The organism is Streptomyces sp. NPDC020379 (genome assembly GCF_044387105.1).
Lineage (GTDB): Bacteria > Actinomycetota > Actinomycetes > Streptomycetales > Streptomycetaceae > Streptomyces.
In genome coordinates, this window is record NZ_JBIRVR010000010.1 from 172566 (window position 1) to 230236 (window position 57671).

The 57671-nt window shown below is 70.3% G+C and carries 31 protein-coding genes and 3 pseudogenes (2 of these 34 cut by a window edge); 12 read left to right on the forward strand and 22 right to left on the reverse strand.

Annotated features, from left to right (window positions below):
• A protein-coding gene (locus tag ACH427_RS16045; RefSeq protein WP_398870072.1) for a type I polyketide synthase crosses the window boundary here: on the forward strand, window positions 1-19140 show its 3' portion. The gene continues 6276 nt to the left of window position 1, outside the view; 19140 of the gene's 25416 nt are visible here — the last part of the coding sequence; its start codon lies off the left edge, out of view; the stop codon is at window positions 19138-19140.
• A gap of 212 nt (window positions 19141-19352) precedes the next feature.
• Here the strand turns inward: ACH427_RS16045 and ACH427_RS16050 are convergent, their stop codons facing one another.
• From ACH427_RS16050 to ACH427_RS16085, 8 genes are all read right to left on the reverse strand, one after another.
• The gene (locus ACH427_RS16050) at window positions 19353-19667 is read right to left on the reverse strand and encodes a MazG-like family protein (protein WP_398870073.1); all 315 of its coding nucleotides are present in this window, start codon (window positions 19665-19667) and stop codon (window positions 19353-19355) included.
• A gap of 252 nt (window positions 19668-19919) precedes the next feature.
• Entirely contained in the window at window positions 19920-20777 is an 858-nt protein-coding gene (locus ACH427_RS16055; protein WP_398870074.1) for an ABC transporter permease, read from the reverse strand.
• Between the two features lie 28 nt (window positions 20778-20805).
• Entirely contained in the window at window positions 20806-21789 is a 984-nt protein-coding gene (locus tag ACH427_RS16060; RefSeq protein ID WP_398870075.1) for an ATP-binding cassette domain-containing protein, read from the reverse strand.
• 88 nt (window positions 21790-21877) lie between these two features.
• Window positions 21878-25174, reverse strand: a complete 3297-nt coding sequence (locus ACH427_RS16065) for a type I polyketide synthase (protein WP_398870076.1) — start codon at window positions 25172-25174, stop codon at window positions 21878-21880.
• Between the two features lie 74 nt (window positions 25175-25248).
• Window positions 25249-25443 carry a ferredoxin gene (locus ACH427_RS16070; RefSeq protein ID WP_398870077.1) on the reverse strand — a complete coding sequence of 65 codons (195 nt, stop codon included), beginning with the start codon at window positions 25441-25443 and terminating at the stop codon, window positions 25249-25251.
• Between the two features lie 74 nt (window positions 25444-25517).
• Entirely contained in the window at window positions 25518-26696 is a 1179-nt protein-coding gene (locus ACH427_RS16075) for a cytochrome P450 (protein ID WP_398870078.1), read from the reverse strand.
• A gap of 29 nt (window positions 26697-26725) precedes the next feature.
• The gene (locus tag ACH427_RS16080; protein WP_398870079.1) at window positions 26726-27781 is read right to left on the reverse strand and encodes a DegT/DnrJ/EryC1/StrS family aminotransferase; all 1056 of its coding nucleotides are present in this window, start codon (window positions 27779-27781) and stop codon (window positions 26726-26728) included.
• Window positions 27782-27830: 49 nt separating this feature from the next.
• Window positions 27831-29207 (reverse strand): glycosyltransferase, encoded by a 1377-nt coding sequence (locus tag ACH427_RS16085; RefSeq protein WP_398870080.1) that lies wholly within the window; start codon window positions 29205-29207, stop codon window positions 27831-27833.
• 588 nt (window positions 29208-29795) lie between these two features.
• Between ACH427_RS16085 and ACH427_RS16090 the strand changes: the two genes are divergently transcribed.
• The 5 genes from ACH427_RS16090 (at window position 29796) to ACH427_RS16110 (ending at window position 35185) form a co-directional block, all read left to right on the forward strand.
• Window positions 29796-30428, forward strand: a complete 633-nt coding sequence (locus ACH427_RS16090; RefSeq protein WP_398870109.1) for a LuxR C-terminal-related transcriptional regulator — start codon at window positions 29796-29798, stop codon at window positions 30426-30428.
• Window positions 30429-30519: 91 nt separating this feature from the next.
• Entirely contained in the window at window positions 30520-31428 is a 909-nt protein-coding gene (locus tag ACH427_RS16095) for an amidohydrolase family protein (protein ID WP_398870081.1), read from the forward strand.
• A 107-nt stretch (window positions 31429-31535) separates the two neighbouring features.
• Window positions 31536-31673: a hypothetical protein gene (locus ACH427_RS16100; protein WP_398870082.1), complete on the forward strand. Its 138-nt coding sequence runs from the start codon at window positions 31536-31538 to the stop codon at window positions 31671-31673.
• A 144-nt stretch (window positions 31674-31817) separates the two neighbouring features.
• Complete coding sequence (locus ACH427_RS16105; RefSeq protein ID WP_398870083.1) at window positions 31818-32294, forward strand: hypothetical protein; 477 nt, start codon at window positions 31818-31820, stop codon at window positions 32292-32294.
• A 107-nt stretch (window positions 32295-32401) separates the two neighbouring features.
• Window positions 32402-35185, forward strand: a complete 2784-nt coding sequence (locus tag ACH427_RS16110) for a tetratricopeptide repeat protein (protein WP_398870084.1) — start codon at window positions 32402-32404, stop codon at window positions 35183-35185.
• Window positions 35186-35246: 61 nt separating this feature from the next.
• Here the strand turns inward: ACH427_RS16110 and ACH427_RS16115 are convergent, their stop codons facing one another.
• The 11 genes and pseudogenes from ACH427_RS16115 to ACH427_RS16165 all read right to left on the reverse strand — a co-directional run bounded on the left by ACH427_RS16115 (window position 35247) and on the right by ACH427_RS16165 (window position 45981).
• Window positions 35247-36197 (reverse strand): SDR family NAD(P)-dependent oxidoreductase, encoded by a 951-nt coding sequence (locus ACH427_RS16115; RefSeq protein ID WP_398870085.1) that lies wholly within the window; start codon window positions 36195-36197, stop codon window positions 35247-35249.
• A 292-nt stretch (window positions 36198-36489) separates the two neighbouring features.
• Window positions 36490-36897 (reverse strand): nuclear transport factor 2 family protein, encoded by a 408-nt coding sequence (locus tag ACH427_RS16120; protein ID WP_398870086.1) that lies wholly within the window; start codon window positions 36895-36897, stop codon window positions 36490-36492.
• Window positions 36843-37172: pseudogene (locus ACH427_RS16125) on the reverse strand (GrpB family protein); the annotation flags it as partial. The pseudogene ACH427_RS16125 and the gene ACH427_RS16120, both read right to left, overlap by 55 nt.
• 127 nt (window positions 37173-37299) lie before the next feature.
• Complete coding sequence (locus tag ACH427_RS16130; RefSeq protein WP_398870087.1) at window positions 37300-38244, reverse strand: S1 family peptidase; 945 nt, start codon at window positions 38242-38244, stop codon at window positions 37300-37302.
• 668 nt (window positions 38245-38912) lie between these two features.
• A complete protein-coding gene (locus ACH427_RS16135; RefSeq protein ID WP_398870088.1) occupies window positions 38913-40361 on the reverse strand; it encodes an amino acid--tRNA ligase-related protein in 1449 nt (482 codons plus the stop codon).
• A gap of 10 nt (window positions 40362-40371) precedes the next feature.
• Window positions 40372-41589 carry an MFS transporter gene (locus tag ACH427_RS16140; RefSeq protein ID WP_398870089.1) on the reverse strand — a complete coding sequence of 406 codons (1218 nt, stop codon included), beginning with the start codon at window positions 41587-41589 and terminating at the stop codon, window positions 40372-40374.
• 31 nt (window positions 41590-41620) lie between these two features.
• Entirely contained in the window at window positions 41621-42505 is an 885-nt protein-coding gene (locus tag ACH427_RS16145) for a radical SAM/SPASM domain-containing protein (protein WP_398870091.1), read from the reverse strand.
• Complete coding sequence (locus ACH427_RS16150; RefSeq protein ID WP_398870092.1) at window positions 42499-43263, reverse strand: hypothetical protein; 765 nt, start codon at window positions 43261-43263, stop codon at window positions 42499-42501. The genes ACH427_RS16145 and ACH427_RS16150 overlap by 7 nt, the downstream gene beginning before the upstream one ends.
• Before the next feature lie 76 nt (window positions 43264-43339).
• A complete protein-coding gene (locus ACH427_RS16155; RefSeq protein ID WP_398870093.1) occupies window positions 43340-44344 on the reverse strand; it encodes a hypothetical protein in 1005 nt (334 codons plus the stop codon).
• 21 nt (window positions 44345-44365) lie between these two features.
• Window positions 44366-45694 (reverse strand): radical SAM protein, encoded by a 1329-nt coding sequence (locus ACH427_RS16160; RefSeq protein ID WP_398870094.1) that lies wholly within the window; start codon window positions 45692-45694, stop codon window positions 44366-44368.
• Between the two features lie 104 nt (window positions 45695-45798).
• Window positions 45799-45981: a hypothetical protein gene (locus ACH427_RS16165; RefSeq protein WP_398870095.1), complete on the reverse strand. Its 183-nt coding sequence runs from the start codon at window positions 45979-45981 to the stop codon at window positions 45799-45801.
• A gap of 1465 nt (window positions 45982-47446) precedes the next feature.
• Between ACH427_RS16165 and ACH427_RS16170 the strand changes: the two genes are divergently transcribed.
• Window positions 47447-49954 carry an ATP-dependent Clp protease ATP-binding subunit gene (locus tag ACH427_RS16170; RefSeq protein WP_398870096.1) on the forward strand — a complete coding sequence of 836 codons (2508 nt, stop codon included), beginning with the start codon at window positions 47447-47449 and terminating at the stop codon, window positions 49952-49954.
• A gap of 248 nt (window positions 49955-50202) precedes the next feature.
• On the opposite strand, the pseudogene ACH427_RS16175 reads toward ACH427_RS16170, so the two are convergent.
• From ACH427_RS16175 to ACH427_RS16185, 3 genes and pseudogenes are all read right to left on the reverse strand, one after another.
• Window positions 50203-50584, reverse strand: a pseudogene (locus tag ACH427_RS16175) (hypothetical protein); the annotation flags it as partial.
• 13 nt (window positions 50585-50597) lie between these two features.
• Window positions 50598-51452: a class I SAM-dependent methyltransferase gene (locus ACH427_RS16180; RefSeq protein ID WP_398870097.1), complete on the reverse strand. Its 855-nt coding sequence runs from the start codon at window positions 51450-51452 to the stop codon at window positions 50598-50600.
• 365 nt (window positions 51453-51817) lie between these two features.
• A pseudogene (locus tag ACH427_RS16185) lies at window positions 51818-52331 on the reverse strand (DinB family protein).
• Between the two features lie 617 nt (window positions 52332-52948).
• Between ACH427_RS16185 and ACH427_RS16190 the strand changes: the two are divergent.
• The 5 genes from ACH427_RS16190 to ACH427_RS16210 form a co-directional block, all read left to right on the forward strand.
• Complete coding sequence (locus tag ACH427_RS16190; RefSeq protein WP_398870098.1) at window positions 52949-53377, forward strand: esterase/lipase family protein; 429 nt, start codon at window positions 52949-52951, stop codon at window positions 53375-53377.
• A 496-nt stretch (window positions 53378-53873) separates the two neighbouring features.
• Entirely contained in the window at window positions 53874-54653 is a 780-nt protein-coding gene (locus ACH427_RS16195; RefSeq protein WP_398870110.1) for an isoprenyl transferase, read from the forward strand.
• 402 nt (window positions 54654-55055) lie between these two features.
• On the forward strand, window positions 55056-56039 hold the full coding sequence (locus ACH427_RS16200) for an ABC transporter permease (RefSeq protein WP_398870099.1): 984 nt from the start codon (window positions 55056-55058) through the stop codon (window positions 56037-56039).
• A gap of 43 nt (window positions 56040-56082) precedes the next feature.
• A complete protein-coding gene (locus ACH427_RS16205) occupies window positions 56083-56997 on the forward strand; it encodes an ABC transporter permease (protein ID WP_398870111.1) in 915 nt (304 codons plus the stop codon).
• Window positions 56994-57671: the 5' end (the start) of a dipeptide ABC transporter ATP-binding protein gene (locus ACH427_RS16210; protein WP_398870100.1), read on the forward strand. 1407 nt of this gene lie beyond the right edge of the window; 678 of the gene's 2085 nt are visible here — the first part of the coding sequence; its start codon is at window positions 56994-56996; its stop codon lies off the right edge, out of view. Before ACH427_RS16205 ends, ACH427_RS16210 begins: the two co-directional genes overlap by 4 nt.

The following is a 57671-nucleotide window of genomic DNA, read 5'->3' on the forward strand; positions in this document are numbered from 1 at the left end:
GCCTTCCTGTTCTCGGGTCAGGGTTCGCAGCGGTTGGGGATGGGCCGGGAACTGTACGGTCGGTTCCCGGTGTTCGCGGAGGCTTTTGATGCGGTGTGTGCGGGGCTGGTCGAACATCTGGATCGTCCGTTGCGGGATGTGGTCTGGGGTGATGATGAGGGGTTGTTGAATCGGACGGGGTTCGCGCAGCCGGCGTTGTTCGCGGTGGAAGTGGCGTTGTTCCGGTTGGTGGAGTCGTGGGGTGTGCGGCCGGGGTATGTGGCTGGGCATTCGGTGGGTGAGATCGCTGCCGCGCATGTGGCGGGTGTGTTCTCTCTTGATGACGCGTGTGCGTTGGTTGCTGCGCGGGGTCGGTTGATGGAGGCGCTGCCGGAGGGTGGTGCGATGGTCGCTGTGCAGGCTGCGGAGGAGGAAGTGCTGCCGCGTCTGGCGGTGGGTGTCGCGATCGCGGCGGTCAACGGGCCGAGGTCGGTGGTGGTCTCCGGTGCCGAGAGCGCGGTGCTCGCCGTCGCGGCGCATTTCGAGGGGGAGGGGAGGAAGACCAGCAGGCTGCGGGTGTCGCACGCGTTCCACTCGCCGCTGATGGAGCCGATGCTGGACGACTTCCGCGCCGTCGCCGAGGGCCTCGCCTACGGCACGCCGGAGCTCACCGTGGTCTCCAACGTGACCGGCGCCCCCGCCACGGCGGAGGAACTGCGCAACCCCGAATACTGGGTCACCCACGTCCGCCAAGCCGTGCGCTTCGCCGACGGCATACGCGCCCTGCACGCCGAGGGCGTGACGCGCTTCCTTGAGCTGGGGCCCGACGGCACGCTCTCCGCCACGGCACGCGAGTCGCTGCCGGACGGGTCCGTCCTCGTCCCCGCCCTGCGCAAGAACCGCGCGGAGGACACGACGCTGCTCACCGCCCTTGGACAACTGTACGTCCACGGCACGGCCATCGACCGCGCGGCGTTCTTCACCGGCACGGACGCGCGCGTTGTCGACGACCTTCCGACGTACGCCTTCCAGCACGAGAGGTTCTGGCCCACCCCCGGCCGCACAGGCACCGGGGACATCGGCGCCGCCGGCCTCGAAGCGGCCGGGCACCCCCTGCTCAGCGCCGCCATGGAACTGTCCGACGGCGACGGCCTGTTGTTCACGACTCGCCTGTCCCTCCAGTCCCACCCCTGGCTGGCCGACCACAGGATCATGGGATCGGTCCTGCTGCCGGGCACGGCGTTCGTCGAACTCGCCGTCCGCGCCGCCGACGAGGCGGGCTGCGATCGCATCGACGAGCTGACCCTGGCCGCCCCGCTGGTCCTGCCCGAACGCGGCGGCGTCCAGGTGCAGTTGCGCGTCGGCCCCGCCGACGACTCCGGCAGGCGCGCCCTCGGTGCCCGCTCCCGACCGGAAGGCGACGGCGACCGCCCGTGGGTCCAGCACGCCACCGGCGTCCTGTCGACGGCCGACCGGATCCCGGAGCCCGCCCACGACTTCCGCACCGGCTCCTGGCCGCCGGCCGACGCCGAGCCCGTGGACGTGACCGGTCTCTACGAGAGCTTCGCCGACGGCGGATTCGACTACGGACCGCACTTCCAGGGCCTGCGGGCGGCGTGGCGGCGGGGCGACGAGGTGTTCGCCGAGGTCGCCCTGCCCGAGGTCGCCGAGGCCGACGCTCCCGCGTACGGCCTGCACCCGGCGCTGCTCGACGCGGCGCTGCACGTCTGCGCCTTCAACGGCGTGGAGCAGGGGGTCGTGCCCTTCTCCTGGGAGGGTGTCTCGCTCCACGCGTCGGGTGCCTCGACCGTACGGGTCCGTGTCGTCCGGCACGGCGCGGACACGGTGTCCGTGGACGTCGCGGACGTCGAAGGCGGTCCGGTCGTTTCCGTGGAGTCCCTGACCGTACGGGCCGTCTCCGCCGGCCAGGCGGACGGCGGCGCGAGTCACGTCGGGCGCGACGCGCTGTTCCGGATGGCGTGGAACCCGGCACGGCTGCCCTCGGCCGGGGCCGCGGCGACCGTGGCCGTGCTCGGCTCCCTCGCGGGCTCGACGTTCGACAGCCACGCGGACCTGGCGTCCCTGGCCGACTCGGGCCGGGTGCCGCAGGCGGTGCTGGTCCCGGTGACGCCCGGATCCGGCGACATGGTGGCGGACGTGCACGCCACGGCCGCCAGGGCGTTGGAGCTGGTGCGGTCATGGCTGGTGGATGACCGGTTCGCGGATGCGCGGCTGGTGTTCGTGACGCGTGGTGCGGTCGCGGGTGAGGACCTCGCCGGTGCCGCCGTATGGGGCCTGGTGCGCTCGGCGCAGTCCGAGAACCCGGGCCGCTTCGGCCTGGTGGACCTCGGAGCGGAGGCCGACCTGACGGTCCTGCCGCGGGCCCTGGCCTCGGACGAGCCTCAGCTTCTGGTCCGTGACGGTCAGGTTCTCGCGGCCCGGCTGGAGCGGGTCCGGGCGCAGGCGAAGGCGGCGCCCTCCTGGGATTCTTCCGGGACGGTCTTGATCACCGGTGGTACGGGTGGTCTGGGCCGGGTGATGGCCCGTCATCTGGTGGCGGAGCACGGGGTGCGGAGCCTGCTGCTGGTGAGCCGTAGGGGCCCGGCTGCCGAGGGTGCCGAGGAGTTGGTGGCGGAGCTCGCGGAGCGTGGGGCGGATGTCGTCGTCGAGGCGTGCGATGTGACCGACGGGGCCGCGGTCACGGACCTGGTGGCCCGGCACCGTGTCACTGCCGTCGTGCATACGGCTGGTGTTCTGGACGACGGGGTGATCGGTTCGCTGACGCCGGAGCGGCTGGCCGCGGTTCTGCGGCCGAAGGTCGATGCGGCGTGGCATCTGCACGAGGCCACCAAGGATCTGGACCTCGACGCGTTCGTCGTCTTTTCCTCCGTGGCGGGTGTCGTCGGCAGCGCGGGTCAGGCCAACTACGCGGCGGGCAATGCCTTCCTGGACGCCCTGGCTCACCACCGCCGGGCGCAGGGGCTTCCGGGCGTGTCGCTCGCGTGGGGCCCCTGGTCCCAGGACAGCGGCATGACCGGCACCCTCACCGAGGCCGACGTGCAGCGCATCGCCCGCTCGGGCATGCCCGAACTCACCCCCGCCGAGGGCGTGGCGCTCTTCGACGCCGCGCTGGCCGCCGACTCCGCGCACGTACTCCCGGTGCGCTTCGACCTCGCCGTGCTGCGCGGGCAGGAGGACATCCCCTCGCTCCTGCGTGGACTCGTCCGGTCCCGCGCCCGCCGCTCGGCGGTCGCCGGCTCGGCCGCGGCCGCCGGCCTCGTGGGGCGCCTTTCCCCCCTGGGCGCCCTCGAACGGCGCGAAGTGCTCCTCGACGTGGTGCGCGCGCAGGTCGCCGTGGTCCTGGGCCACGCGGGCCCGCAGACGGTCGACCCCACCCGGGCCTTCCAGGGACTCGGCTTCGACTCCCTGACGGCGGTCGAGCTGCGCAACCGGATCAACAACGCGACAGGACTGCGGCTTTCGCCGACCGCCGTCTTCGACTACCCGACGGCGGACGCGCTGGTGGGCTTCCTGCTGGACGAACTGTTCGGCGGACAGACGGAAGGGGAAGCGGACGCTCCGTCGCCGGTGCGGGCACCGGCCACCGCCGACGACCCGATCGTGATCGTCGGCATGAGCTGCCGCTATCCGGGCGGAGTGGCCTCGCCCGAGGAGCTGTGGCGGCTGGTGTCGGACGGCGTCGACGCCGTCTCCGGCTTCCCGGCCGACCGCGGCTGGGACGTCGAGTCGCTCTACAACCCCGACCCGGAGGCCGTCGGCACCTCCTACACCCGCTCCGGCGGCTTCCTGCACGACGCGGGGGACTTCGACCCCGAGTTCTTCGGGATGAGTCCTCGCGAGGCGCTGGCCACCGACTCGCAGCAGCGGCTGCTGCTGGAGACGACGTGGGAGGCCCTGGAGCGGTCGGGCATCGACCCGGCCGCGCTGCGCGGCAGCCGGACAGGCGTCTTCGCGGGCGTCATGTACACCGACTACAGCGAGATCCTGGTCGGCGACCAGTTCGAGGGATACCGCGGCAACGGCAGCGCGGGCAGCATCGCCTCCGGCCGCGTCGCGTACACCTTCGGTTTCGAGGGCCCGGCGGTCACGGTGGACACGGCGTGCTCGTCGTCGCTGGTGGCACTGCACTGGGCGGCCCAGTCGCTGCGCTCCGGTGAGTGCTCCCTGGCGCTGGCGGGCGGCGTGACGGTGATGTCGACGCCGTCGACGTTCGTGGAGTTCTCGCGGCAGCGGGGACTGTCGGCGGACGGGCGCTGCAAGGCGTTCTCCGACGCGGCCGACGGGGTCGGCTGGGGCGAGGGCGTGGGCATGCTGGTGCTGGAGCGCCTGTCGGACGCGCGCCGCAACGGCCACCGGGTCCTGGCGGTCGTGCGCGGCTCCGCGGTGAACCAGGACGGTGCGTCGAACGGTCTGACGGCCCCGAACGGTCCGTCCCAGCAGCGGGTGATCCGGCAGGCGCTGGCGAGCGCCGGGCTGTCGGCGGCGGATGTGGACGCGGTGGAGGCGCACGGCACGGGCACGACGCTGGGTGACCCGATCGAGGCCCAGGCGCTGCTGGCCACGTACGGACAGGACCGCCCGGAGGACCGTCCGCTGCTCCTCGGCACGGTGAAGTCGAACATCGGTCACGCACAGGCCGCTTCGGGTGTCGCGGGCGTGATCAAGATGGTGATGGCGATGCGGCACGGTGAGCTGCCGCGCACCCTGCACGTCGATATGCCGTCGTCGCACGTGGACTGGTCGGCCGGCGCCGTCGAGCTGCTCACCGAGCCGGTCGCGTGGCCGGCGTCCGAGCGCCGCCGCGCGGGCGTCTCCTCCTTCGGCGTCAGCGGGACGAACGCGCACGTCATCCTGGAACAGCCCGAACCGGCGGAAGCGGTCGAGGAGGCACCGGCGGCCGTGCCCGGCGTGCTGCCCTTGGTGCTCTCGGGCAGGAACGAGGCGGCGCTGCGCGCCCAGGCGGCACGCCTGCTGTCCTTCGTCGCCGCCCAGCACGAACTGCCGGCGCGGGACATCGGCTACTCCCTGGCCGCGGGCCGGTCGCGCTTCGCCCATCGAGCGGTGGTGTGGGGCGGGGACCGGAGCGATGTGATGCTCGCCTTGTCGACCGTCGCGGTCGGCGAGACCGGCCCGGGTGTGACCGTGGGCGAGGTGCGTGCCGGGAAGTCGGCGTTCCTGTTCTCGGGCCAGGGGTCGCAGCGTCTGGGTATGGGCCGCGAACTGCACGCCCGGTACCCGCTCTTCGCGGACGTTTTCGACGCGGTGTGCGCGGGGCTGGACGAGCACCTGGACCGGCCTCTGCGGGATGTGGTGTGGGGTGACGATGCCGACCTGCTGAATCAGACGGTGTACGCGCAGGCGGGCCTGTTCGCGATCGAGGTGGCGCTGTTCCGGCTGGTGGAGTCCTGGGGCGTACGACCGGACTTCGTCGCGGGCCACTCCATCGGCGAGATCGCCGCCGCACACGTCGCGGGTGTCTTCTCCCTCGGTGACGCCTGCGCGCTGGTGGCCGCGCGGGGCCGGCTGATGCAGGCCCTGCCCGTGGGCGGCGCCATGGTGGCGCTCGCGGCGGAGGAAGCCGAGGTGGTGCCGCTGCTGACGGAGGGCGTCGCGATCGCGGCGGTCAACGGCCCGTCGTCGGTGGTGGTCTCCGGAGCGGAGGACGCTGTCGAGGCGGTCCGGGCGCACTTCGCGGGCGAGGGGCGCAGGACCAGCAGGCTGCGCGTGTCGCACGCGTTCCACTCGCCGCTGATGGAGCCGATGCTGGAGGAGTTCCGGACGGTGGTGGCGGGCTTGTCGTTCGGTGCGCCGGCGGTGCCGGTGGTGTCGAACGTGACAGGCCGCCTCGCCGAGCCCGGGCAGTTGTCCTCGGCCGACTACTGGGTGCGTCACGTGCGCGAGGCCGTACGGTTCGCGGACGGGGTGCGGACCCTTGGCGCGGAGGGCGTGAGCCGGTTCCTGGAGCTCGGCCCGGACGGCGTCCTGTCCGCCATGGCCCGGGAGTCGGCGTCGGAGGACGCCGTGCTCGCTCCCGTGCTGCGCAAGGACCGGCCCGAGGACACATCGGTGCTGGACGCCTTGGCCCGGCTGTACGTCGCAGGCGCCGGGGTGGACTGGGCGGCGCTGTTCACCGGCAGGGGTGCCCAGTGGGTCGACCTGCCGACATACGCGTTCCAGCATGAGCGGTTCTGGCCTTCGGGCGGGACGGCGCGCGCGGGTGATGTGCGGTTCGCGGGTCTGGGTTCGGCGGGGCATCCGTTGCTGGGTGCTGCGGTGGAACTGGCGGGCTCCGGCGGGCTGTTGTTCACGGGCCGGCTGTCGACGTCGTCGCACCCGTGGCTGGCTGACCACGTGGTGATGGGCTCCGCGCTGGTGCCGGGTACGGCACTGGTGGAGCTGGCGCTGCGGGCTGCCGATGAAGTGGGCTGCGATCTGCTGGAGGAGCTGACGCTCGCCGCGCCTCTCGTGCTGCCCGCCTCGGGTGGTGGCGTACAGGTGCAGGTGTGGGTCGGCGAGCCGGACCATTCCGGTCGCCGCGCCGTCGCGGTGCACTCACGTGAGGGTGAGGAGCCCTGGACGCTGCACGCCGCCGGCTCAGTGACGAACGGTGCCCGGCCGTCGGCGTTCGACGCCACGACCTGGCCACCCACAGCTGCCGAGCCCATCGACCTGACGGGCTGCTACGAGCAGTTCGCGGACTCCGGATTCTTCTACGGTCCGGCGTTCCAGGGCCTGGAGGCCGCCTGGAAGCTCGGCGACGACGTCTACGCCGAGGTCCGGCTCCCCGAGGGTGTCGACGGTGGGGCGTACGGTCTGCACCCCGCGCTCTTCGACGCGACGCTGCACGCTTCGGCGTTCGCCGCCGAAGCCGCCGAGGGAAGCGTCCCGTTCTCGTGGACCGGCGTCTCCCTCCACGCCTCCGGCGCCTCGCAGCTGCGCATCCGTATCCGCCGCGCCGAGAGCGGAATGGCGATCGCCATGGCCGATCCGGCCGGTGCGCCGGTCGCCTCCGTGGAGTCGCTGACCCTGCGGCCGGTCACCACCGACCAGCTGCGCACGGGTGGCGGCCGGGACTCCCTCTTCACACTCGACTGGGTGCCTTTCCCCCTCACGGACGAACGCGTCGAGTTCGACAGCGGCCCGGCCGGTGAACCGCTCCGGGTGTCCACAGATCTGGAGGGCCTCACCACAGCCGACGTCCCCGGGGCCGTGCTGGTCGCCCGGGCCGCCGAACCCGCCGAAACCGTGGAGTCCGTGCACGCTGCGGCGGCTTGGGCGTTGGGTCTGGTGCAGTCGTGGCTGGCGGATGAGCGTTTCGTGGACTCGCGTTTGGTGTTCGTGACGCGGGGTGCGGTGTCGGGTGAGGATCTCGCCGGTGCCGCTGTGTGGGGTCTGGTGCGCTCGGCGCAGTCGGAGAGCCCGGGACGTTTCGTGCTGGTGGACCTGGAGGGCGAGGCCGATCCGGCCGTGCTGCCGCAGGCTCTCGCTTCGGACGAGCCTCAGCTTCTGGTCCGTGACGGTCAGGTCCTCGCGGCCCGGCTGGAGCGGGTCCGGGCGCAGGCGTCGGTGGCGCCCTCCTGGGATTCTTCCGGGACGGTCTTGATCACCGGTGGTACCGGTGGTCTGGGCCGGGTGATGGCCCGTCACCTGGTGGCGGAGCACGGTGTGCGGAGCCTGCTGTTGGTCAGCCGTCGTGGCCCGGCCGCCATGGGAGCCGACGAGTTCGTCGCTGAACTGGCGGACCAGGGCGTCGCAGTGACGGTTGAGGCGTGCGATGTGACCGACGGGGCCGCGGTGGCGGACTTGGTGACGCGGCACCGTGTCACTGCCGTCGTGCATACGGCTGGTGTTCTGGATGACGGGGTGATCGGTTCGTTGACGCCGGAGCGGCTGGCCGCGGTTCTGCGGCCGAAGGTCGATGCGGCGTGGCATCTGCACGAGGCCACCAAGGGTCTGGACCTCGATGCTTTCGTGGTCTTTTCCTCCGTGGCAGGTGTGTTCGGCAGCGCGGGTCAGGCCAACTACGCGGCGGGCAATGCCTTCCTGGACGCCCTGGCTCACCACCGCCGGGCGCAGGGGCTTCCGGGCGTGTCGCTCGCGTGGGGCCCCTGGTCCCAGGACAGCGGCATGACCGGCACCCTCACCGAGGCCGACGTGCAGCGCATCGCCCGCTCGGGCATGCCGCCGCTGACCGCCGAGGAAGGCGCCGACCTCTTCGACGCCGCCCTGGCCACCGCCGAGCCGGCCGTACTCCCCGTCCGCCTGGACCTCGCCGCCCTGCGTGCGCAGGGGGAACCCCAGCCCCTGCTGCGCGGCCTGGTCCGCAGGCCCGCGCGCCGCGCCGGAGCGGCAGGCACGGCCGCGGCGGCCGGTCTCACGCAGCGCCTGGCCGGGCTGTCCGAGGCCGAGCGGCGCGCGGTGCTCCTGGACCTGGTACGCGAGCGGGTCGCGGCGGTCCTCGGACACGCCCGCCCGGAAACGGTCGATCCCACGAAGGCGTTCCAGGACCTCGGCTTCGACTCCCTCACCGCCATCGAACTCCGCAACGGACTGGGCAAGGTCACCGGTCTGCGGCTCCCGGCGACGGCTGTCTTCGACTACCCGACGGCCGATGCCCTGACGGGCCACCTCCTCGCCGAACTCTTCAGCGTGGAAGCTGATGTATCGCTCCCCGTCTCTGCCCTCCCGTCCCTGACGGACGACCCGGTCGTCATCGTCGGCATGAGCTGCCGCTACCCCGGCGGAGTCACCTCGCCCGAAGACCTGTGGCGGCTGGTGTCGGACGGCGTGGACGCCGTCTCCGGCTTCCCGGCCGACCGCGGCTGGGAGATCGAGGACACCTACGACCCCGACCGCGAGGGCGCCATCGCCACCCGCTCCGGTGGCTTCCTGCACGATGCCGGGGAGTTCGACCCGGAGTTCTTCGGGATGAGCCCCCGGGAGGCCCTGACCACCGACGCGCAGCAGCGCCTGCTGCTGGAGACGACCTGGGAGGCACTCGAACGCGCCGGGATCGATCCGGCCGCGCTGCGCGGCAGCCGCACCGGCGTCTTCGCGGGCGTGATGTACAACGACTACTCCCAGCTGCTCTCCGGGCGCGAGTTCGAGGGGTACCAGGGCAGCGGCAGCGCGGGCAGCGTGGCCTCGGGCCGGGTGTCGTACACCTTCGGCTTCGAGGGCCCGGCGGTCACGGTGGACACCGCGTGCTCGTCGTCGCTGGTGGCCCTGCACCTCGCCGCGCAGTCGCTGCGGTCGGGCGAGTGCTCCCTGGCGCTGGCGGGAGGTGTGACGGTGATGGCGACCCCGCTGACATTCGTCGAGTTCTCCCGCCAGGGCGGCCTCTCCTCCGACGGGCGCTGCAAGGCGTTCGCCGACGGCGCCGACGGCGTGGGCTGGGCCGAGGGCGCCGGCATCCTGGTGCTGGAACGGCTCTCCGACGCGCGCCGCAACGGACATCGGATCCTGGCGACGGTGCGGGGCAGCGCCGTGAACCAGGACGGCGCGTCCAACGGCCTCACCGCCCCCAACGGACCCTCTCAGCAGAGGGTGATCCGCCAGGCGCTGGCCAGCGGTGGCCTGTCCACCGCGGACGTCGACGTCGTCGAGGCCCACGGCACAGGCACGACGCTGGGCGACCCGATCGAGGCCCAGGCGCTCCTGGCAACGTACGGTCAGAACCGCCCCGAGGACCGTCCGCTGCTGCTGGGTTCGGTGAAGTCGAACATCGGCCACACCCAGGCCGCCTCGGGCGTCGCGGGTGTCATCAAGATGGTCATGGCCATGCGCCACGGTGAGCTTCCGCGCACCCTGCACGTCGACGCGCCGTCGAGCCATGTCGACTGGAGTGCCGGGGCGGTGGAGCTGCTGACCGAGCGGGCCGCCTGGCCGGAGGGCGACAGGCCGCGGCGCGCTGGTGTCTCGTCGTTCGGGATCAGCGGGACGAACGCGCACGTGATCCTGGAGCAGCCGGAACCCCAGCAGGAGCCGGCCGGGGAACCGGTGGAGGACGCGGACGCCGCAGGGTTCGTACCGTTCGTGGTGTCCGGCAGGTCCCCGGCCGCGCTGCGGGCCCAGGCGGCACGGCTGTCGTCCTACCTCGGCAGCGAGCCCGCACCGCGGCTCGTGGATGTCGCGTACTCCCTTGCGACGACCCGCTCGGGCTTCCACCACCGCGCGGTGGTGCTGGCCGCCGACCGCGACGGCCTGTTGTGCTCCCTGGACGCGCTGGCCGACGGGCGGAGCGACGCGGGCATCGTGGCGGAAGGCGAGACCCGCACGGGCAAGCGCGCCTTCCTGTTCTCGGGTCAGGGTTCGCAGCGGTTGGGGATGGGCCGGGAACTGTACGGTCGGTTCCCGGTGTTCGCGGAGGCTTTTGATGCGGTGTGTGCGGGGCTGGACGAACATCTGGATCGTCCGTTGCGGGATGTGGTCTGGGGTGATGACGCCGGCCTGCTGAATCGGACGGGGTTCGCGCAGCCGGCGTTGTTCGCGGTGGAAGTGGCGTTGTTCCGGTTGGTGGAGTCGTGGGGTGTGCGGCCGGGGTATGTGGCTGGGCATTCGGTGGGTGAGATCGCTGCCGCGCATGTGGCGGGTGTGTTCTCTCTTGATGACGCGTGTGCGTTGGTTGCTGCGCGGGGTCGGTTGATGGAGGCGCTGCCGGAGGGTGGTGCGATGGTCGCTGTGCAGGCTGCGGAGGAGGAAGTGCTGCCGCTGCTGGCGGAGGGTGTCGCGATCGCGGCGGTCAACGGGCCGAGGTCGGTGGTGGTCTCCGGTGCCGAGAGCGCGGTGCTCGCCGTCGTGGCGCATTTCGAGGGGGAGGGGAGGAAGACCAGCAGGCTGCGGGTGTCGCACGCGTTCCACTCGCCGTTGATGGAGCCGATGCTGGACGACTTCCGCGCCGTCGCCGAGAGCGTGACGTACGGTGCGCCCGACGTCCCGCTCGTGTCGAACGTCACCGGCGAACTCGCGACCGCCGAGCAGCTGGGCTCGGCGGAATACTGGGTCCGCCATGTCCGCGAGGCCGTACGGTTCGCCGACGGTGTGCGCACCCTGGGGGCCCACGGCGTGACCGTGTTCCTGGAGCTCGGCCCTGACGGAGCGCTCTCCGCCCTCGCCGCGGAGTCCGCGCCGGAGGGTGCCGCGCTCACCCCCGTCCTGCGCAAGGACCGCGCCGAGGAAGAGGCGCTGCTCACGGCTCTGGCTCGGATGCACGTCCAAGGCGTGCCGGTCGACTGGGAAGCGGTGTTCACCGGCGCCCGGCAGGTGGACCTGCCGACGTACGCCTTCCAGCGCTCGCGGTTCTGGCCCGCGGCGACCGGGGCGCGTGCGGGTGATGTGCGGTTCGCGGGTCTGGGTTCGGCGGGGCATCCGTTGCTGGGTGCTGCGGTGGAGTTGGCGGGTTCCGGTGGTCTGTTGTTCACGGGCCGGCTGTCGGTGTCGTCGCATCCGTGGTTGGCGGATCATGTGGTGATGGGGTCCGTGCTGGTGCCGGGTACGGCACTGGTGGAGCTGGCGCTGCGGGCCGCCGATGAAGTGGGCTGCGATCTGCTGGAGGAGCTGACGCTCGCCGCGCCTCTCGTGCTGCCTGCTTCGGGTGGTGGTGTGCAGGTGCAGGTGTGGGTCGGTGAGCCGGATGATTCGGGTCGCCGTTCGGTGGCCGTGCACTCGCGTGAGGGTGAGGAGCCCTGGACGCTGCACGCGAGCGGCGCGGCGACCACAGGCGCGGAACCGTTGGTATTCGATACATCGGTGTGGCCCCCGGCCGGCGCCGAACCCGTCGATGTGACGGACTGCTATGAGCAGTTCGAGGACAGCGGCTTCGCGTACGGCCCGGCGTTCCAGGGCCTGGAGGCCGCCTGGAAGCTCGGCGACGACGTCTACGCCGAGGTCCGGCTCCCCGAAGGGACGGACGCCGCGGCCTATGGCCTCCACCCCGCCCTCTTCGACGCGGCGTTGCACGCGTCGATGGCGGTCGGCGGAGACGCTGAGGGCGCTGTTCCGTTCTCCTGGAGCGGTGTGTCGTTGCACGCCTCGGGCGCCTCACAGGTCCGCGTCCGGATCCGCGACGCCGACGGTGGTGCGTCGATCGCGATCGTGGACCCGGCCGGCGCGCCGGTGGCCTCGGTGGAGACGCTGACCGTACGGCCGATCTCCGCCGAGCAGTTGCGGACCGGTGGCCGGGACTCCCTCTTCACGCTCGACTGGGCGCCGGTGCGGCTCACGGACGAGCGTGCCGGGCTGGGGACCGGTGCGGATGGCGAACCGTACGCGGATCTGGATTCTCTGCCCGCGGCCGAGCTTCCCGGGGCCGTGCTGGTCGCCCGGGCCGCCGAACCCGCCGAAACCGTGGAGTCCGTGCACGCTGCGGCGGCTTGGGCGTTGGGTCTGGTGCAGTCGTGGCTGGCGGATGAGCGTTTCGTGGACTCGCGTTTGGTGTTCGTGACGCGGGGTGCGGTGTCGGGTGAGGATCTCGCCGGTGCCGCTGTGTGGGGTCTGGTGCGCTCGGCGCAGTCGGAGAGCCCGGGACGTTTCGTGCTGGTGGACCTGGAGGGCGAGGCCGATCCGGCCGTGCTGCCGCAGGCTCTCGCTTCGGACGAGCCTCAGCTTCTGGTCCGTGACGGCCAGGTCCTCGCGGCCCGGCTTGCCCGCGTAGAGGCGCGGAACGCCACCGACGAGGTGGCCTGGGGCCCCTCCGGTACGGTCTTGATCACCGGTGGTACGGGTGGTCTGGGCCGGGTGATGGCCCGTCATCTGGTGGCGGAGCACGGGGTGCGGAGTCTGCTGTTGGTGAGCCGTCGTGGTCCGGCTGCCGAGGGTGCCGAGGAGTTGGTGGCGGAGCTCGCGGAGCGTGGGGCGGATGTCGTCGTCGAGGCGTGCGATGTGACTGACGGGGCCGCGGTGGCGGACTTGGTGGCCCGGCACCGTGTCACTGCCGTCGTGCATACGGCTGGTGTTCTGGATGACGGGGTGATCGGTTCGTTGACGCCGGAGCGGCTGGCCGCGGTTCTGCGGCCGAAGGTGGACGCGGCGTGGCATCTGCACGAGGCCACCAAGGATCTGGACCTCGACGCGTTCGTCGTCTTTTCCTCCGTGGCGGGCACCTTCGGCAGCTCCGGTCAGGCCAACTACGCGGCGGGTAACGCCTTCCTGGACGCCCTGGCTCACCACCGCCGGGCGCAGGGGCTTCCGGCCGTGTCACTGGCGTGGGGCCCCTGGTCCCAGGACAGCGGCATGACCGGCACGCTCACCGAGGCCGACCTCGCGCGGATGACCCGCGCCGGAATGCCTCCGCTCTCCGCGGAGGAAGGCGTGGCGCTCTTCGACGCCGCGCTCGGCGCCCCGGCGCCGGTGATCCTCCCCGTCCGCCTGGACCTCACCGCCCTCCGCGCGCAGCACGACCCCATGCCCCTCCTGCACGGCCTGATCCGTACGCGCACGCGGCGCTCGGCAGCGCTGTCCGGCCTGGCCGGGACCTCCGGTCTCGTACAGCGCCTGGCCGGCATGTCCGGGGACGAGCGGCGTACGGCGCTGCTGGACCTCGTACGCGAGCGGATCGCGGCGGTCCTCGGACACGCCGGAGCCGCGGATGTCGACGCGACCCTGGCCTTCCGGGACCTCGGCTTCGACTCCCTGACCGCTGTCGAGCTGCGCAACCGGCTCAACGAGGCGACGGGTCTGCGCCTTTCGGCCACCGCCGTCTTCGACTACCCCACGGCGGACGTGCTGGTCGGGCACTTGCTGGACGAGTTGTTCGGCGCGGAGGCGTCCGGCACCGGTGCGGTGTCGCCGGTGGCGGCGGTGGTGGAGGACGATCCGGTGGTGATCGTCGGGATGAGCTGCCGCTACCCGGGCGGGGTCGCCTCGCCCGAGGACCTCTGGCGGCTGGTGTCCGACGGCGTGGACGCGGTGACGGACTTCCCTGCCGACCGCGGCTGGGACGTGGAGTCCGTCTACCACCCCGACCCCGAGCACACGGGCACGAGCTACACCCGCGCGGGCGGGTTCCTGACGGACGCGGGGGACTTCGACCCGGCGTTCTTCGGGATGAGTCCTCGCGAGGCGCTGGCCACGGACTCGCAGCAGCGGCTGTTGCTGGAGACGACGTGGGAGGCGCTGGAGCGGTCGGGCATCGACCCGGCCGCGCTGCGGGGAAGCCAGACGGGTGTCTTCGCGGGTGTCATGTACAACGACTACGCCGACCTCCTCTCCGGACCCGAGTTCGAGGGCTACGGCAGTGGCAGCGCGGGCAGTGTGGCCTCGGGCCGGGTGTCGTACACCTTCGGCTTCGAGGGCCCGGCGGTCACGGTGGACACGGCGTGCTCGTCGTCGCTGGTGGCACTGCACTGGGCGGCCCAGTCGCTGCGGCAGGGCGAGTGCTCCCTGGCGCTGGCGGGCGGCGTGACGGTGATGTCGACGCCGTCGACGTTCGTGGACTTCTCGCGGCAGCGGGGACTGTCTGCGGACGGGCGCTGCAAGGCATTCGCCGACGCGGCCGACGGCGTCGGCTGGGGTGAAGGCGTGGGCATGCTGGTGCTGGAGCGCCTGTCGGACGCGCGCCGCAACGGCCACCGGGTCCTCGCGACAGTTCGCGGCAGCGCCGTGAACCAGGACGGCGCCTCCAACGGCCTGACCGCTCCCAACGGCCCGTCGCAGCAGCGGGTGATCCGCCAGGCCCTGGCGAACGCGGGCCTCTCCCCGGCCCAGGTCGCCGCGGTGGAGGCGCACGGCACGGGCACGACACTCGGTGACCCGATCGAGGCCCAGGCGCTGCTGGCCACGTACGGTCAGGACCGCCCGGAGGGCCGGCCGCTGCTGCTGGGCTCCGTCAAGTCGAACATCGGTCACGCGCAGGCGGCGGCCGGTGTCGCGGGCGTGATCAAGATGGTGATGGCGATGCGGCACGGTGAGCTGCCGCGCACCCTGCACGTCGACGCGCCGTCGTCGCACGTGGACTGGTCGGCCGGCGCCGTCGAGCTGCTCACCGAGCGGACCGCCTGGCCCGAGAGCGACGGCCCGCGACGCGCTGGTGTCTCCTCCTTCGGGATCAGCGGGACGAACGCGCACGTCATCCTGGAACAGCCGGAACCCGAGCCGGAGCCGGCCGGGTCCGCGGAACCCGTGGCGGACCCGGAGCGGCTCGTACCGCTGGTGGTGTCCGGCAAGTCCGCCCCGGCCGTGCGCGCCCAGGCGGCCAGGCTGCTGTCCCGCATCGAGGGCGAACCCGGACCCAGGCTCACGGATGTGGCGTACTCACTGGCGACGAGCCGGTCGGGTTTCCAGCATCGCGCGGTGGTGTGGGGCGCGGACCGGGACGCCCTGGTGCGGGCTCTGTCGGGGCTCGCGGCGGGTGAGACCGGCCCGGACGCGGTCACGGGGTCGGCTCGCTCCGGGAAGTCGGCGTTCCTGTTCTCGGGTCAGGGGTCGCAGCGTCTGGGCATGGGCCGCGAACTGCACGCCCGGTACCCGCTCTTCGCGGACGTTTTCGACGCGGTGTGCGCGGGGCTGGACGAGCACCTGGACCGTCCTCTGCGGGATGTGGTGTGGGGTGACGATGCCGACCTGCTGAATCAGACGGTGTACGCGCAGGCGGGCCTGTTCGCGATCGAGGTGGCGCTGTTCCGGCTGGTGGAGTCCTGGGGCGTACGACCGGACTTCGTCGCGGGCCACTCCATCGGCGAGATCGCCGCCGCACATGTGGCGGGCGTGTTCTCGCTGGCCGACGCGTGCGCGCTGGTCGCGGCTCGTGGCCGGCTCATGCAGGCCCTGCCCGCCGGCGGAGCGATGGCCGCGCTGCGGGCGACGGAGGAGGAGGTCCTGCCGCATCTGACGGAGGGTGTCGCGATCGCGGCGGTCAACGGGCCGACGTCGGTGGTGGTCTCCGGTGCCGAGGCCGCGGTCGAGGCGATCCGCTCCCACTTCGAGGGGGAGGGCAGGAAGACCAGCAGGCTGCGCGTGTCGCACGCGTTCCACTCGCCGCTGATGGACCCGATGCTGGCGGACTTCCGCGAGGTGGCGGCACGGCTGTCGTTCGGTGCGCCGACGGTGCCGGTCGTCTCCAACCTCACGGGCCGCCCCGCCGAGCCCGGGCAGCTCGCCTCCGCCGACTACTGGGTCAGCCACGTGCGCGAGGCGGTGCGCTTCGCGGACGGTGTGGGTGTCCTGCGGTCGGAGGGCGTGACGCGGTTCCTGGAGCTCGGCCCGGACGGCGTCCTGTCGGCCATGGCCCAGGAATCACTGCCCGAGGAGACCGTCCTCGTTCCGGCCCTGCGCCGGAACCGGGACGAAGAGACGGCACTGACGGCGGCCGTGGCACGGCTGTACGTCCACGGCCTTCCGGTCGACTGGGCGGCCTTCTTCGCCGGTACGGGCGCCCGGCTGGTGGATCTGCCGACGTACGCGTTCCAGCGTGAGCGGTTCTGGCCTTCGGGCGGGGCGGTGCGTGCGGGTGATGTGCGGTTCGCGGGTCTGGGTTCGGCGGGGCATCCGTTGCTGGGTGCTGCGGTGGAGTTGGCGGGTTCCGGTGGTCTGTTGTTCACGGGCCGGCTGTCGGTGTCGTCGCATCCGTGGTTGGCGGATCATGTGGTGATGGGGTCCGTGCTGGTGCCGGGTACGGCGCTGGTGGAGCTGGCGCTGCGGGCTGCTGACGAGGTGGGCTGCGATCTGCTGGAGGAGCTGACGCTTGCCGCGCCTCTCGTGCTGCCTGCTTCGGGTGGTGGTGTGCAGGTGCAGGTGTGGGTCGGTGAGCCGGATGATTCGGGTCGCCGTTCGGTGGCGGTGCACTCGCGTGAGGGTGAGGAGCCCTGGACGCTGCACGCGAGCGGCGCGGTGACCACAGGCGCGGAACCGCAGGCGTTCGACACGTCCGTATGGCCTCCGCGGGGAGCCCAGCCCATCGACGTGGAGAGCGGCTACGAACAGTTCGCGGCCGCCGGGTTCGAGTACGGCCCCGCGTTCCAGGGCCTCCAGGCGGCCTGGAAGCAGGGCGAGGACGTCTACGCCGAGGTGCGGCTCCCGGAAGGCACCGACGGTGCCGCCTATGGCCTGCACCCGGCGCTCTTCGACGCGACGCTGCACGCTTCGGCGTTCGCCGCGGGTGCCGGTGAGGGAAGCGTCCCGTTCTCGTGGAACGGAGTCTCGCTGCACGCCTCCGGTGCCTCGCGGGTGAGGGTGCGCCTGCGCCCGGCCGAGGGCGGCGTGTCGATCGCGATGGTGGACCCGGCCGGTGCGCCAGTGGCCTCGGTGGAGACGCTGACCGTACGGCCGATCTCCGCCGAGCAGTTGCGGACCGGGGACCGGGACTCCCTCTTCGCGCTCGACTGGGTCTCCGTCCCGCTCACGGACGAGCGCGTCGAGCTCGCCACCGGACCGGACGACGTGCCCTTCCGGACATACGCCGATCTGGAAGCCGCGGCCGGGGGCGCGATTCCCCGGGTGGTGCTGGTCGAGCCGGCCGTCGAGCACGCCGGCACGGTCGAGGCCGTGCACGCCACGTCCGCCCGGGCGTTGGGTCTGGCGCAGTCGTGGCTGGCCGATGACCGGTTCGCGGATTCGCGCTTGGTGTTCGTGACCCGTGGTGCGGTGTCGGGTGAGGATCTCGCCGGTGCCGCCGTATGGGGTCTGGTGCGCTCCGCGCAGGCGGAGAACCCGGGGCGCTTCGGCCTGGTGGACCTGGAGGGCGACGCCGACACGACCGTGCTGCCGCGGGCGCTCGCGACGGACGAGCCTCAACTGCTCGTCCGGGAGGGCAAGATCCTTGCCGCCCGCCTCGCCCGGCCGCAGTCGCGTGAAGCGGCCGGCGCCCTGTGGGACACGACCGGCACGGTTCTGATCACCGGCGGTACGGGCGGCCTGGGACGCGCGGTGGCACGTCACCTGGTGGCGGAGCACGGGGTGCGGAGTCTGCTGCTGGTCAGCCGCGGCGGTCCTGCCGCCGAGGGGGCGGCAGCGCTCGTGGCCGAGCTCGCGGAGCGGGGGGCGGACGCGGTCGTCGAGGCATGCGATGTGACCGACGGGGCCGCGGTCACGGACCTGATGGCGCGGCACTCCGTCACCGGCGTCGTGCACACCGCCGGTGTCCTCGACGACGGCACCCTCACCTCCCTGACCCCGGAGCGGCTGGCCGCGGTTCTGCGGCCGAAGGTGGACGCGGCGTGGCATCTGCACGAGGCCACCAAGGGTCTGGACCTCGACGCGTTCGTGGTCTTCTCCTCCGTGGCAGGTGTGTTCGGCAGCGCGGGTCAGGCCAACTACGCGGCGGGCAATGCCTTCCTGGACGCCCTGGCTCACCACCGCCGGGCGCAAGGGCTTCCGGCGGTGTCACTGGCGTGGGGCCCCTGGTCCCAGGACAGCGGCATGACCGGCACGCTCACCGAGGCCGACCTGGGGCGGATGGCCCGCTCCGGAATGCCCGCGCTGACCGCCCAGGAAGGCGTGGCGCTCTTCGACGCCGCGCTCGGCACCACCGCACCGGCCCTCCTCCCCGTCAGCCTGGACCTCACCGTCCTCCGCGCACAGGGCGACCCCATGCCGCTCCTGCGCGGCCTGATCCGGACACCGGGGCGGCGTACCGCGGCGACCGGTGCGGGCGGCGGGGCCGCCGGCCTGGCACAGCGGCTGGCGGGGCTGTCCGGCGCGGAGGCGCGCGAGGTCGTGCTGGAGACCGTACGAGGTGAGGCCGCCGCTGTCCTGGGCCACGACGGAGCCGGGCGGATCGACCCGGAACAGGCGTTCCAGGAGCTGGGCTTCGACTCCCTCACCGCGATCGAGCTCCGCAACCGGCTGAGCGCCCTCACCGGTGTCAGGCTCCCGGCGACCCTGCTCTTCGACTACCCGACGCCTGTCGAACTCGTCGGCCGTCTCCACGCCCTGCTCGCGCCCGAGGAGCTCTCCGGCCCGGAGGCGCTCCTGGACGAACTGGGCAGGATGGAGAAGGCGTTCGGCGGGCTGGACGTCACGGATGAGGTGCACGAGCAGATAGCGGGTCGCCTTGAGGTCCTCAAGGCGAAGTGGGACGCCCTGAGGGCCGCCACCGCGGAAGCCGGGCACAAGGAATCCGGGGAGGACGAGGACGACTTCGACTTCGAGTCCGCCTCCGACGAAGAGGTCTTCGACCTCCTCGACAACGAGCTCGGCCTCTCCTGACGGCCCGCCCCCGCCGGAGGTGAATGCCAGGGGCGTAGCAACACAGTGATCGACTGGCTGTCGCCAGGAGCTTGACGAGACGCCCGGCTGGGGTTGCCCAGCCGGGCGTCTCGGATGCTCGGCGCGCCGGGACCCGCGCGAGCCGCGGGCCGGCAGCATCCCCGCTCAACTCGGAGCACACGGAAGTCCGGAGGGGGCGGGGCGCCAGGTGCTCAGCAGCCGAGTGATCGCTCGGCGACGTGCGCGAGCCGTGCGTCGAAGACCGTCGCCGCGTCCGGCGTGATCGACTTGAGGGCGACCATGCCCGTGAGGATCACGTCGCAGAGTTCGCGCTGTACGTCGTCCCAGGTGTGGCTGTTGCCTTTGCGGGGGTTGGAGCCCGCTACGCCGTGGATTGCCTCGGCCACTTCGCCGGCCTCCTCACTGATCTTGAGTACGCGCAGCAGACGCGCCATTTCCGGTGAGACGGTGCTTTCCGCGTCGAGCCATTCGACGAGCCGTTCGACAATGTCCCAGGTCTCTTGCACGGTGGTGCTCCGAGTTCTGTCTCAGTGGGTGCGGGCAGGCGCGCTGGGTAGGGCTGTTGGTGACGCTACCGGGGGTGCCGGGCGCCTTTCGGCTGGTGTCCGAGACAGGGTTCCGGGGCCGAGACAGAAATCGGCGCCACCGGTCGGACCGGTGGCGCCGATTTCCGTATGGACCGTCCGGTCCCTGATCTTGGAGGCCGTCGCACCCCGTGAGCCGGGGTGCCGCGACGACCACCAGGACGCAAGTCCGGCTCAGAGCGGGCGGCGGAAGCCCACGACCGCGAGTGTGCCGCCCACGACGGCGATGGCGGTGCTGATGAGCAGGGCGGGGACGGCGGCCCCGGCGCCCGGCAGGTCGAGTGCGAGGGCGCGCGCCGTGTCGATCGCGTACGTCAGCGGGTTGACCCTGGCGACCACTCTGAGCCACTCGGGCAGATCGGCGATCGGGATGTAGGCGCTCGACGCGAACGTCAGGGGGAGGATCGCGATGACCGCGAGGTTCTGCATGGGCTCCGCCCGCCTCAGCCAGGTGGCCGCGGCGATGAACGCCCAGCCCAGGGTCCAGGTGATGAAGACCGCCAGCCCGGCCGAGGCGAGGAGTTGCAGCGGGCCGCCCTTGGGGGAGTAGCCCAGGACGACGATGGCCAGGACGATGACGATGGCGATCTGGATCGTGGCCCGGACCAGGTTCGCCAGGCTCCGGGCGATGAGCAGCGAAGCGGGGTGGATGGGCAGGGACCGCAGCCGGGAGACCATGCCGTTCTTGAGGTCGTCCACCACACCGATCCCGGACTGGACGGCGGACTGCACCGCGTTGTCCACCAGAATCGCCGGCATGACGAAGTCGAGGTAGCTGACCCCCGCGGGGAAGTGGGTCGACTTGCCCATGCCGGCGAAGACCTGGGTCAGGATGAACAGGATGATCACCGGTTGGAACAGGCCGAAGGCGAGCACCCCGGGGTCGGTCACCAGCGCCCGGAGCGACCGGCCGGTGAGCACCCGGATCTGCGTGACCGTCGAGCTGCCGCTCCAGACGGCCGCCGCCGGTCCCGGAGCGGGATCCGGGACCGGCGGCGCCGGGTTCGCCGTGCTGAGGGATGGTGTGGTCATGGGGTCTCCACGGTCTGTGCGAAGAGGTTCATGAGGCGACGCCGGCGGAACGCTCGGCGAGGGCGAGGTAGACGTCGTCGAGGCTCGGCTCGCGGAACGACAGTTCCATGGCCTCGACGCCCGCCCGGTCGAGGGCCCGGATCACCTGTGCGACGTCCTTCGACGTATCGATGGCGACGACGACGGTGCCGTTCTCCCGGTCCGGCACCGGTTCCAGGCCCGCCTGCCGCAGGGCGGCGCAGGTCACGGCCGGCCCGGCCGCGGGGTCCGGGGTCACCGTGACGGTGCGCTTGCCCACCTGGGCCTTGAGTTCGGCGGCGGTGCCGCTGGCGACCACCGCGCCGGCCGAGAGGACGGTGATGGAGTCCGCGAGGCGGTCCGCCTCGTCGAGGTACTGCGTGGTGAGCAGGACGGTGGTGCCCCCGGCCACGAGGTCCTCGACGATCTCCCAGAGGTTGAGCCGGCTCGACGGGTCCAGGCCCGTGGTCGGCTCGTCGAGGAAGATGACGTCCGGGTGCCCGACCAGGGAGGCGGCCAGGTCGAGCCGGCGGCGCAGCCCGCCGGAGTACGTACCGGGCCGGCGTGAGGCGAAGCTCTGGAGGCCGAACAGCTCCAGCAGTTCGTCGGCCCTCGCCCGGGCCGACCGGCGGTCCGCGCCGAGGAGGCGGGCCAGCAGGACGAGGTTGTCCCGCCCGGAGAGCTGGGGGTCGACCGACGCGAACTGCCCGGTGAGGCCGATGCGTTTGCGTACCTCGCGGGGTTCGCGCGTGACGTCGAAGCCGGCGACCGCCGCCCGCCCCGAACTGGGTGTCAGGGCGGCGGTGAGCACGTTGACGAGTGTGGTCTTGCCCGCGCCGTTGTGTCCGAGCAGGCCCAGGACGGTGCCGCGGCGTGCCGAGAGGCTCACCGAGTCCAGGGCCCGCAGGGAACCGAAAGCCTTGCTGACGCAGTCCGCCTCGATCATGAGGTCCCTGGCTGTCCGGGCGGCGGTCGGCGAAGCGAGCCCGCTCATGGCTGATCTCCCGCTGATGAGTGTTCCGAGTGCCGCCGGGAAGGGATCCCGGCGGCTGTCCCCCGTGGGTCGCCCCCACCCGGGTCTGTCACATCGCCCCGTCCAGCAGGCCGAACAGTTCCTCGTCGCTGGCCGAGGAGAGGTCGAACGCGCCGGCCGGGGAGGGGCCGGGCGCGTCGGCCCGGCAACGGGCCGCCACCGCCTTCAGCCGCGCCGCCGTGTCCGCGGAGACCGGTGTGCCTGTCGTGAGCAGGGACTCCAACTCGGCCACGACGGCGGCGGCGTCACGGACGGCGGCCGGCACCGTGAGCTTGCCGCGTACGAACCGGACGACGGCGTCGGGCGTGGGGTGGTCGTAGACGAGCGTGACCGGGAGCCGCATGCCGGTGGCCGCGACGAGCCGGTTGCGCAGCTCCATCGCGCTCACCGAGGTGACGCCCATGTCCAGGAACGCCCGGCCGCCTTCGTCGCTGTGCAGCTCCTGGATACCCAGGGCGGCCGAGACCTCGGTGAGGACGATGCCCAGCACGAGGGCGTCCTGCGCGGGGCCGTCGAGGCCGGTCAGCCGGTCGGCCAGGCTCGGCGGCTCGTCGGCGGCCATGGGCCCGTCCGCGGCGTCCGCCATGCCGTCCACCGCGGTCCCGGGGGCCGGGTAACCCGTGGACGCCGCCCAGAACCGGCGCCGTTGGAAGGCGTACGTCGGCAGGGGGACGGAGCGGGCGCCGGGCAGTACCGCCTGCCAGTCCACGGGAACGCCGTGGGCGTGCATCCTGGCGACGGCCGTGAGCAGGGCCTGCTGTTCGCTCTCGCCGGCGTGCAGGCTCGGCACGATGGCGGCCCCGTAGCCGGTGCCGGCGGGGTCCAGGCACTCGTCGACCATCGGCGCGAGCACGGGATGGGGGCCCAGCTCCAGGAATCCGGTGACGTGTTCGTCGCGGAGCCGGTCGACCGCGTCCTTGAAGCGCACGCAGTGCCGCAGGTGCCGCACCCAGTGGTCGGGATCGTGGGCGTCCTCGGCGGTCAGGAGCCTGCCGGTGACGGTCGAGACGACGGGACGGACGGGTGTGGAATAGGACAGCGTCTGGGCGACCGCGCCGAATTCCTCCAGGATGGGGTCCATGAGCGGCGAGTGGGCGGCGCCGTTCACCGCGACCCGCCGGGTCTTGTGGCCGGCGGCGTTGAGCCGGTCCGTGAGCGCGGCCAGCGGGGCGTCGGGGCCCGAGAGGACGAGCGAGTGCGGCCCGTTCACGGAGGCGATCGCCACGGCGCCCTGCCACTCGGCGAGCCACGGTTCCACTTCGCTCTCGGAGATCCGGGCCGCCACCATCGACCCGGCGGAAAGGGAGTCGATCGCCCGGCCCCGGGCGACCGTCAGGGTGCAGGCGTCCTCCAGACTCAGCCCGCCCGCCAGGTGAATGGCGGCGGTCTCGCCGGCCGAGTGTCCCGCCATGCGGTCGGGGACCACACCCCAGGACTCGAAGAGCCGGTAGAGGGCGACCTGCAGGGCGAACAGCGCGGGCTGGGCGTAGACGCAGTCGTCGAGCAGGGCCGCTTGCTCGGAGTCCGGATCCGCCCACATCACCGAGGTGAGCGGCCGTTCCAGCAGGGTGTCCATGACGGCGCACACCTCGCGCAGCGCGGCCGCGAACACGGGGAACACCCTGGCGGCCTCGCGGCCCATGCCGGGCCGCTGGCCGCCTTGTCCGGGGAAGACGACGGCCAGCCCGCCCGGCGAGGAGTCCTCGACGGTGACCCGGGAGGCCCGTTTGCCGGTCGCGAGTTCCTCGGTGGAGGCCAGCAGTTCCGCGCGGCCGGAGCCGCTGATGACGGCCCGGTGCCCGTGCAGGGCACGGGTGGTGGCCAGGGAGTGGGCGACGTCCTGGGCGGACAGTCCCAGGTCGGCCGCCACCCGGTCGGCCAGCTGCCGTGCCTGTGCGCGCAGTGCCGCCTGGCTGCGGGCGGACAGGATCCAGGGCGCGGCACCGGTCGGCGCCGGGGCCTGGGCGCGGGCCGCGCCGGCCGAGGCGGTGGTGGTGTCCGTGCCGTCCTCGGCCGGTGCCTCCTCCAGGATCAGATGGGCGTTGGTGCCGGTGAGTCCGAAGGAGGACACCCCGGCCCGGCGCGTCCGTCCGCTCTCCCGAGGCCAGGGCCGGGCCTCGGTCAGCACCCGCAGCGAGCCGTCGGACCGGTCCGCCCCGGACGGCGGTTCGTCCACGTGCAGGGTCCTGGGCAGCAGGCCGTGCTGCATCGAGAGCACGGTCTTGATGACCCCGACGACCCCCGCGGCCGCCTGGGTGTGCCCGAGGTTGGACTTCACCGAGCCCAGCCACAGCGACCGCTCTTCGGGGCGTTCCTTGCCGTACGCGGCGAGGAGCGCCTCGACCTCGACGGTGTCGCCGAGCGGTGTGCCGGTGCCGTGGCCCTCCACGGCGTCGATGTCCCGCGGTGCCAGCCGGGCGTCCGCCAGTGCCTGGTGGATGACGCGCTGCTGCGCGGGGCCGCTCGGCGCCGTGAGCCCGCCGGAGGCCCCGTCCTGGTTGACGGCGGAGCCGCGTACGAGTGCCAGGACGCGGTGCCCGTTGCGCCGGGCGTCGCTGAGCCGCTCCAGCAGGAGCAGCCCCGCCCCCTCGGACCAGGCGGCGCCGTCGGCGGTGTCCGCGTAGGCCCTGGAGCGGGAGTCCGGGGACAGCACGCGCAGCCGGGAGAACCAGGTGAAGGGCGCGGGGGAGGCCATGACGGTGACGCCGCCGGCCAGCGCGAGCGTGGACTCGCCCGACCGCAGGGACCGGCAGGCCAGGTGCAGGGCGACGAGGGAGGACGAGAAGTCGGTGTCCACCGTGAGCGCGGGACCCTCCAGCCCGTAGGCGTGGGCGAGGCGCCCGGAGACCGCGCTCCCGACGGTCCCGGTGGCGAGCATGCTCTCCAGCCGGTCGTCGTTCAGGGGCGAGCCGGTGGCGTAGCCGCCGTGCGTGGCGCCGGTGAACACGCCGGTCCGGGTGCCCTTCAGGGTCGTCGGGTCGATGCCCGCCCGTTCGAAGGTCTCCCAGGCGGCTTCGAGGAGCAGACGCTGCTGGGGGTCGGTCGCCGTCGCCTCCAGGTCGGAGAAGCCGAAGAAGCCCGCGTCGAAGTGGCCGGCGTCGTGCAGGAAGCCGCCTTCGCGTGCGTAGGTGGTGCCAGGGCGGTCGGGGTCGTCGTCGAAGAGCCGGCCGAGGTCCCAGCCGCGGTCCTCCGGGAAGCCGGACATCGCGTGGGCCTCGTCGGAGAGCAGCTGCCACAGGGCCTCGGGGGAGTGGGCCCCGCCGGGCAGCCGGCAGGCCATGCCGATGACGGCCACGGGTTCGGCGGTCGGATCGTTCGCGTAGTGATCTGTGTGATCTGTTTGCACGGGCACCTTCACTCCCGGGTTCGAGCGCTGTGGGTGGTGGGGGACGCGGCAGGCGGGTCACCCCTGGGCGGGTGTCAGTCCTCGTGCACGGTGACGGCCCGGGACGGGCAGAGGCCGGCCGCGAGCCGGACCCGGGCCTCCTCGTCGGCGCCGGGCTCGGTGAGGAGCAGGCTGACCAGTCCGTCGTCGTCCTGGTCGAAGACCTGTGGTGCGTTGAGCACGCACTGGCCCGCTCCCACGCAGCGGCTGGTGTCGGCGGTGATACGCATGGGGATGTCTCTCCTGGGATGGATCGGGCCCGCCGGGGGCCTGCGGCACACCCGGCGGACGGAAGGGTTGCCGATTACCAGCGGACCGGCAGCGCGTGCAGGCCGTGCACCACGCCGTCGTGTTTGAAGGACAGGCCGTCGGCGGGCACGGCGAGTTCGAGGGTGGGGATGCGTTCGAAGAGCTTCCGGTAGGCGATCTCCATCTCGACGCGCACCAGGTTCTGCCCGAGGCACTGGTGCACGCCGTAGCCGAAGGCGACGTGGTGCCGGGCGGACCTGGACGGGTCGAACATGTGGGGGCACTCGAAGCTGTTCTCGTCGTGGTTGGCCGCGGCCACCAACGGCACGATGCCCTCGCCCGCCTTGACGAGCTGTCCGGAGATCTCCACGTCCTCGACCGCCACCCGCAGGGAGACCAGGTCGGCGACCGAGTGGAAGCGCAGTGTCTCCTCCACGGCCCGGTCGTCACCGATCCACTCGGGGTTCGTCAGGAGGGTGACCACGCCCAGCGCGATGTTGTTGGCCGTCGTCTCGTGACCGGCGATGAGCAGGAGCATCAGCACGCCCGACATCTCGTGCGGGGCGATCACGCCGGTGGCCAGCAGCCTGCTGACCAGGTCGTCGGCGGGCCACTTCTGCTTGATGCCCACCAGCCGGTTGATGTAGCGCAGCAGATCCTTGGCGGCGGCCTGGCGCTGCTCGTCGGTCGAGGCGCGGATGGCGACCAGGGTGCGCGTCCTGGACTCGAAGAAGTCGCGGTCGGCCGAGGGCACCCCGAGCAGCGAGGAGATCACCAGGGACGGGATGGGCAGCGCGAAGTCGGCGACGAGGTCGGCGGAGTCGCCCGCGGCCAGCATCGCGTCGAGGCGCTCGTCCACCGTGCGTTCGATCGCCGGGCGCATCGCGCGGACGCGCCGGACGGTGAACTCCGGGATGAGAGCCTTGCGGAACCGGTCGTGCTCCGGGGAGTCCAGCCCCACGAACCAGCCCGGGATCTGGTCCTGCTTGGGCACCCCGAGGCTCTCGCCGACGTTCGGGAAGCCCGGGTGCTCGGGGTTGGAGCTGATCCTCGGGTCGGTCAGTACGGCGCGTACGTCCTCGTGCCGGGTGACCAGCCAGACCCGGTCGCCGTTGGGCAGGTGCGAGAGGACCAGTCCCTGCTGCTCGCGGTAGCCCGCGTAACCCGGGGGCGGGAAGGCCACGCCGGGCTTGCGCAGCGGGAAGTCGACCACCTGCGGTTCGGCCTGTGTCATGTGCGGATGTCCCCTTTCGGGCGTTGCGGTCAGACGCCGTAGAACGCGCGGACCTTGCCGATCACGAAGTCCTGGTCGGCGGCGGTCAGTCCGGTGTGCGTGGGCAGGTAGAGCCCGTCCTCGGCGAAGACGTTCGCCTTGAGCGAGGGCCAGTCGGGGTGGAAGTACATGGGCTGCCGGCTCATCGGCTTGAAGAACAGCCGGGTCTCGATGGACTGGTCGGTCAGGAACGCCCGGAGCTCCTCGCGGCGTTCGGCCCGGATGTCGTACATCCACAGCACGTCCCGCGGCGGCATCAGGGTGATTCCGGGGACGTCGGCGAGACCTTCGTCGTAGCGCTTCTCCATCGCCCGGCGCGTCTGAAGGATCTCGTCCAGCCGCTCGACCTGGCCCAGGGCGATGGCGGCCTGCATGGCCGTCATCCTGAAGTTGTAGGCGACCTTCTTGTGCAGGAAGCTGTGGTCCTTGGTGAAGGCCATGGCGCGCAGGTGCTCCAACTGCCCTGCCAGCTTGGGGTCGTCGGTGAGGCAGATGCCGCCCTCGCCCGACGTGATGATCTTGTTGGCGAAGAGCGAGTAGCAGGCGATGTCGCCGACCGGGCGGATGCCGTGGGCCTCGGCGGAGTCCTCGACGACGCGCAGGTTGTGCTGGAACGCGATGTCCATGATCGCGTCCATGTCGCAGCGCCGGCCGTAGATGTGGACGGGCATGATCGCCTTCGTCCGAGGGGTGATCTTCTCCTCGATGCGGGTGACGTCGATGTTCAGATCGTCCGCGCAGTCGACGAAGACGGGCGTCGCGCCGGTGTACGTGACCGCCCACGCGGAGGCGATCATGGTGAACTCGGGCACGATCACCTCGTCGCCCGGGCCGATGCCAAGGGCCCGCAGAGCCAGCGTGAGGGCGGCGGTCCCGGAGGAACAGGCGACGCCGTGCGCGATGGAGTTGTAGTCCGCGAAGGCGCGCTCGAAGCGCTGGATCATCGGACCCTGGGACGATATCCAGCCGTCGCTGACGGTGGCGGTGACGTACTCGAGCTCTTTGCCGTCCAGGGCCGGCCTGGACACGGGGTACTTGAACGACATCGTCGGTCTCTTCCTTCTCGAATGGTCCGGGTGCTCGGGGGTGTTGTCCTCAGGCCAGGGCCGGGAGCCCGAGGAGCAGCGAGGCGGCGGTCTCGCGGCCGCCCGCCGCGCGCTGCAGGGCCCCGAGCCGCTGGGCCTTCTCCGTGAAGGAGGGGGTGTTCAGCACTCGGGTGAGCTTGTCGACGACATCGCCGACGGTCAGGGTCTGCGGCCGGTCCAGGGTCAGGCTGATGCCGAAGTCCCGGCCGCGGACCGCCTGGTCGAAGCAGTCCACCCACAGCGGCCGGACCACGAGCGGCTTGCCGAAGTACACGCCCTCGTTGAAGCCGTTGCCGCCGCCGTGGGTGAAGAAGACCTTCACGTTCGGGTGGGCGAGGACATCGTGCTGGGACGGGACCCAGCTCTCGATGCGGAGGTTGGCCGGCAGCGACTCCTGCGGCGGCAGCAGGCGCTGCTGCTCCTTGGACAGCTTCCACAGCACCTGGTGCCGGCCCTCGAGCCGGCGGGCGACCTCCACCATGCAGCCGACCTCCGCCCGGGTCAGCCGGGTGATGGTCCCGAGTCCCATGTAGACGACGGAGGACTGGGCGTCCAGCCAGCCCTTGAGGTCCTTGTCGTCCGGGGCCTCCGGGAGCGGCGGGACCATCGCGCCCACCAGCCGCATCTTGTCGGGGACGGTGAAGGGGTAGTCCAGCTCCGCGATCGAGTTGCACAGGATCATCTCGGCCTTCTCGATCCTCGTCATCGAGCTGACCGGGGGGAGACCGAGCGCCTTGCGCCGCCGGTTGTCCTGCGCCATGACCCTGCCCATCTCGGGGGTACAGAACATCGCCAGGGTCCGGATCTTGAACAGTTCGTTGCTGACGCGCTGGGCGAGGCTCATCCGGGCCGACAGCCCGGTGTGGGGGACCGGGAAGCCCTTCGGGGTGTAGCTCTTCCCGAAAGGGGTGTGGGACGTCAGGACATTGCTCGGCAGGAACGGCACGCTCAGCACGAAGGGGATCCCCCGGGCCACGGCCAGGTCGATCGCGAAGCCGCTGATGCAGTCGATGACCATCAGCGCCGGCCGCACCTCGTTGACGACGGCTTCGAGCCGGCGGTACTTCACATCCTGCAGACCGGGCTTGTAGGACTGCTTGATGACCGCGCGGTGCGCCCTGAAGCGTGAGGACTGGGTGACCTCGCGGTAGACGCTGTCGTCCCAGGTCACCGCGGACAGCTCGGAGACGACCTCGCCCAAGGAGGCGAACTCCACCGGGGAACGCTCGGCGATGCGCTTCACGTCGTCGCGCCGCGGCTCGTCGGTGGCGAACCAGAGGTCCTCCACCCCCTGCCGGGAGAGCTCACCCGCCAGTACGAGCAGCGGGTTGAGCAGACCGCTCTCCGGGAGGCTGACGAAGAGGATCGGCCGTCGGGCGGAGTCCATGGGTTCCCTTTCGGCGGTGGCGGGCGCGCGTCGAGCACGCCCCCTTGCGGGTCGGCTGGCCGTACTCACCTTTGATCTCACGTCAGTTGCCGGGAAATCCGTAGACTCCGCCGCCCGCGGCCCGGTGCCCCGCGGCCGGTGCCCCACGCGGCGGGCGCCGAGTTCCCCGGCGCCGGTGGGCCCGGCGAGTAGTTACCACGGGAATTCGTGATGTGTTTCGAGAAGGTGAAAAGAGAAGTGGTGTGCCCTCGTTCCGTGCGTTCCTGGGGTGCGTCGGGCGTGGTGGGCAGGCGTTCTTCGATGGACGAACCGTCGCGGACAGTAACCCTCCGCGCACGGGTGGTGGTGATGAGCCCCGAATGTGGCGCAAAGGCATGGCCATTGGCGCGATTTCGGCCGAACCCTCCCGCGGCGGAGCCGCAGGTTTAAGTGCCCCCGGTATGGCGGTCGTTGCTTAGCCGGTGGACAGGTAACTAGCCTTCCAATTCATCCCACCTGAACGCGAAGTTTCACGAAGGGGATCTTCCTTTGCTGAATTCAGCCCCCACACTCATCGATTCGGCCGCCCTGGAGACAGGCGACGGCTCGATGGGCCGGGCCGGCGGCGCGGACGCGCACCAGCCCGACCGGCAAGGCATGTGCGTGGCGGGGCTCGACGCGGCCCTGACCATCCGGCAGGCGAACCAGGAGTTCTTCCAGCAGTTCAACCGCTCGTCGGAGGAACTGTGCGGCCGCAGCATCCGCGATGTGGTGCACCCGAGCGTCCAGCAGCCGCTGTTGCGTCAGTTCTCCCACTTGCTCGAAGGCAAGCACCAGCGTTTCGTCACCCCTGTCATCGCGGTACGCCCCGGCGACGAGTCCGCCTTCACCGTTCCCCTCACCGCGATCGCGGTGAGCGGCGGCCTGCCCGGCACGAACGCGGTCATGGTCATGATGCCCACCACCGGAGGCACCGAGGAGCCCCGGATCGTCACCAACCGGAAAAAGGTCCTCTCCGCCATGGACGCCCGCATCCTCGAGGGCATCGCCGCCGGTATATCCACCGTCCCCCTGGCCTCGCGCCTCTTCCTCAGCCCGCACGGCGTCGAATACCACGTGACCTGTCTGCTGCGGAAGCTGAAGGTGCGCAACCGCACCGCGCTCGTCTCCCGCGCCTATTCGATGGGCGTGCTCAAGGTCGGCACCTGGCCGCCCGAGGTCGTGGACGACTTCGTGAAGTGAGCGGGGCGCGAGGCCCGGGAGGAGGGCACCCCCTGCCCTGTGATGGGTCCCGTCCTGCCGCAGTGCGGAGGCTCGCGGCAGGATGAGGTCCATGACCACCGACGTTTCGCCCACGCGGCAGCCCACCGGCGCGGAGCAGAAGCACGTGAGGCGCTTCTGGCAGGAGCTCGGGCTGCCCGGACTGATCGACGTCCACACCCACTTCATGCCCGACCGGGTCATGCGCAAGGTGTGGGCCTACTTCGACGCCGCGGGCCCGCTCACCGCCCGGCCGTGGCCCATCACCTACCGCACCGGCGAGGACGAACGCGTCGCCAGGCTGCGCGCCTTCGGCGTGCGCCGCTTCACCGCCATGCTCTACCCGCACAAGCCCGGCATGGCCGCCTGGCTCAACTCCTGGGCCGCCGGCTTCGCCGCCCGCCACCCCGACTGCCTGCACACCGCCACCTTCTTCCCCGAACCCGAAGCGGCCCGCTATGTGCGCCGCGCCGTCGAGCAGGGCGCCCGGGTCTTCAAGGCCCACCTGCAAGTCGGCGGGTACGACCCCAACGACCCGCTCCTCGACCCTGTCTGGGACCACCTGGCGAGCCGGGGCATCCCCGTCGTCGCCCACTGCGGTTCGGGACCCGCCCCCGGCGCCCACACCGGCCCCGGTCCCATGGCCCGCCTGCTGCGCCGCCACCCCGGGACACGCCTGGTCGTCGCGCACATGGGACTCCCCGAATACAGCGACTTCCTCGACCTCGCCACCCGCCATCCCGGCGTATATCTGGACACGACGATGGCCTTCACCGACTTCACCGAAGCCGTCTCCCCGTTCCCCCGCCGGGAGACCGCCCGCCTGCGGGAGCTCGCCGACCGCACCCTCCTGGGCACCGACTTCCCCAACATCCCCTACACCTACCACCACGCCCTGGAGTCCCTGGCCCGGCTGCGGCTGGGCGACGACTGGCTGCGCGCCGTCTGCCACGACAACGCCGCCCGCCTCTTCGCCGTATGAAACGCCACGCCCCGGCTGCCGGCGGACACTCTCGTCGCCTGGGTCGGCGCGGCCCGACCCCGCTGTTCCGGTTCCATGTGCGCCCCTCCGAGGAGGTGAACCTCGGCATGGACGCACGCCTGAACCTTGCCACGGTCACCGTGCCGAACCCCCGGGCGCTGGCGAACGCCGGCGATCTGCAGTCCCCGGCTCCTGGGCTGCGTCCGCTGCAGCAGATTCACCACGACGAGGCGGATCAAGACTGAGCCCGGGGGAGTCACGCGGGACACGGCGATCGGGCCCCTTTTCGGAACCGCCGGAGATGCAGGACTGTGTTGCGGCAAGTCTCTGCGAGAACGCCCTGTGCGGCGCTACGGTCCGGACAGCAGTCTCGACACGGGGAGGGCAGGATGCTCGATCAAGTGTTGACCGCGCTGGCCGCGTCCGGTGGTACGGCAGTGGTGGCAGCGGCAGGGACGGACGCGTGGGCTGGAGTGCGTCAGGCGGTTGCCCGCTGGCTGGGCCGGGGCGACGCGCAGCGCGAGCTGGACGAACTGGAGCGCTTGGACCAGACCAGGGCCGACATCCAGGCCGCGGACCCGGCCGATACCGAGCGGGCCCGGATCCGCTTGGAGGGGTCCTGGCAGGCTCGTATCGAGACAGTGCTGGAGAGCCTGAGCGAACGCGAACGTGACCAGGCGGCCGACCAGTTGCGCGGCCTGCTCGCGCAGCATGCCCCGCGGGGCGCCACGACTGCCGGGCCGGGTGGCCTGGCAGTGGGCGGCAACATGGATGTTCGCGCAGACGGGGGTTCGATCGCGGCTGGGATGATCTCTGGAGGGGCGCATACCGGCACCCCTCCAGTGCCGGATCCGTCCCAGGGCTGAACGGACCCGGCCATCACCAGCCCACCCCCACCCGTCCGCCTCCCACCACTCAGCTACCGGGAAGCGTCACCTCCCACGCCCGTGACCACAGCCTGGCCGTCGCCTACGTGGCCGACGGCGGCCGGGTCGCCTACTACGCCGCGCCGCGAACTCCGGCGCCCTGGCCTCACCAGGTCGGCGTCATCCCCCGCGAAGCAGCGGCCTTCCAGGAACGGGACGAGATCGAGCAGCTACGGGCAGCGGTGACCGGCGGCGGCACGGCCGTGCTGTGCCAGGTACTGCGTGGCACCGGTGGGGTCGGCAAGACCCAGCTCGCTGCCCACTATGCCCGGGAGGCGCGGAACACAGGAGAACTGGACGTACTGGTCTGGGTCAGCGCCAGCAGCCGGCACGCCATCATCTCCACCTACGCCCAGGCCGCTGAAGAGTTGCTTGCCGCGGAACCCGGTGATCCCGAGCGCTCCGCACAGGCGTTCAGGAGCTGGCTGGAGCCCAGCCCGTCGCGCTCCGAACCGGCCTGCCGGTGGCTGGTCGTCTTGGACGATGTCACCGATCCCGCCGACATGACCGACCTCTGGCCCGCGAAGAACCCGCACGGCCGTACGGTGGTCACCACGCGCCGACGCGACGTCGCCGTGCCCGGACACCGGATCGATCTCGGCGTGTTCACGCCCGAGAAGGCAGCCACCTACCTGAGCGGGTTCCTTGCCGAGCACGGGCGGCACGACCACCCGGCCGAGATCCAGGCACTGGCCCAGGATCTCGGCCACCTGCCGCTGGCCCTGTCACAGGCCGCCGCGTACATCATCGAAGCCGACATCCCCATCGACTGCCCCGGGTGCGCTCACACCCACTGCGCCAGCTACCGCCGCCGCCTCGCTGAGCGCACCACCGAGCTCGGCAGCGTGCCCGAGCCCGGCACCCTGCCGGACGACCAGACCACCGCCGTAGCCACCACATGGTCGCTGTCCATCGAGCGCGCCGACGCCCTCCGGCCCGTCGGCCTGGCCCGCCCAGCACTCCAACTCGCCGCCATGCTGGATGGCAACGGTATTTCCCAGGATGTCCTGACCAGTCGGCCAGCTCGGCGCTATCTCGCCCAGCACCGCACCGAGACGACGCCTGACCAGGGCTACAGCGGCGACGTGACGGACCGGGATGTCAGGGACGCGCTGCGGGCCCTGCACCTCCTCAACCTCATCGACCACGCCCCTGACATCCCCCACCAAGCCATACGTATTCACCAGCTCATCCAACGTGCAGCCCGGGACACCCTCACCTCCCAGGTGTACGACGAAACCGCCCGTGCCGCCGCCGACGCCCTGATGGCCGCCTGGCCCGACATCGAACGCGATAGCGCGATCGCCCAGAACCTGCGCGCCAACACCACCGCCCTCACCGGCCACGCCGAAGACGCCTTGTACCAGTCCGACGGTGTCCATGGGGTGCTCTTCCACGCCGGCTACAGCCTGGGCCATACCGGCCAAGTTGCCGCCGCCATCGAGCATTTCCACCACATGGCCAGTGTCGCCCACGGCCGTCTGGGGCCGGACCACCCCTTCACCCTCACCATCCGGGGCGAACTCTTGCGCTTTCGGGGTGAGGCGGGGGACGTAGCCGGGGCTGCCACTGCCTTCGCCGAGCTGCTGGAGCACATGGTGCGCGTGCTCGGCGATGACCACCCCGTCACCCTCGCCATCCGGCACAACCTCGCCCGCTTCCGGGGCGAGGCGGGGGACGCGGCCGGAGCCGCGGCCGCCCTCACTGAGTTGCTGGAGCACATGGTGCGGGTGCTGGGACCGGACCACCCCGTCACCCTCGCCACCCGGCACAACCTCGCCCGCTTCCGGGGTGAGGCGGGGGATGCGGCCGGGGCTGACACTGCGTTCGCCGAGCTGCTGGAGCAAAAGGTGCGGCTGCTCGGCGATGACCACCCCGACACCCTCACCACCCGGGGAGAACTCGCCCGCATGCGGGGTCAGGCGGAGGATGCCACCGCAGCCAGGGACGCCTTCGCCGAGTTGCTGGAGCACATGGTGCGGGTGCTGGGACCGGACCACCCCGACACCCTCACCACCCGGGGCAATGCCCTTCACTTCCGGGGTGAGGCGGGGGATGCGGCCGGAGCCGCGACCGCCTTCGCCGAGCTGCTGGAGCACATGGTGCGCGTGCTCGGCGATGACCACCCCGACACCCTCACCACCCGGCACAATCTCGCCTACTGGCAGGGTGAGGCGGGGGGTGCGGCCAAAGCCGCGGCGGCCTACACCGATCTCCTCGCCGACCGGGTGCGGGTGTTGGGGCCGGATCACCCCGACACCCTCACCACGCGGGGGAATATTGCCTACTGGCGGGGGAGGGCGGGGGATGCGGCTGGGGCCGCGGTCGCTTTCGCCGAGCTCCTCGTCGACCGGGCGCGGGTACAGGGGGATGACCACCCCTCCACGATCGCCACCCGGCTCCATGTCGCCCGTTGGCGTGGTGAGGCGGGGGATGCGGCCGGAGCCGCGGCGGCCTACACCGATCTCCTCGTCGACCGGGTGCGGGTGTTGGGGGCGGATCACCCCGACACCCTCACCACGCGGGGGAATATTGCCTACTGGCGGGGGAGGGCGGGGGATGCGGCTGGGGCCGCGGTCGCTTTTGCCGAGCTCCTCGTCGACCGGGCGCGGGTGCAGGGGGATGACCACCCCTCCACCCTCACCACCCGGCACAATCTCGCCCATTGCCAGGGTGAGGCGGGGGATGCGGCCGGAGCCGCGGCCGCTTTCGCCGAGCTCCTCGTCGACCGGGCGCGGGTACTGGGCGATGACCACCCCGTCACCCTCACCACCTGGCACAATCTCGCCTACTGGCGGGGGATGCAGCTGTTTGATGAATCGACCGATTGATGAGCAAGATCAGTAAGCTACGGCGCGCGGCCGGATCGGGTTGATGCGCTTGTGGCCGCCGCTATCCAGGGACGACATCGGGGTCGAGGCCGGTCAGCTCACAGCTCGCCTCCCACAACCGCGCCGCGACGGAGGCGTCCGCGAGGTGGTTCCACATCGGTTCGCGTCGGGGCTCGCCGCGCAGACCGAAGACGCGTGGTCCCCACAGCTGACCTCCACGCACATCCACATCCAGTACGGCCCGCACCGCTGGCCATGCGCCGGCGTCCTTGCCTTGGAGGAGGAGCGCCGCGGGCGCCGTGCTCAGCCGTGCGCCGATCGTTCGCGCAGGGAGCGGCGGTCGTGACGGGGTGAGGGCATCCAGCGCGCCGCCGGGATGGACCACCACGCTGGCCACCGTGCTGTCGGCGGCGCGCAGCCGGCGGTCGAGTTCGACGCCGAAGTACATCTGCGCCAGCTTGGAGCGCCCGTAGGCGCGTTTGGGCCGGTAGCCCTTCCGGGACTGCAAATCGTCCGGATCGAGGCGCTCGGACTTGGCCGCGAAGCTGCCCATGGTCACCACGCGGGCTGCCGGCGCGGCCGACAGCAGCGGCATGAGCCACCGGGTCAACGCGAAGTGCCCCAGGTGGTTCGTGCCGAACATGAGCTCGTGACCGTCCGCCGTCTCCCTTCGCGGCGGGTCGTCGAGCGCGACGCCGGCGTTGTGGACCACCGCGTCGAGGCGTTCCACGTCCAGTGCTCCCGCCACCGTTGCGAGCGACGAGAGGTCCGCGAGGTCCAGCCGCACGGCCCGCACCCGTGCTCCGGGGACTCGCGCACGGATCGAGGCCATCGCGGCCTCGGCCTTCGTGGGATTCCGGCTGCCCAGCACGACGGTGGCCCCGGTGGCCGACAACTGCTCCGCGACGAAGTACCCGATGCCGGCGTTGCCGCCGGTGACCAGGAAGACGCTGCCATCGGCACGCGGCAGCCGTTGAACATCCCAGGGCGAAGTGGAGGGCGTGGACGTCACGGCGGGGCTCCCTGCTGGCGAAGGCGGTTGCGGCTGCCCTGCGGGGCAACGCCCCCATGGTTCCGACGGCCACCGACACATCGCCTACGGATCGCCGACATTCTCATCGGACGGTCGACGCCGCGGCCCCACCGCTTTCCCGCCATGCGAGGAACAGCCCATGTGCCGAGACGCGATGGTTGGAACCGGTGATCCGTGTTGGCCCGGCCGTTTTCATGGCGCGTGACACGGTTGTCGGAACCGATGTGCCAAGGTTGTTGGAACCCAGTGATCACTTGCCCCTTCGGAAGCCTCAGCTCATCAGCTCGGGCGCGAAGTAGTCACGCAGTCGTGCGATCTTCCCGTCGCGGATGCGGAAGATCTGTACCAGCGAGACAGACGTGTCCACTCCGTCCCCGTCGAAGACCGTGTCGATCTCGGCGATGAACACGTCGGGGTCGGAGGTGGTGTGCAGCACGTACCCGGACTTCTCAAGGTTCGGCGAGCGGTGCTCGTTCACCGGTCGCGCGTAGTACGCCGCCATGGCGCTACGGATCTCCTCGCGACCCACCAACCGTTTGGGGAAGGCGGCGCCGGCCGGCATCAGCGGTGCTTCGAAGACGGCGTCCGCGGTGAAGTTCTCGGCGAGGGCATCGGCGTTCCGGGTCAGCGTGCCGGCGTAGAGGTAGCTCTCGAAGATCTCTTGTGGCGTTCTGGACACGGCCGGCCTTCCCGGGATCGGACACGGAAGGCCACTTCATCACAGTGACACTTCCGGGGAGAGGGTTTCCGACAACGATCACGTTCCGCCGGATCGGCTGGCCTCCGGCCGCCGCGCCAGGCATGGGGACGGCTGCCCTGCGGAAGCCCGGTCGCGCAGAAGGTCTTGGCGGCGCTGTAGGCGTCCCGGTCGTCCCCGTACTCCGCTGCCGCTCGCCGTTTGAGCCGGGCGTAGGCGGCGACGTCCGGATGGGTGCGCAGGTGGTCGCGGAGAGGATGCGTCCGATGCCGAACCGGATGCCCTCCCGTCGGCCCCCTCGCCCGGCCAGCAGTTCCCGGGTAGAAACCGTGGGGCGGTTGACAGACCGCCGGGCCGCCCCCTTCAGCAGGGCCGTGGGCGTCTTCAGAAGTTCAGGGGCTGGAAGAAGGTGGGGGATCCTCCGCCGGCCGGGCCGCCGCTGATGAGTCCGACGCCGTTGGGCCCGGTGGGGCCCTGGTAGACCGGCCCGCCGGAGTCGCCGCCGTTGCCGCTCTGGCTGCTCTCGGCGAGCCCTGTGACAGCACCGTCCGGGTAGTTGACGGTCACGTTGGTGGCGATGACTTTGCCGCACTGCTGACCGGTGGTGGCGCCGGTTCCGCAGACCGGTTGGTTCAACTGGGGCTGCGAGAAGCCGTAGATGTTCAATTCGCCACCGTTGACCTCCACATAGTTGGAGAGGGTCCAACCGGATGTGGGCTGGATGACGGCCCAGTCGGCCCCGGGGAACTTGTACGAGCTGACGGTGCCGAGCTGGGCACCGTGTCCGTCGTACCAGGTGGATGCGGCGGCGCCACAGTGACCGGCGGTCGTCGCGGTGCCGGGGTGATAGTTGTTGAAGCCGCTGGTGCACTCGTAGACAGTGCCGCTGGTGCCGCTGTAGATCGCACTGCCACCGTAGTAGGTGCCGGCCAGGTGGCTTGACCTGGCCGCTTCGGGGGCCGGGACCTTGGCGACCCACGACGAGACGGCCTGGCCGATTTCGGTGACGGCAGCCAGGCCCGGTGTTGTCGTCGCTGTGGTGACGAACTGCCGGGTGGCCACGTCGTCGGCGCCTCCGAGTACCGCGACAGAGATTTTGCACTGGTCGGGGTCGACGTACCAGTACTGCGCCCGGCCGGCTTGTTTACCGATGGCGAGTTTGTCCAACTCGCCTTGGAGAGAATGCAGTTGCTCCATCTGGACGGAGGAGCAGGCCCCGGCCCGGGCGGATGCTGCCAGAGTGGGCGTGGTGAACGTCGGCGCGCTGAGCATGGGGAGCGTCAGCAGAGTAGCGGCGGAGAGCAGGCCCATCTTCGCTGGACGGTTCATCGAGAACAGCTCCTTTGCAGACCGGTGCCGAATGAATGGAGGAGTCTTCCTCCGGTGCCGGCAGTCCCCGGTCCAGTGACCACCGGCAGATAGGCGGATGGCTGTTCAGGTATTCGAAGCGTAGAGGCGGGCGACCCGGCGCCATATAGACCATCCGAGGGATCGTAAATAAGAAAATCCCATGCCGTTGTGCTCAATGCTGCACAACGATTACGGCGTATAGGGCCTCGGTGGCGGTAGAGGCTGTCCCCGCCGCGGCACCCGCGCAAGGGCGATGCCCCTGGAGCGCGTAGTCCGATCGGTGGGCTCGAGGCCGTGCCTGACATACGCCGGAAGTCTCAACTCGTCACCGCGATCAGGGACAAGCGCGGGCTGCTCGCTCATGGAGGCGGTGTGGCACCCCACCGCCACACCGAGGGGCAGTTGCTGTATCCCTCGGTGGGCGTTCTTGCCACTACCACGGAGCGCGGCACGCGGATCGCACCGCCCAACCGGGTCGTATGGACACCGCCGGGTTCCGAGCATTACCACCGCGCGTACGGGCAGACCGAGGTCCGGGTGGTGGAGATCTCTCGCGTGCTGTGCTGTGCTGTGCTGTGCGTTGCGTTGCCGGACCGGCCCATGGTCTTCGCTGTGTCACCGCTGCTGCGGGAAGGGCAGCAGCGGGCCTATTCAGGCCCGGTGGCTGTCGTCGCTCTTCCGTCTCCGTGGCGGGGGAAGAGCTGCATCTGCGCAGCTGACTCCATGCCGGTCAGGACGGACAACAGGCGTTCCCAGCCTATGTAGATGCCCACCGCGCCCGGTGGCGACTGGGGCAGGGCACGGTTGAGATAGGAGTACCAGTGCGCCGTGTGCTCCACGCCCGCGAGCCGAAGGTTCTCCTTGAACTGGTCGGCGTCTGAGAATTCGCGCACATGGACCACCTCTCGGCCTGCGAGATAAAGCTCGGCATCGGCGATGCACACCGTTCCATCAGCAGCCGTTATTCTTCGGGAAGTGACGGAACGTGTGTCGTGCCGACTGTCGGCTCCCTCATCCGCACGCCATCTCAGCGTGGGGAAGAGATTCCACGTGGGGTTCCACTGCAGTGTCGCCGCGTTCATGCCGGTCGCTGACGTGGTGGATGAGGCATGACCGACTGCGATGTCCAGGATGCGGCGTGCCTGTGTGGGGTCGTGGCCCAGTTCCACGGCCCAGCGCTCCTCGGTGCCTTCGGCAGGGAGGGAGCTTTCGAGGCCGTGGACGCGCGCTCCTGCGGTCTGCAGCCGTTCCTTGAGGACCTGCCGGGCGCGGGTGTTCCAGCTGGAGGGCACGGTGAAGAGGGTGACGTCCTCGATGCTGAGGCCGTCTGCGAGCGAATCCGGGGCGAGCCCTGGGGGTGCCACCCGGTGGAAGTCGGACTTGTCGATGTCGTAGTCCAGTTCCTGGCACAGGGTCACGATGAGATCCTCGGCGAGCCCCATCATCTCCTCGAGCGTGGTGAACCTGCGGGCGATCACGAGCTGTTCGAACTCCAGCAGGTAGTCACCGTGGTGGCCGGGACGAGGGTTGCCCTCGTAGCGGAAGCATCGACCAAAGCTGAAGGCGCGGTCCAGTCCCTCCGCCAGCGCCGTCCACAGGGGGAATTCCGGAGACTGCAGCAGTTTGAGCCGACCGGAGGTTTCTGTATTGAGTTCAGAGTGGGTCAGCCCGAATTCCTCGGCGCCGTACTCCTCTGATTGCGTCCATACGCTGGGGAACACGACCTCAGGAAACGTCTTGCCCCTGAGCCATTGGTGGACGATGCCGCGTAGCCGGCTGGCGATATGCAGGTGGGGGACGGGGTGCACTGCGAAGTGTGGTCTGCGTGGTGAGGTCTTCGGAACGCCGGGTTGGTCGGGTGCCGGGACCGGGCTGGTCTCCGTGGCGGCGCCCTTGATCTCCACTGTCTCCAGTGCGGCGGGGCCTTTGGGCTTCCCGGTCACCAGTACCGGGCTCTCCACAGTGATACCCCGAGAGCGCAGCATGTCCCTTTCCAGCCCGGGCAGTTCGTACCATCCGTGGTCGGTCATCAGGTAGTGGGTGCCTTTGTCGCGGACGAGCCAGCCTGAGATTTCGACAGTGGTCGGATCGGCCATGTTCGTCTCCTTACGTGTGTGTGGAGTGCAGAGGGGACATCTCGGCGGTTTCGTCGTGCGGCTCCCGCGGGATGAGGGTCCAAAGGGCCAGAAGGGCGGTGAGGGCCAATAGCCCCCAGGCGCAGTAGTGCAACGCCCGGACCGGTCCGAAGGCATCCCACAGGTAGCCGAAGACCAGATCGGCGGCCGCCATGCTCAACCCGGCCGCGGTGCTCAGCATGGAGGTGACGGTGTTGCGCAGCTCATCGGGGATCACAGCGTGCGAGTGGACAGCCAGCAACGTACCGCCCGTGCCGACCAGTACTTCGGCGCCGAGGTAGCCCACAGCCGTGCGAGGGACGCCGCCACCGACAAGGAGGAGGAAGCCCAGGAGGCAGATCACCGACGCCAGGACGGCATACTCGGCGCGCAGCGCCTTCGGACGCCGCCCCAGCCAGGCCCCGAGCGCGGCCGTGAGTGAGAACAGCAGAAGCGTCAGCCCCAGAGCACTCGCCCTGCTACCGCCGAATTCCGGGAATCCCGCGACCACCGGCTGCCACGACATGATCAGTACAGAAATTGCGGCTGAGTAGACCAGCGTGAGCCACAGGACCCCCAGTCTCGCACCCGTCACGGTGGCCCGGATGCCATCCAACATGTTTCTGGTGACGCCCAGTTGACGGTCTCCGCCGGACCGTGGCCAGGTCAGCGCCACCCACAGTGCGGCAGCAACAAGCAGGCATCCTGCCACCAGCACGATCTCAGCCGGTGGGACTCGTGTTCCGGCCAGGGCCACGGTCGCCGCGCCCGCCGCGGAAGCCAGCCAACGTGTGACTTGGTCACCTCGCAGCACGCGCGGCACGACGTCGGCGTTACCGGCCTCCCTGAGGGAGTTGACGACCAGTGAGGTCGGGGCGCCGGAGTACAATGCGGCGCCCGATGACCACAGCAGCAGGGCCGGTACGTAGAACAGCGGGTGTGGAGTGAGTGCGAAGAGCAGGAAACCGGCTCCCCAGAGCAGCAGTCCGAGGATGATCAGGCCGCGTTGGCCGTAGCGGTCGCCCCAGGCCCCGCTGGGTGCCTCGACGAGTCGGCTGACGACGACGGTGCCGGCGACGTAGACGCCGATGAGATCTGCGGTGACCCCGCCTTCCTGCATGACGAAGATAAAGGTGGCTCCGAAGATGAAGTCGCTGAAGAAGGAGACACTTCCCAGCGCCCACAGCCGGTTCGCCATGGGGATTTTCATGGTTTCTCTCCTCGCAAGGTGGGTGAGGGCGTCATGTGAGGACCAGGCAGTCGAGCGAGGCACAGGGCCCGGCCGGGCGCAGGGCGAGTTCGGTGCGCTTGGCAGCCAGGACGTCGGCAGGGGTGCTGCTGCGGATGTTGCCCAGAGAGGTGGCGTTACGCTGGGCGCAGATCTGGATGTCGCCGTCCGCGTTGATGAACACGCCGCTCTCCCCCGCGTGGCAGGAGCCGATTCGGGGCAGGACGCCGGAGGCCAGGTAGCGTCCGAGGCGCCCGTAGTAGAGCGGCCTGTCGAGCTGGGTGCTGATCCGTTCGAGCAGTGCCCGAAGCTGCTCACGCTCGCCGGTGGCGAGGGTCATCAGGCTGAGCGGGTGGGTGTGGGGGACCCCCACGGGTATTAGTTCGAGGGTGAAGCCGCGTTCCGCAACGCGTGCGGCGATGTGCTCCACGTCCCTCCAGTTGCGGCTGGTCATGACGACGCAGACCTGGACGGTGGACGCTCCAGCCGAGGCGAGAAGGTCCAGGCTCCGCAGGCTGGCACGGGTGCCTCCGCGGACCTTGTCCGCGATGCCGCCCGAGACGTGATCGAGACTGACGTGCACTTCGCAGCCGGCCTCGGCGAGTCGCGCCGCCAGGTCCAAAGTCAGCAGGGTGCCGTTGGTGAACAGCGCCACATGATCTGCGTATGCGCCGGCGACGTCCACCAGTTCACCGATGTCGGTGCGCAGCAGAGGCTCCCCGCCGGTGATCGAGATGCTGCTCAAACGTCCCTCAGCGGCGCAGGCGGCGAACCAGCCCTGGTAGTGCTCGGGGGAAAGGGTGGCGTCGAGGTACTGGGACGAGCCGACTTCGTACCAGCAGTAGGTGCAGCTGAGGTTGCAGCCGTTCGCGACCATGATGGTCTGTTCGGTCAGCATGGCGGTGCTCCTTGGGCTGTGCCGTCGTGTGCGTACGGTCGGATCCCGGTGGTTGCCACGGCGGTGGATGCCTGGTGAATCCGCTCCGCGACGGTGGCGAGTCCCCCCTGTTCGCGCAGGTGCGCGTGGTGATGGAGTGCGTACCGGCCGCGCGTTGCCAGCTCCGCCGAGGGGGAGCTCTGATAAGCCGTGAAGAGGCTGTGGAAGATGGGCCCGGCTGCGAGGGAGACTGCTTCCTCCACCACGTACCAGGTGATGGCGTCCACATAGGCTTCCCACCACTGTGCGTCCCGTGGCGGGATGAGCAGGAGATTTCCGAGCCACTGGTGGACGAGTTCGTGGACGAGGTAGAGGTAGCGGGTCGCAGCGGACTTGGTCCGGTACAGGTCCTCGGTGACCACGACTGTGCCCGGAAAGGAGATTCCCTTGGGCCACTCATGACTGCCCATGACGATATCGACGTACGACCATGGAAGCGGGCCGAACTGGTCCAGCAGATGGCGCCACACCTGCGTCAGCGTGTTGTCGGTGGTGCCATCCAGGGTCAGGGCGCCGGCCGCTTGCCCCCAATGGTGGTGCGAGGAATCGGCTGCGGGCAGGGCGACCGTTTCGCCGAGTCTGAAGTCCCGGGCCGCATCCAGCACGCGCATGTTGTGCACGGGCCAGTGCCGTGGCTCCGGCTGACGAATGGTGATGACTGACGCCTGCTCGGCGCATGCGGGCAGTTCACCCGCAGGCCCGCCGAGCAGGACGTCCACGTCGAGTTCCTCCGCGGGCTGCCGGTCACGGGCAGTACTGGTGAGGGAAACGCCAACAGTGGACGGACGGGAGAAGTCAAGCGATGCGAACACGATGCCCGTCCTCCTGTACGGCCCAGGCCCTGGTACTGGCGGGGAGAGCGATGTCGAAGTGCTCCGCGCCTCGGACGGTGCCTCCGAGCATGGAGTTGTCGCCGAGGCCGAGGTGAACGTGACCGAGTGACTTCTCGAAGAGACAGGTGGTCGGAAGCCAAGGGGCATGAGGATTGAGTCCGATGCCCACCTCGACAACGCGGGCGTCTCCCGAGTTGCCTGGCAAGTGGTCGAGAAGCCCCTCCCGCACAACCGCACTCACGGTGGTGGAGCCGCGGTGCGCCCCGGGCGCGTACTGAACGGTCCCCTGTATAAGGCCAGGAGAGCAGGCGAACCAGGCTTCTCCGAAAGGCATTTGGAGAACCGGTGCGTCGAGCTGGGCCGAAGTCCAGTCGTCACGGACCTGCCAGGGAGCCTCGACGATCAGGAGTGCCCCTTCACCTGATTCGAGGTGGAGGGACCGCGCCCCCGCCGCCTTGTCGCTGATCTCCCGGAACCGGGCCCGCAAGCGGCCCAAGGGCTCGGCGAGGGCCCGCAGATACACGGTCTCCAGTCGGTCGCGCAGATGCGGCCGGTTCACACCGTGGGGAAAATCGATGAACAGCAGGGACACTTGCGACTCGACAAGGTCACGGATCCTGTCGGTGCTGCCTTTCGTGGCCGCAGCGGTGGGGTCGGCCGTATGGATGGTGGGCCCGAAGGGGTCGTGGTGGATCAGGAGGTCCACACCTGGGCGGGCCCCCCTCCCCACGCGGCGAACGCTGAGTTCTTCCGGTGTCGGCGGATCCCACTGCCGGTCGAATTCGTCACGCACATCGTGAGTGACGGTGGCCCCCCTGTCGCGCAGCCGGTCGACGACGAAGCGCCACAGAGGATGGCGCCCTCGCGAGACGACGAGTACACGCTGCGTGGACGGAAATGCCGCTGCTGCCTCTACGACGCTGAGCGCTGCTTGCGCTACGGCATCTCCTTGTTGATGCTGGTTCATGGGCACTTACTACCGGCCTGCTCAAGCAGGGGTGAGAACGAGACGCGTCATTTCCTGCATGAACCCGCACCGGTCCTCGTTGAGCCGCCCGCCCCAGAGGATTCGCTCGACAGTGCACGGGCCACCGCACAGTTGACTGGCCGGGCACGAATCGCAATCGGCGACGCCACCCTGCGACTTGTGCCACTGCAACCCGGCTTTCTGGGCGTCCGTACCGGTCGAGATCTCGACGCGCTTGTCCTGGTGGTGCACCAGGCACATAGAGCGCCGGCCGTCCGCACTCACATAGATCGGCCAGGCTTCGCCATCCGGGTCATCCACTTCACCGGTCACGCAGTTGTCGGGGTTGGGCACACCGCTCCGTATCGTCCCCGGGATGAAGGTGCCAGGGCCGTGGAAGGAAATACCCTTGGAATCAAGGTAGTTCCAGATATCGAAGACCACGGCGGCGAGTTCCGCACCGCCTGTCTCCCACCCCTCAGATGTGGGTTGCGGAGAGTTGAGGCCAATGACCTCAGGGTTGAGGTCGGACTCCTCGACGAACCACCGGACGATTTCGGGCAGCTGGTGGAGATTCGTGCTGCTGGCCGTCATGAGGAGGCTGCTGGTACCACCGGCCTCAATCCATCGACGTAGCCCACGTGCTGCGTTTTCATAGGTTCCCCGGCCGTTCTTGTAGGTGCGCAGCCGGTCGTTGATGTCCGGCGGGCCGTCAAAACTGAAGGCGAGCTGAAACCGGTGCGACACCAGCCACTCCGCTCGGCTCTGTGTCATCAGGGTTCCGTTGGTGGTCATGATCTGCTGATAGGCGGAGACCCGTCCCTCCGCCCGGGCCTGCTGCAAAGAGGCGTCGCCTTGCTGCAGACGGTCCCACTCCAACAGGGGCTCTCCGCCGAAGTACTGCACCGAGACCGAGCTTCCTCCCGCCTGCCCGGTGAACCAATCGAGGGTCTGTTCCAGCACCTCTTCGGACATGCGCGGCTGGAGGTCGGGATACATCTGCTGTTGAAAGCAGTACGAACAAGCCATGTTGCAGCGCTCTGTCAGAGCAAGGCGGATACTGCGGTAACGGCCACCGCCCTTGCGGTACTGAGCGGTGCGCAGACCGTTGAGCCGGGCGACTGCCTTACCAGGAGCGTCCGCTTCGGCCGGAACGATCAGCTGCCCTTCCATCAGCTCCTTCAGCTCGCCGACGGGAGCATCCCGCACCGATACCGGGGCTCGGAAGCGGTCAAGCAGCTCCTCATCCCGCGCGGTGATCTCGTACACGTCCAGGCTGAGGCTGTTGAACGCGATGCGCCGCTCACCCGCCGCGTAGACGTAGGTGTACCTGCTCGTTTTCCACTGCATGAAGCGAGTTCCTCCGCGGAGGCGGCGGCACGGCTTTTACGGCCGCCGCCCCGCTTTCAGTGAATGCAGGTCCGCACCTGCGGACCGAATAGATCGTCTGTCGGTCAGTGGCTGAGTTCGGCCACAGCGTCCTGGGAACTCTCGGCTTCGGAAGCGAGAGCCTCCATCAGGGCGATCTCGAAGTCGATTTCGGGATCGGCATCCCCGGACAGGGCGGCCAGCGTCGTCATCCCGGACCTGGAGCAGATATCTCCGCGACCGTTCAGTGAAATCGTGTGACGCTTCATTGGTTCTCCTTCTGCTATGAGCAAGTTCAGGAAAAGCCTCGGAAATTCGAGGCGTGGTGATTGTTACCGAAAAGAGCGTGGAAGTTCTAGGTCAAATTTTTAACAAATCAATCGGTTGCTGACGGTAGATGCGAATGCAGGCCGTCGCTCGAGAGGTCACTCGACCCATCATGACCGTTTAATGTGCATTTAGTGATACTTTTCGGGCAGGAAGCGGAACAAGGTAGTCCGGATTGCGTAACACCGGTTTCGACTGACTGAAATAAGCCGCGAAGCGGGCCGCTGACCTGCATGTTCGCCGTGTTACAGTGCCGCGACCCTCATGGCCCGAAGCGTCAAGAAGCGGACATCTCGCGCAAGGTGGACGCCAGTTCTCCTTGGGGGCGCTCGCTCAAGTTCCTCATCACCGGCGAGCGGGCGACAGTTCTGCCCACGGATGCAGGCAAGGGCCACCGTCACCTCTGCCATGCGCGACCTCCCCGCGTCAGCCCGCACGCCATCCGCCGTGGGCGCCACGGGACCGGGTTCCCGTGACGGTGGACCGGTTCCGGTGGGCGGACGACCGCGTCGGGAACGGCACCGACTGCGCCTCGGCTACCGTGCGCACTTCTCCCCGACGGGTTCGCCGCCCTCCGCGCCGTGCAGTCGCACCCGGACGTCATCCGGTCCGGTGCCGGGTGCCTCCACGGCATCGGCCGCCGTGCGGACCAGCCGCCGCAGGGCGGTGCGGTGGCCGTCCAGGCCGGTGGGAGGTGCACGTCCACGGTGCCTCGCTCCCGTGTGACGGCGGTCGGTGCGGGAGTTCCGGGCGGGATGAACGTGACCAGGACGCGGGTGCGTTCGGCCGGGGCGGGGCCCTGGACGAGTCGGTCGTCCTCGGCGCGGGCCCGGACGCCCACCGGTACGGACGGGCCGCCGTGGCGCAGGGCGTTGCCGATGAGGTTGGCCAAGACGACGTCGACGCGCCGCGGTTCGAGGCGGGCGCGCAGCCCGGCGGCACGTCGGCGCCGCCGCGGTCCTGCCAGTGCCGCAACGCGAGCGTCTTGCCGACTAGATGATCGATTCCAAGGGGGCAGTCGTCATATGCGGTCAGTGAGCGCAGGACGGGCTGTCCTGTGTGGTTGTTGTGCCAGATCGCGGCGGTCATGCGCATCCGCCCACGAGGGCGGGACGATCAGTAGGACGACTTCGTGACTCCGGTGCGGGCGCCCCCCGGGCGCGGATGCGAGCCACGGCCACCTCGACACCCGATGCTGTCGATCGTCTTGATCGCCTTGCTACTGAACGTCACCGCCTGTCACGCCTCCTCGTGCCCGATCGCCTGCGGCATCTGCGGCTCTGCTCAGGACGCCCGTCACTCACCTGCTGCGTTCGCGCGCCGGGACCACCCGGCGAAGAATGGCCGTGTACCGGCCATTCGACTACGGCAGGCTGCGCACAGCCGCTGTGCCCCCCGCCGGACGGGATGATCGTTGTGACAACTTCGCCTTTCGGGTCCGGCGACCCGTTCTCCGATCTCTTCGACCGCTTCTTCGGCATGAGTCCGGCAGCCTCGCCGCCAGCCGTGCAGCGCGTGCCCATCGGGCGACTGCTCAGTGATTCCTCGCACGAGCTGCTGGCGGCGGCAGGCGGCCGGGCGGCCGAGGACGGGTCCGATCTCGACACCGTGCACCTGCTGTGGGCCGCCACGCAGGTGCCGGCCGCCCGGCAGGTGCTGGAGCAGGCAGGCGCTGATGCGGACCAGCTGGCTGCGGACCTGCAGGAGAGCCTTCCCACCGGCACCGGAACAGGCGACCCCGGGCTCACGCCAGCGGTGAAGCGCGCTCTGCTTGCCGCCCATGCCCGCTCCCAGGCAACCGGTGCCTCGTACATCGGCCCGGAGCACATCCTCGCCGCATTGCTGGACGATTCCGGCCTGGCCCGCACGCTGGGATCCGAGGGAGTCTCCCCCGGTGCGCTGAGCGGCGCCGGAGCCGACCGGAAGGCGGCGTCGGGCGGGCACAGCGACACTCCGACCTTGGACGAGTACGGGCGCGACCTCACCGACGAGGCCCGCAGCGGACGTCTCGACCCGGTGGTCGGCCGGGCAGAGGAGATCGAGCAGACAGTGGAGGTCCTTTCCCGGCGCACCAAGAACAATCCGGTGCTCATCGGGGATCCCGGTGTCGGCAAGACCGCCATCGTCGAGGGACTGGCGCAGCGGATCGTGGCCGAAGAGGTCCCGAAGGCCCTGCGCAATCGCCGTGTCGTGAGCCTCGACATGGCCGGTCTGGTCGCCGGGTCAAAGTACCGGGGAGAGTTCGAGGAGCGGCTGAAGAAGGTGATCGACGAGGTCACGGAGGCCGAGAGCGGCATCATCGTGTTCATCGACGAACTGCACACGGTCGTCGGCGCCGGCGGAGGCGGCGAGGGTGCCATGGACGCCGGCAACATTCTCAAGCCCGCGCTCGCCCGGGGCGACCTCAGCGTGGTCGGCGCCACCACCATCGACGAGTACCGCCGGTACATCGAGAAGGACGCCGCGCTCGAACGCCGCTTCCAGCCGGTCATGGTCCGCGAACCCACCGTCGAGGAGACGGTCGAGATCCTGAGCGGGCTTCGCGACTCCTACGAGGCCCACCACCAGGTCCGTTACACGGACGAGGCCCTGGACGCCGCGGCCGCCCTGTCCGACCGCTACATCACCGACCGGTTCCTGCCCGACAAGGCGATCGACCTCATGGACCAGGCAGGAGCACGCGTGGGACTGCGCGGCCTCGGTGCCCCGGCCGGGACCGCGAGCCTCGAGGACCGCCTCACCAAGCTGCGCAGGGAGAAGGACGAGGCCGTCAGCACCGAGGACTACGAACGCGCCGCACAGCTCAAGGAGCAGATCCGGCAGGTGGAGCAGGAGCTCGCCGGCGCCGGCGAAGAGCGGGAAGAGGCCGGCAGTGTGACTCCCGAGGACATTGCCGATGTGCTCTCCGCGCGCACCGGCATTCCCGTCTCCCAGCTCACCGAGACCGAGCGCGAGCGGCTCACGAAGCTCGAAGAGGCCCTGCACGAGCGGGTGGTCGGCCAGGACGAGGCAGTCACCGCCGTGTCCCAGGCCGTGCGCCGCGGCCGGGCGGGCATGGGAGACCCCGACCGGCCCACCGGCAGCTTCCTCTTCCTCGGACCCACGGGAGTCGGCAAGACAGAACTGGCCAAGGCACTTGCGGAACTGCTCTTCGGAGACGCCGACCGGATGGTCCGCTTCGACATGAGCGAGTTCCAGGAGAAGCACACCGTCTCCCGGCTCGTCGGCTCCCCGCCCGGATACGTCGGCTACGAGGAGGCCGGGCAACTTACTGAGGCGGTGCGCCGCAAGCCGTACAGCGTCGTGCTGTTCGACGAGGTCGAAAAGGCCCACCCGGACGTCTTCAACCTGCTGCTGCAGGTGCTGGACGACGGACGGCTCACCGACGCCCAGGGACGCACGATCGACTTCCGGCACACCGTGGTCATCATGACCAGCAACATCGCCTCCAAGCGCATCCTGGACCACCAGGGGGCGGTCGACGACATCAGGGATGACCTGATGGCCGAACTGCAGGCGCACTTCCGGCCCGAGTTCCTCAACCGCATCGACGAGATCATCGTCTTCCACGCCCTGACCCGGGCGGACCTGGTGCGCATCGTCGACCTGTTGCTGGAACGCAGCCGGCGCAGGCTCCACGCCCAGCAGATCAACCTCGAGGTCACCGAGACCGCCAAGGAGTGGCTGGCCAACCGTGGCTACCAGCCCGAGTTCGGAGCCCGGCCGCTGCGCCGCACCATCCAGACGGAGCTCGACAACCGCCTTTCGAACATGCTGCTCAGCGGCTCGCTCAATCCGGACGACACCGTCATCGCCGATGTCAAGGAGGGCGAGCTGGCACTGACCCTCGGTCCGGCTGCCGCCTCGGGCGGCGCGGACCAGCCGGAGCCGGAACGGGGATTTCTTTCATCATGAGGCGGGGTGGACAGCGTCGCCGCCAGGATAGAAGGCGCCACGGCGGCAACTGCCAGGCGGACGTGGCCGGGCATCCCCTGGCACCGCGTAGCGTTCGCGCTTCGACTGCTCCACGGGGCTGGACGGCCGGCGACTGCGGAATCCAGCGGCTCTTCGTCCTGCGCGGCCTGTTTCCTGATGACGCCGACCGCCGCCTGCCGCACCGCTCCGGCGCCGCAGACGCCGGGAGCCGAGGCCGTGCAGTGAGATCAGTGCGACCCTGTGCTCAGGGTCGACCTCGGTGCGGACCGGGTTGCGCTCCGCCGGCTCGGCAGGTCGGTGAGGAAGACGCCACTCTGATAGGACTCGTCGGTCTTGTGGTAGAGGGTCGCGATGCCGCGCCACTGCTGCAAGCTGCAAACGGTAGAAGCACCGTTCCACGACGTTGCGGCACTTGTAGAGCTGTTTGTCGAAGGCCGGCGGTCGCCCGCCGTGGCTGCCGCGCCGGAGCCGGTTGCGCACTTGGTCGGCACGCTCGGGGATGGTGTGACTGATGCCGCGCCGTCGCAGCCAGGTGCGGATCGCCTTGGTGTCGCCCAGGACGTGAGCGGGCCGCACCCGTGGCCGTCCCGGGCCGGTGCGGGGCACCCGTTGAAGACACAACCTAGCGGCGCACCGCCGAGATCAACCCGCCCGGACCCTCGTCCCCCTGCGGCGGGGTGCTGATCGGGCGGCCGTAGGCGGCGGCGCGGTCGCGCAGGGTGAATGCCTCCGCGTCCCAGCCGAGGCCGGAGAGCCAGCCCACCGGGTCCTCGGGCATCTCCCAGACCCACATGGAGGCCGCCGAGCCCCGGGCCGCGTCACCGGCGAAGCGTGCGAGCACACCGCGCGAACCCAGGGTCAGGCCCATCCGGCTGCCCGTCGCGGACAGCCTGCCGACCCGGTCGAGCAGCAGCTCCACCGCGTCCTCCGGCAGGTAGATCAGCAGTCCCTCGGCGATCCACACCGTCGGCAGCGCCGGGTCGTGCCCGGCGGCGGCCAGCGCGGCCGGCCAGTCCTCGCGGAGGTCCACCGCGACGGTGATCCGCTCGCAGCCGGGTACAGCGCCCTCCTGGCGCAGCACCGATGCCTTGAAGCTCAGCGGCTCGGCGGTGTCGACCTCGAACAGCCTGGTGGCCGGGGGCCAGTCCATCCGGAAGGCCCTGCTGTCCATCCCGGCACCGAGCAGAACGACCTGCCGGATACCGGCCTCGGTGGCCCGGTTCAGCAGGTCGTCCAGGAACTTCGTCCTGATGATGATCGAGGTGGCCACCCCGAGCCGGCGCCGCCGCTCGGCCTCGCTGCCGCGCTCGGGCAGCGGCGAACCCGGGCCGACCCCTCCGGCGGCGGCGAACGCGAGCGCCAGCGGATCCCGGAACAGCGGGTCCTCCCGTGCCGTCTCCAGGGCCCTGACCCGCGCCACGCCGACAGCCGTCGCCCATACACCGGACGGTTTCACCCGGCCCTGTGCCTCAGTCATACAGGCAGCCTAACCTGGCGTGGTGCGGCGGACTTCGCCTGGTGGCAGCGGCGGTTGGCGGAGCACGGGACGACACGGCGGCTGCTGTCGGGCGAGATCCTGGGCGCGGCGATGCCCCTGCCGACGCTCCTGAGCTTCGGCCCGCCCGCCGGCTTTCGGCAAAGGGCTCCGCAAGCGGTGCGGCCACAGCCCCTGACCTGACCACCAGTCACAGCAAGCACGCCCGTGCCGCGCCGACGAGCATCCGAACGACCCGTCACATCACCGTGGCCTGGGGGTCTCCGATACGCCACAAGCTGCTGTATCTGTCGCCGACAATCAGCGTCTACCTCTGTCGTCGACAGACCAAGGCCGTCTGACCGGCGCTATACGCCGGTGGTGCCGTCGATGCGTTCCCGCAGCAGGTCGGCGTGTCCGTTGTGGCGGGCGTACTCCTCGATCATGTGGACGTAGATCCAACGGAGGCTGACTTCCTGCCCCATGAAGCGACCGGTGTCGGCCAGAGCACGGTCGGCGCAGTGCTCACGGGCGCGGGAGATCTCCGTGCGCCAGGTGGCGAGGGCATCGCGCAGCGTGGCACCCTCGGCCAGCGCGAAACCGCCGTCGGGGCCGTCAGGGTCAGCCTGCGGGTCGTAAATGGGCGGTACCTGTTCTCCGGCGAACACCCGGCGGAACCAGTTCCGCTCCACCTCCGCCATGTGCTGAACGAGGCCGGTCAGCGTGAAGCCGGACGGTGGTACGGACGCGGCGGCGGCCTGCTCGTCGTCCAGGCCCTCGCACTTCATGGCGAGTGTCGTGCGGTGGAAGTCGAGCCAGCTTTCGAGTGTGGCGCGCTCGTCGGCATTCATGGGGTGGCATAGGGCGTTCGATGGTGCTCACCGGTCGATTATCGCCATCGGCCTCGACTGTTGGCAGACAAGGCCCCGCCCGGTCGGCAACGCGACGCTGGACGTGTGCCCGGCTACGGACCGGGCTCGGCTCTCTCCTACCATCGGGCCGAGGAGATCTTCGAGAAGAACGCTCGGCTGCCGGCCAACCCGCGTGTCTCACGCGAGGACATCGAGGACCTGCACGGCTGGACGCTCCACGGGCTACGGCACTCCGGGCTCGCACACGAGGCCGAGGGCGGCACTCCCAGCCCGATGCCGCCGGTCAGTTCCCGTCATGCCTCCGATGCTCCCTGGAACGCTACACACGCCCCGGCGTCGACTCCGTCGCCCAGCACGTTGCGGCGCGCGACCCCGCCACCCGTCGCAAGCACCTTTGGGCTTAACACGATCTTGTAGAGATGTGAGGGCTAGGTGTGATTGGTGTGCTTCCCTCCCTCTAAAATCCCCCGCCTCGATGTGCACACCGAGGGCCCGGAGGTCGCCCCGGGGACACGCGGCCGACGGTCCGGGGTCCTCCTCGGGCGGTACCAGATCCGGGGAGCGTCGGGGGGAGGAGGAGGTCACCCGGGGGTCCCCCTCGGTCGGCACTCATGGGAAATATCGCGCGTGGTCCGAGTTCCGCACTACTCAGACTGCCGTCCCAGCGCCGCCCACCCACGTCCGGTCGTCCTGGTACACGGTACCTACGAGAACCGCTACAACAACTGGGCCCGGATGTCCCCCGAGCTGAAGGCCCAGGGCTACTGCGTCTACGCCCTCGACTACGGCGACACCGACGACGCCGGAGTGGCACTCGCTCCCACCGTCAAGGGTTACGGAGACATCAGGAAGTCCTCCAAGGAGCTGGCCGCCTTCGTGGACAAGGTGCTCGCTGCCAGCGGCTCCGGCCAGGTGGACCTTGTCGGCCACTCCCAGGGCGGGACCCTGTCCCGCTGGTATCTCAAGGCCGACGGAGGCGCGAACCCGGCCGACCCCTCGAAGAACAAGGTCAGGAAGGCGTCCAGCTCGGCGCGACCAACCACGGCACCACCATGAGCGGCATCGAGACTCTCGCCGACAAGCTCCACATACTGGAGTCCGGGGCGAAGCCCCTGGACCCCTCAGCGCCGGCGGCTCCTTGTGTGCCAAGGGCTCCCGCCTTCTGATTCCGGCCCGAAAGTCCGCCCGCGGCCGACTTCGATCGTCAGCAGGCCGCCGGAGGATCGCCGGAAGGCCAGGCGGCCGACCGCGCCCTGGGCGACAAGGCGTTCGGTTCCAAGGCCGTACGACGGGGACTGCGGCGCCGCCGGATCATGTCGGTGATCTCCCGCAAGGGCACACCGACGGATCCTCCCTGGGCCGAAGCACAGAAGGAGATCGGCATCCTGTTCGCCGCGCCGATCCACATGGGGCGGTCGCTCGTTTTCAGGTCGATCCAGCCCTGTAGGTCATTTCGTCAGGGTGGGTGAAGGCCCTTGTGGTTGGTGCCAGTTGGGTATATCAGGCTGGTACGTTGAACGTGACTGCGCGTGGTAGGTCGGGAGGCATGATGGTGCTGTCCACGGTTCGCTCGGCGCTGGAGGCCGTGTACGAGCGTCGCCTGGCAGGCAAGCTGGACGGCCTGCCCCGGCCCCAGCACGTAGGGATCATGCTCGACGGCAACCGGCGGTGGGCGCGCGAAGCCGGGCACGACGACCCTCGTGAGGGATACCGGGTGGGCGGGGCGAAGGTGGAGGAGTTCCTGCGCTGGTGCGTGGCGGCCCGCATCGAGCACGTGACGCTGTTCATGCTCTCCGACGACAACTTGCACCGGCCGCCGGAGCAGCTGGGTCCGCTGATCGAGATCATCGAGGAGACCGTGCGGAGCATTTCGGCGCCAGGTCTGCCGTGGCATGTCGAGGTCATCGGATCGCTCGACCTGCTGCCCGGCGGCAGCGACCTGCGGTTGAAGGAGGCCGCGGCCCGGACGAGCGGGTCCGGCGGGCTCCAGGTGGACGTCGCGGTCGGGTACGGCGGGCGGCGCGAGATCGTCGATGCCGTGAAGGCGGCGTTCGAGGCCCACATCGCCGGAGGCGGCGACCCGGCGGAGCTGGTGGAGACCTTCGACGTCGAGCACATCTCCCGGCACCTCTACTCCTCCGGCCCCGGCCGGGACCGCACGGATTTCATCATCCGCACCTCCGGTGAACAGCGGCTCTCAGGCTTCTTGCTGTGGCAGTCCGCCTACGCCGAGATGCACTTCGTCGACTGCTTCTGGCCGGCGTTCCGCCGGATCGACTTCCTGCGCGCGCTGCGCGCGTATGCCGCGCGCGAGCGCCGCTTCGGCAAGTAGCGGCTCGCCTTTGAGGCGAGGTGAGCCAGTTGCTTCTGCGCGAGGAGCATCTCGATAGCGCGGCCGGCGGCCTGCATCCGCCGAAACCTCTCGCATGCTTCGGCCACATCCCCCGGAACCGAGCCGGGTCGGCGTCCCAGGCCGCGGGAAACGTAACGCGAGTGTGGAGCAAGCAGGGGTAAATCGCCTGATTCCGGACGGTTTACTGCGGTGGTGTTTCGGCCTCGTGGCAGCTCGGGCCACAGCCTGGCCCCGGCCGCCAGGTACGGACCAAAATGACGACACCGCACCCCGGTAACTCACGTTCCGTTTCCCCCAGAAGGCTTCACGGCACATGCTCACCTCCATCGGATCCCGCGCCCCTGCGGCGCACTTCTCGCATCTGGTGAGGAGGTGGCCCGCATGCTGCGTCAAGTGACCCGCAAGGCGGCAGGCTGGCTTCTGATGATCGCGGTCGCGACCAACGCGACCTACTTCCTCGCCAGTTGGTTCCTCGATCCCCGCTCGAACTACCAAGGTCTGAGGCCCGCCCGCAGCGAGGCGCAGATCGACATGGCGCTCGCGCCGTACAACCTCGACCCGCGCGTACCCGTGGTACACCGCTGGTGGGACTGGCTCACCTCAGTGGTCCTGCGGTTCGACTGGGGCAAGTCCCCTACCGGTGTCTCCGTGAACGGGGAGATCGGCTACCGGTCGCTGGTCAGCGCCGAGCTGGTCCTCGCCGCCACGGTCCTGTCCGTCGTGGTCGGCGTCGCGCTCGGCGTGTACACCGCTTCCCGGCAGTACGGCTGGGCCGATCGCGTCTCGCAGGCCGTATCCATCGTGGTGTTCAACATCCCGGCCTCCGTCGCCGCGCTCGCCGTGGTCTTCGTCGCCATCTGGCTGAACCAGCACGCGGGGCTGCACTTCCTGTATGTGGCCGGGGAGAACTCCCCCGATGTGCAGGGCCTGTTTCCGACGATTGGCGACCGACTGCTGCACCTGATCCTGCCCACGCTGACGCTGACCCTGATGGGATACGTCGGCTATCACCTGACGCAGCGCTCGCTGCTGCTCGACACCATCAACGCCGACTTCGTCCGTACCGCGCAGGCCACCGGGCTCACCCGGGCCCAGGCGATCCGCCGGCACGCCCTGCGCACGGCGCTCATCCCGACGGCGACGTCCGTAGCGTTCAGCGTGCCCGCCGTCTTCACCGGCGCCATCATCACGGAGACCGTCTTCGGCTGGAACGGCATGGGCCGCTATTTTGTGCAGACCATCAGCAAGAACGATGTGCACGGAGCGGTGGCGACGGCCGCCTTCGCCGCGGCCCTGACCGCGATAGGCGCGATCCTCGCGGACATCGCCACGGTCTTCCTCGACCCCCGGGTGCGGGTGAGCTGACGTGGCATCAAATCTGTCGACCGGTGCCCCCGCGCCGTCGCCCCTGGGTCAGGTGCCCGACGCGGCACTGCTTACCGTACCGCGCGACAAGCGGCGCATCGGTCCGGGCCGGCTCTATCTGCGGCGCTTCCTGCGCAACCGCCTCGCGGTCGCGGGGGTGGTGATCCTGCTGCTGCTCCTGCTGTTCAGTGTGTTCGGCGGCCTGTTCACCTCCTACAGCTACTCCGAGCCCGACTTCGCCGCGCTCACCCAACCCCCCAGCGCCGAGCACTGGTTCGGCACCAATCAGGGCGGCAACGACATCTACGCCTCGGCCGTGCACGGGCTCCAGCGCTCGCTGGCAATCGCGGTGAGCGTCTCGGTCCTGACCCTGGTCCTGGCGGCGGTCATCGGCTCCGGCGCGGCGTACTTCGGCGGCCGGGTCGAGAAGGCGACCCTCGCGGTCATCCACTTCCTGCTCATCGTCCCCTCGTTCCTCATCCTCGCCCTGGTCTCCCACCGGCTGGCCGGTGACTGGCGGGCCCTCATCGTCGTGCTCACCGTGTTCGGCTGGATGTCCACAGCCCGGGTGATCTGGTCGGTGTCGACGTCGCTGCGCGAACGCGACTACGTGACCGCAGCCGAGTTCATGGGGGTGCGCCCGCTGCGCATCATCGTGCGTCACATCATTCCCAACCTCGGTTCGCTCCTGATCGTGAACCTGACGCTGGGTGTGGTCGCGACCGTGCTCAGCGAAACCGCGCTGTCGTTCCTCGGGTTCGGCGTCCAGACCCCGGACGTGTCGCTCGGCACCATGCTCGCCGCCGGTGCGGGCACGGTGACCAGCGCGCCCTGGCTGTTCGCCTTCCCCGCGGGTCTGGTCGTGCTGCTCACCGTGTCGATGACGTTCATCGGCGACGGACTGCGCGACGCCCTCGACCCCACGTCCGCGACCGGCGCGGCAGGAGGCCGTCGATGACCCTCACAAGCACCCTCACCGACCCGGCACCCCCCGCCGGCACCGCCCCCGTCCTGTCGGTACGGGACCTGCGGATCTCCTTCCCCTCCGAGGCGGGCCCTGTCGAGGCGGTGCGCGGGGTCGGCTTCGACCTGCTGCCCGGCCGGACCCTGGGCATCGTGGGCGAGTCCGGCTCGGGCAAGTCGGCCACCGCCATGGGCATCATGGGCCTGCTGCCGCCGTCCGCCACGATGCGCGGCGAGGTGCTGCTCGGCGGACGTGACCTGGTCGGCCTCGGCGACAAGGACCTGTCCGGTGTGCGCGGCAAGTCCATCGGCATGGTCTTCCAGGACCCGCTGTCCGCGCTCACCCCGATCTACTCCGTGGGCCGGCTGCTCTGCGACGCCCTGCGGGTCCATCAGAGCCTGACCAAGCAGGCGGCCTGGGAGCAGGCGGTCGAGCTGCTCGACCTCGTCGGCATCCCCGATCCGCGCGAGCGGGCCCGCTCCTTCCCGCACGAGTTCTCCGGCGGCATGCGCCAGCGGGTCGTCATCGCCATGGCGATCGCCAACAAGCCGTCGGTGCTCGTGGCCGACGAGCCCACCACCGCGCTCGATGTCACCGTGCAGGCCCAGATCCTCGATGTGCTGCGCCTCGCACAGGAGGAGACGGGCGCGGGCCTGGTTCTCATCACC

Bases quoted from the DNA above. Each gene is read 5' to 3' on its own strand.
- ACH427_RS16055 (WP_398870074.1), bottom strand. From the start codon at position 20,777: ATGACCACACCATCCCTCAGCACGGCGAACCCGGCGCCGCCGGTCCCG.
- ACH427_RS16145 (WP_398870091.1), bottom strand. From the start codon at position 42,505: ATGCTGACCGAACAGACCATCATGGTCGCGAACGGCTGCAACCTCAGC.
- ACH427_RS16060 (WP_398870075.1), bottom strand. From the start codon at position 21,789: ATGAGCGGGCTCGCTTCGCCGACCGCCGCCCGGACAGCCAGGGACCTC.
- ACH427_RS16180 (WP_398870097.1), bottom strand. From the start codon at position 51,452: ATGACTGAGGCACAGGGCCGGGTGAAACCGTCCGGTGTATGGGCGACG.
- ACH427_RS16100 (WP_398870082.1), top strand. From the start codon at position 31,536: ATGGACGCACGCCTGAACCTTGCCACGGTCACCGTGCCGAACCCCCGG.
- ACH427_RS16075 (WP_398870078.1), bottom strand. From the start codon at position 26,696: ATGACACAGGCCGAACCGCAGGTGGTCGACTTCCCGCTGCGCAAGCCC.
- ACH427_RS16130 (WP_398870087.1), bottom strand. From the start codon at position 38,244: ATGAACCGTCCAGCGAAGATGGGCCTGCTCTCCGCCGCTACTCTGCTG.
- ACH427_RS16140 (WP_398870089.1), bottom strand. From the start codon at position 41,589: ATGAAAATCCCCATGGCGAACCGGCTGTGGGCGCTGGGAAGTGTCTCC.
- ACH427_RS16200 (WP_398870099.1), top strand. From the start codon at position 55,056: ATGCTGCGTCAAGTGACCCGCAAGGCGGCAGGCTGGCTTCTGATGATC.
- ACH427_RS16135 (WP_398870088.1), bottom strand. From the start codon at position 40,361: ATGGCCGATCCGACCACTGTCGAAATCTCAGGCTGGCTCGTCCGCGAC.
- ACH427_RS16080 (WP_398870079.1), bottom strand. From the start codon at position 27,781: ATGTCGTTCAAGTACCCCGTGTCCAGGCCGGCCCTGGACGGCAAAGAG.
- ACH427_RS16105 (WP_398870083.1), top strand. From the start codon at position 31,818: ATGCTCGATCAAGTGTTGACCGCGCTGGCCGCGTCCGGTGGTACGGCA.
- ACH427_RS16090 (WP_398870109.1), top strand. From the start codon at position 29,796: ATGGGCCGGGCCGGCGGCGCGGACGCGCACCAGCCCGACCGGCAAGGC.
- ACH427_RS16165 (WP_398870095.1), bottom strand. From the start codon at position 45,981: ATGAAGCGTCACACGATTTCACTGAACGGTCGCGGAGATATCTGCTCC.
- ACH427_RS16095 (WP_398870081.1), top strand. From the start codon at position 30,520: ATGACCACCGACGTTTCGCCCACGCGGCAGCCCACCGGCGCGGAGCAG.
- ACH427_RS16170 (WP_398870096.1), top strand. From the start codon at position 47,447: ATGATCGTTGTGACAACTTCGCCTTTCGGGTCCGGCGACCCGTTCTCC.
- ACH427_RS16070 (WP_398870077.1), bottom strand. From the start codon at position 25,443: ATGCGTATCACCGCCGACACCAGCCGCTGCGTGGGAGCGGGCCAGTGC.
- ACH427_RS16160 (WP_398870094.1), bottom strand. From the start codon at position 45,694: ATGCAGTGGAAAACGAGCAGGTACACCTACGTCTACGCGGCGGGTGAG.
- ACH427_RS16085 (WP_398870080.1), bottom strand. From the start codon at position 29,207: ATGGACTCCGCCCGACGGCCGATCCTCTTCGTCAGCCTCCCGGAGAGC.
- ACH427_RS16155 (WP_398870093.1), bottom strand. From the start codon at position 44,344: ATGAACCAGCATCAACAAGGAGATGCCGTAGCGCAAGCAGCGCTCAGC.